The 57,671-nt window shown below is 39.7% G+C and carries 66 protein-coding genes and 1 riboswitch (1 of these 67 only partly in view); of the genes, 45 read left to right on the top strand and 21 right to left on the bottom strand.

Annotated elements, in window-relative coordinates; genetic code table 11:
• Positions 1–17 precede the first annotated feature (17 nt).
• On the top strand, positions 18–1,037 hold the full coding sequence (locus GY23_RS16470; RefSeq protein ID WP_075620280.1) for an STAS domain-containing protein: 1,020 nt from the start codon (positions 18–20) through the stop codon (positions 1,035–1,037).
• Positions 1,038–1,275: 238 nt separating this feature from the next.
• On the top strand, positions 1,276–2,055 hold the full coding sequence (fabI, locus tag GY23_RS16465; protein WP_075620279.1) for an enoyl-ACP reductase FabI: 780 nt from the start codon (positions 1,276–1,278) through the stop codon (positions 2,053–2,055).
• Positions 2,056–2,181: 126 nt separating this feature from the next.
• Here the strand turns inward: fabI and GY23_RS16460 are convergent, their stop codons facing one another.
• The 3 genes from GY23_RS16460 to GY23_RS16450 form a co-directional block, all read right to left on the bottom strand.
• Positions 2,182–3,237 carry a hemolysin family protein gene (locus GY23_RS16460; protein ID WP_075620278.1) on the bottom strand — a complete coding sequence of 352 codons (1,056 nt, stop codon included), beginning with the start codon at positions 3,235–3,237 and terminating at the stop codon, positions 2,182–2,184.
• Positions 3,238–3,311: 74 nt separating this feature from the next.
• On the bottom strand, positions 3,312–4,613 hold the full coding sequence (locus GY23_RS16455; protein WP_075620277.1) for a hemolysin family protein: 1,302 nt from the start codon (positions 4,611–4,613) through the stop codon (positions 3,312–3,314).
• A 36-nt stretch (positions 4,614–4,649) separates the two neighbouring features.
• Complete coding sequence (locus GY23_RS16450; RefSeq protein ID WP_075620276.1) at positions 4,650–5,036, bottom strand: MerR family transcriptional regulator; 387 nt, start codon at positions 5,034–5,036, stop codon at positions 4,650–4,652.
• A gap of 374 nt (positions 5,037–5,410) precedes the next feature.
• On the opposite strand from GY23_RS16450, the gene GY23_RS16445 reads away from it, so the two are divergent.
• The gene (locus tag GY23_RS16445) at positions 5,411–6,169 is read left to right on the top strand and encodes a TerC family protein (protein ID WP_075620275.1); all 759 of its coding nucleotides are present in this window, start codon (positions 5,411–5,413) and stop codon (positions 6,167–6,169) included.
• 189 nt (positions 6,170–6,358) lie between these two features.
• Here GY23_RS16445 and GY23_RS16440 read toward each other — a convergent pair whose 3' ends face one another.
• A complete protein-coding gene (locus tag GY23_RS16440) occupies positions 6,359–7,063 on the bottom strand; it encodes a DUF421 domain-containing protein (protein ID WP_075620274.1) in 705 nt (234 codons plus the stop codon).
• Positions 7,064–7,156: 93 nt separating this feature from the next.
• On the opposite strand from GY23_RS16440, the gene GY23_RS16435 reads away from it, so the two are divergent.
• On the top strand, positions 7,157–7,696 hold the full coding sequence (locus GY23_RS16435) for a DUF1697 domain-containing protein (protein ID WP_075620273.1): 540 nt from the start codon (positions 7,157–7,159) through the stop codon (positions 7,694–7,696).
• Between the two features lie 217 nt (positions 7,697–7,913).
• Here the strand turns inward: GY23_RS16435 and corA are convergent, their stop codons facing one another.
• Positions 7,914–8,876 carry a magnesium/cobalt transporter CorA gene (gene corA, locus GY23_RS16430; RefSeq protein ID WP_075620272.1) on the bottom strand — a complete coding sequence of 321 codons (963 nt, stop codon included), beginning with the start codon at positions 8,874–8,876 and terminating at the stop codon, positions 7,914–7,916.
• Between the two features lie 53 nt (positions 8,877–8,929).
• On the opposite strand from corA, the gene GY23_RS18370 reads away from it, so the two are divergent.
• From GY23_RS18370 to GY23_RS16420, 3 genes are all read left to right on the top strand, one after another.
• Positions 8,930–9,079, top strand: coding sequence for a hypothetical protein (locus tag GY23_RS18370; protein ID WP_161487621.1), 150 nt, complete (start codon positions 8,930–8,932; stop codon positions 9,077–9,079).
• 127 nt (positions 9,080–9,206) lie between these two features.
• Positions 9,207–9,309, top strand: a riboswitch (guanidine-I (ykkC/yxkD leader).
• Between the two features lie 52 nt (positions 9,310–9,361).
• Complete coding sequence (locus GY23_RS16425; protein ID WP_075620271.1) at positions 9,362–9,697, top strand: DMT family transporter; 336 nt, start codon at positions 9,362–9,364, stop codon at positions 9,695–9,697.
• Positions 9,697–10,011: a DMT family transporter gene (locus tag GY23_RS16420; protein ID WP_075620270.1), complete on the top strand. Its 315-nt coding sequence runs from the start codon at positions 9,697–9,699 to the stop codon at positions 10,009–10,011. Before GY23_RS16425 ends, GY23_RS16420 begins: the two co-directional genes overlap by 1 nt.
• Positions 10,012–10,137: 126 nt before the next feature.
• On the opposite strand, the gene GY23_RS16415 is transcribed toward GY23_RS16420, so the two are convergent.
• Both GY23_RS16415 and GY23_RS16410 read right to left on the bottom strand, forming a co-directional pair.
• The gene (locus GY23_RS16415) at positions 10,138–10,239 is read right to left on the bottom strand and encodes a YjcZ family sporulation protein (RefSeq protein WP_075620269.1); all 102 of its coding nucleotides are present in this window, start codon (positions 10,237–10,239) and stop codon (positions 10,138–10,140) included.
• A gap of 137 nt (positions 10,240–10,376) precedes the next feature.
• Positions 10,377–11,018, bottom strand: coding sequence for a plasmid pRiA4b ORF-3 family protein (locus tag GY23_RS16410; RefSeq protein WP_075620268.1), 642 nt, complete (start codon positions 11,016–11,018; stop codon positions 10,377–10,379).
• 223 nt (positions 11,019–11,241) lie between these two features.
• On the opposite strand from GY23_RS16410, the gene GY23_RS16405 reads away from it, so the two are divergent.
• Complete coding sequence (locus GY23_RS16405) at positions 11,242–11,811, top strand: NUDIX domain-containing protein (protein WP_084544163.1); 570 nt, start codon at positions 11,242–11,244, stop codon at positions 11,809–11,811.
• A gap of 1 nt (position 11,812) precedes the next feature.
• On the top strand, positions 11,813–12,700 hold the full coding sequence (locus tag GY23_RS16400; RefSeq protein ID WP_075620266.1) for a hypothetical protein: 888 nt from the start codon (positions 11,813–11,815) through the stop codon (positions 12,698–12,700).
• 174 nt (positions 12,701–12,874) lie between these two features.
• Here GY23_RS16400 and GY23_RS16395 read toward each other — a convergent pair whose 3' ends face one another.
• Together GY23_RS16395 and GY23_RS16390 are read right to left on the bottom strand one after the other, a co-directional pair.
• Positions 12,875–13,717 (bottom strand): aldo/keto reductase, encoded by an 843-nt coding sequence (locus tag GY23_RS16395; RefSeq protein ID WP_075620265.1) that lies wholly within the window; start codon positions 13,715–13,717, stop codon positions 12,875–12,877.
• Between the two features lie 57 nt (positions 13,718–13,774).
• Positions 13,775–14,974: an MFS transporter gene (locus tag GY23_RS16390; RefSeq protein WP_075620264.1), complete on the bottom strand. Its 1,200-nt coding sequence runs from the start codon at positions 14,972–14,974 to the stop codon at positions 13,775–13,777.
• 305 nt (positions 14,975–15,279) lie between these two features.
• Here GY23_RS16390 and GY23_RS16385 point away from each other — a divergent pair, with 305 nt between their 5' ends.
• Both GY23_RS16385 and GY23_RS16380 read left to right on the top strand, forming a co-directional pair.
• Complete coding sequence (locus GY23_RS16385; RefSeq protein ID WP_075620263.1) at positions 15,280–15,606, top strand: winged helix-turn-helix transcriptional regulator; 327 nt, start codon at positions 15,280–15,282, stop codon at positions 15,604–15,606.
• A 461-nt stretch (positions 15,607–16,067) separates the two neighbouring features.
• On the top strand, positions 16,068–16,733 hold the full coding sequence (locus GY23_RS16380; RefSeq protein WP_075620262.1) for a TVP38/TMEM64 family protein: 666 nt from the start codon (positions 16,068–16,070) through the stop codon (positions 16,731–16,733).
• A 49-nt stretch (positions 16,734–16,782) separates the two neighbouring features.
• Here the strand turns inward: GY23_RS16380 and GY23_RS16375 are convergent, their stop codons facing one another.
• The 3 genes from GY23_RS16375 to GY23_RS16365 form a co-directional block, all read right to left on the bottom strand.
• Positions 16,783–17,562, bottom strand: coding sequence for an alpha/beta fold hydrolase (locus GY23_RS16375; protein WP_075620261.1), 780 nt, complete (start codon positions 17,560–17,562; stop codon positions 16,783–16,785).
• A 184-nt stretch (positions 17,563–17,746) separates the two neighbouring features.
• Positions 17,747–17,848, bottom strand: coding sequence for a YjcZ family sporulation protein (locus GY23_RS16370; protein WP_075620260.1), 102 nt, complete (start codon positions 17,846–17,848; stop codon positions 17,747–17,749).
• Positions 17,849–17,945: 97 nt separating this feature from the next.
• Positions 17,946–18,398, bottom strand: a complete 453-nt coding sequence (locus GY23_RS16365) for a GNAT family N-acetyltransferase (RefSeq protein WP_075620259.1) — start codon at positions 18,396–18,398, stop codon at positions 17,946–17,948.
• A 410-nt stretch (positions 18,399–18,808) separates the two neighbouring features.
• Between GY23_RS16365 and GY23_RS18365 the strand changes: the two genes are divergently transcribed.
• Positions 18,809–18,973, top strand: coding sequence for a hypothetical protein (locus GY23_RS18365; RefSeq protein ID WP_161487620.1), 165 nt, complete (start codon positions 18,809–18,811; stop codon positions 18,971–18,973).
• Between the two features lie 234 nt (positions 18,974–19,207).
• On the opposite strand, the gene GY23_RS16360 is transcribed toward GY23_RS18365, so the two are convergent.
• Both GY23_RS16360 and GY23_RS16355 read right to left on the bottom strand, forming a co-directional pair.
• Positions 19,208–19,918, bottom strand: coding sequence for a collagen-like domain-containing protein (locus tag GY23_RS16360; RefSeq protein ID WP_075620258.1), 711 nt, complete (start codon positions 19,916–19,918; stop codon positions 19,208–19,210).
• A gap of 174 nt (positions 19,919–20,092) precedes the next feature.
• Positions 20,093–22,138 (bottom strand): PKD domain-containing protein, encoded by a 2,046-nt coding sequence (locus GY23_RS16355; protein WP_075620257.1) that lies wholly within the window; start codon positions 22,136–22,138, stop codon positions 20,093–20,095.
• 184 nt (positions 22,139–22,322) lie between these two features.
• Between GY23_RS16355 and GY23_RS16350 the strand changes: the two genes are divergently transcribed.
• From GY23_RS16350 to GY23_RS16315, 8 genes are all read left to right on the top strand, one after another.
• Positions 22,323–22,742, top strand: coding sequence for a hypothetical protein (locus GY23_RS16350; protein ID WP_075620256.1), 420 nt, complete (start codon positions 22,323–22,325; stop codon positions 22,740–22,742).
• Between the two features lie 122 nt (positions 22,743–22,864).
• Complete coding sequence (locus GY23_RS16345; RefSeq protein ID WP_245827686.1) at positions 22,865–23,212, top strand: hypothetical protein; 348 nt, start codon at positions 22,865–22,867, stop codon at positions 23,210–23,212.
• A gap of 41 nt (positions 23,213–23,253) precedes the next feature.
• On the top strand, positions 23,254–23,841 hold the full coding sequence (locus GY23_RS16340; protein ID WP_075620254.1) for an SCO family protein: 588 nt from the start codon (positions 23,254–23,256) through the stop codon (positions 23,839–23,841).
• A gap of 92 nt (positions 23,842–23,933) precedes the next feature.
• Positions 23,934–24,437: a hypothetical protein gene (locus GY23_RS16335; RefSeq protein ID WP_245827685.1), complete on the top strand. Its 504-nt coding sequence runs from the start codon at positions 23,934–23,936 to the stop codon at positions 24,435–24,437.
• A gap of 272 nt (positions 24,438–24,709) precedes the next feature.
• Positions 24,710–25,000, top strand: coding sequence for a hypothetical protein (locus GY23_RS16330; protein WP_075620253.1), 291 nt, complete (start codon positions 24,710–24,712; stop codon positions 24,998–25,000).
• Between the two features lie 18 nt (positions 25,001–25,018).
• On the top strand, positions 25,019–25,324 hold the full coding sequence (locus tag GY23_RS16325; protein ID WP_075620252.1) for a hypothetical protein: 306 nt from the start codon (positions 25,019–25,021) through the stop codon (positions 25,322–25,324).
• Positions 25,321–28,965, top strand: coding sequence for a multicopper oxidase domain-containing protein (locus GY23_RS16320; RefSeq protein WP_075620251.1), 3,645 nt, complete (start codon positions 25,321–25,323; stop codon positions 28,963–28,965). Before GY23_RS16325 ends, GY23_RS16320 begins: the two co-directional genes overlap by 4 nt.
• A gap of 71 nt (positions 28,966–29,036) precedes the next feature.
• Positions 29,037–29,759 (top strand): hypothetical protein, encoded by a 723-nt coding sequence (locus GY23_RS16315; protein WP_075620250.1) that lies wholly within the window; start codon positions 29,037–29,039, stop codon positions 29,757–29,759.
• A gap of 62 nt (positions 29,760–29,821) precedes the next feature.
• On the opposite strand, the gene GY23_RS16310 is transcribed toward GY23_RS16315, so the two are convergent.
• Positions 29,822–30,145 carry a hypothetical protein gene (locus GY23_RS16310; protein WP_075620249.1) on the bottom strand — a complete coding sequence of 108 codons (324 nt, stop codon included), beginning with the start codon at positions 30,143–30,145 and terminating at the stop codon, positions 29,822–29,824.
• Positions 30,146–30,150: 5 nt separating this feature from the next.
• Positions 30,151–30,318, bottom strand: a complete 168-nt coding sequence (locus GY23_RS16305; RefSeq protein WP_211270696.1) for a hypothetical protein — start codon at positions 30,316–30,318, stop codon at positions 30,151–30,153.
• 782 nt (positions 30,319–31,100) lie between these two features.
• On the opposite strand from GY23_RS16305, the gene GY23_RS16300 reads away from it, so the two are divergent.
• On the top strand, positions 31,101–31,649 hold the full coding sequence (locus GY23_RS16300; RefSeq protein WP_075620247.1) for a GNAT family N-acetyltransferase: 549 nt from the start codon (positions 31,101–31,103) through the stop codon (positions 31,647–31,649).
• A 177-nt stretch (positions 31,650–31,826) separates the two neighbouring features.
• Here GY23_RS16300 and GY23_RS16295 read toward each other — a convergent pair whose 3' ends face one another.
• On the bottom strand, positions 31,827–32,501 hold the full coding sequence (locus GY23_RS16295; RefSeq protein ID WP_075620246.1) for a M50 family metallopeptidase: 675 nt from the start codon (positions 32,499–32,501) through the stop codon (positions 31,827–31,829).
• A 291-nt stretch (positions 32,502–32,792) separates the two neighbouring features.
• Here GY23_RS16295 and GY23_RS16290 point away from each other — a divergent pair, with 291 nt between their 5' ends.
• From GY23_RS16290 to GY23_RS16270, 5 genes are all read left to right on the top strand, one after another.
• Positions 32,793–33,215, top strand: a complete 423-nt coding sequence (locus GY23_RS16290; RefSeq protein ID WP_075620245.1) for an NUDIX hydrolase — start codon at positions 32,793–32,795, stop codon at positions 33,213–33,215.
• Positions 33,216–33,253: 38 nt separating this feature from the next.
• Entirely contained in the window at positions 33,254–33,961 is a 708-nt protein-coding gene (locus GY23_RS16285) for a YwaF family protein (RefSeq protein ID WP_075620244.1), read from the top strand.
• 166 nt (positions 33,962–34,127) lie between these two features.
• On the top strand, positions 34,128–35,363 hold the full coding sequence (locus tag GY23_RS16280; protein WP_075620243.1) for a GGDEF domain-containing protein: 1,236 nt from the start codon (positions 34,128–34,130) through the stop codon (positions 35,361–35,363).
• Positions 35,364–35,540: 177 nt separating this feature from the next.
• Complete coding sequence (locus GY23_RS16275; protein ID WP_075620242.1) at positions 35,541–35,984, top strand: MarR family transcriptional regulator; 444 nt, start codon at positions 35,541–35,543, stop codon at positions 35,982–35,984.
• Between the two features lie 3 nt (positions 35,985–35,987).
• Positions 35,988–38,588 carry an MMPL family transporter gene (locus tag GY23_RS16270; protein WP_075620241.1) on the top strand — a complete coding sequence of 867 codons (2,601 nt, stop codon included), beginning with the start codon at positions 35,988–35,990 and terminating at the stop codon, positions 38,586–38,588.
• 125 nt (positions 38,589–38,713) lie between these two features.
• Here the strand turns inward: GY23_RS16270 and GY23_RS16265 are convergent, their stop codons facing one another.
• Entirely contained in the window at positions 38,714–39,085 is a 372-nt protein-coding gene (locus tag GY23_RS16265) for a hypothetical protein (protein ID WP_075620240.1), read from the bottom strand.
• Positions 39,086–39,372: 287 nt separating this feature from the next.
• Between GY23_RS16265 and GY23_RS16260 the strand changes: the two genes are divergently transcribed.
• The 10 genes from GY23_RS16260 to GY23_RS16215 all read left to right on the top strand — a co-directional run bounded on the left by GY23_RS16260 (position 39,373) and on the right by GY23_RS16215 (position 45,483).
• Positions 39,373–39,870 (top strand): DinB family protein, encoded by a 498-nt coding sequence (locus GY23_RS16260; protein WP_075620239.1) that lies wholly within the window; start codon positions 39,373–39,375, stop codon positions 39,868–39,870.
• 233 nt (positions 39,871–40,103) lie between these two features.
• Positions 40,104–40,493, top strand: a complete 390-nt coding sequence (locus tag GY23_RS16255; protein WP_211270695.1) for a GntR family transcriptional regulator — start codon at positions 40,104–40,106, stop codon at positions 40,491–40,493.
• Positions 40,490–41,386 (top strand): ATP-binding cassette domain-containing protein, encoded by an 897-nt coding sequence (locus GY23_RS16250; protein ID WP_075620237.1) that lies wholly within the window; start codon positions 40,490–40,492, stop codon positions 41,384–41,386. The genes GY23_RS16255 and GY23_RS16250 overlap by 4 nt, the downstream gene beginning before the upstream one ends.
• A complete protein-coding gene (locus tag GY23_RS16245) occupies positions 41,358–42,095 on the top strand; it encodes a hypothetical protein (protein WP_075620236.1) in 738 nt (245 codons plus the stop codon). The genes GY23_RS16250 and GY23_RS16245 overlap by 29 nt, the downstream gene beginning before the upstream one ends.
• Positions 42,092–42,799, top strand: a complete 708-nt coding sequence (locus GY23_RS16240; RefSeq protein WP_075620235.1) for a hypothetical protein — start codon at positions 42,092–42,094, stop codon at positions 42,797–42,799. The genes GY23_RS16245 and GY23_RS16240 overlap by 4 nt, the downstream gene beginning before the upstream one ends.
• A gap of 23 nt (positions 42,800–42,822) precedes the next feature.
• On the top strand, positions 42,823–43,593 hold the full coding sequence (locus tag GY23_RS16235; RefSeq protein WP_075620234.1) for a hypothetical protein: 771 nt from the start codon (positions 42,823–42,825) through the stop codon (positions 43,591–43,593).
• A complete protein-coding gene (locus GY23_RS16230; protein WP_075620233.1) occupies positions 43,590–44,300 on the top strand; it encodes a hypothetical protein in 711 nt (236 codons plus the stop codon). The genes GY23_RS16235 and GY23_RS16230 overlap by 4 nt, the downstream gene beginning before the upstream one ends.
• A gap of 166 nt (positions 44,301–44,466) precedes the next feature.
• Complete coding sequence (locus GY23_RS16225) at positions 44,467–44,676, top strand: helix-turn-helix transcriptional regulator (RefSeq protein WP_075620232.1); 210 nt, start codon at positions 44,467–44,469, stop codon at positions 44,674–44,676.
• The gene (locus GY23_RS16220; RefSeq protein WP_075620231.1) at positions 44,673–45,053 is read left to right on the top strand and encodes a hypothetical protein; all 381 of its coding nucleotides are present in this window, start codon (positions 44,673–44,675) and stop codon (positions 45,051–45,053) included. Before GY23_RS16225 ends, GY23_RS16220 begins: the two co-directional genes overlap by 4 nt.
• A 94-nt stretch (positions 45,054–45,147) precedes the next feature.
• Positions 45,148–45,483 (top strand): L,D-transpeptidase, encoded by a 336-nt coding sequence (locus tag GY23_RS16215; RefSeq protein WP_075620230.1) that lies wholly within the window; start codon positions 45,148–45,150, stop codon positions 45,481–45,483.
• A 3-nt stretch (positions 45,484–45,486) separates the two neighbouring features.
• Here GY23_RS16215 and GY23_RS16210 read toward each other — a convergent pair whose 3' ends face one another.
• The 3 genes from GY23_RS16210 to GY23_RS16200 all read right to left on the bottom strand — a co-directional run bounded on the left by GY23_RS16210 (position 45,487) and on the right by GY23_RS16200 (position 47,374).
• The gene (locus GY23_RS16210) at positions 45,487–45,792 is read right to left on the bottom strand and encodes a hypothetical protein (RefSeq protein WP_075620229.1); all 306 of its coding nucleotides are present in this window, start codon (positions 45,790–45,792) and stop codon (positions 45,487–45,489) included.
• Positions 45,793–46,005: 213 nt separating this feature from the next.
• The gene (locus GY23_RS16205) at positions 46,006–47,058 is read right to left on the bottom strand and encodes a DUF4097 family beta strand repeat-containing protein (protein WP_075620228.1); all 1,053 of its coding nucleotides are present in this window, start codon (positions 47,056–47,058) and stop codon (positions 46,006–46,008) included.
• A complete protein-coding gene (locus GY23_RS16200; RefSeq protein WP_075620227.1) occupies positions 47,051–47,374 on the bottom strand; it encodes a PadR family transcriptional regulator in 324 nt (107 codons plus the stop codon). Before GY23_RS16200 ends, GY23_RS16205 begins: the two co-directional genes overlap by 8 nt.
• 175 nt (positions 47,375–47,549) lie before the next feature.
• On the opposite strand from GY23_RS16200, the gene GY23_RS16195 reads away from it, so the two are divergent.
• The 9 genes from GY23_RS16195 to clpC form a co-directional block, all read left to right on the top strand.
• Positions 47,550–48,158 (top strand): protein kinase family protein, encoded by a 609-nt coding sequence (locus GY23_RS16195; RefSeq protein ID WP_075620226.1) that lies wholly within the window; start codon positions 47,550–47,552, stop codon positions 48,156–48,158.
• Positions 48,159–48,266: 108 nt separating this feature from the next.
• Positions 48,267–48,797 carry a GNAT family N-acetyltransferase gene (locus GY23_RS16190; RefSeq protein WP_075620225.1) on the top strand — a complete coding sequence of 177 codons (531 nt, stop codon included), beginning with the start codon at positions 48,267–48,269 and terminating at the stop codon, positions 48,795–48,797.
• A gap of 290 nt (positions 48,798–49,087) precedes the next feature.
• The gene (hutU, locus tag GY23_RS16185; protein WP_075620224.1) at positions 49,088–50,761 is read left to right on the top strand and encodes a urocanate hydratase; all 1,674 of its coding nucleotides are present in this window, start codon (positions 49,088–49,090) and stop codon (positions 50,759–50,761) included.
• Positions 50,758–52,011 (top strand): imidazolonepropionase, encoded by a 1,254-nt coding sequence (hutI, locus tag GY23_RS16180; RefSeq protein WP_075620223.1) that lies wholly within the window; start codon positions 50,758–50,760, stop codon positions 52,009–52,011. The genes hutU and hutI overlap by 4 nt, the downstream gene beginning before the upstream one ends.
• Positions 52,012–52,974 carry an agmatinase family protein gene (locus tag GY23_RS16175; protein ID WP_075620222.1) on the top strand — a complete coding sequence of 321 codons (963 nt, stop codon included), beginning with the start codon at positions 52,012–52,014 and terminating at the stop codon, positions 52,972–52,974.
• A gap of 461 nt (positions 52,975–53,435) precedes the next feature.
• The gene (locus GY23_RS16170) at positions 53,436–53,906 is read left to right on the top strand and encodes a CtsR family transcriptional regulator (RefSeq protein WP_075620221.1); all 471 of its coding nucleotides are present in this window, start codon (positions 53,436–53,438) and stop codon (positions 53,904–53,906) included.
• Positions 53,907–53,918: 12 nt separating this feature from the next.
• Positions 53,919–54,470 (top strand): UvrB/UvrC motif-containing protein, encoded by a 552-nt coding sequence (locus tag GY23_RS16165; RefSeq protein WP_075620220.1) that lies wholly within the window; start codon positions 53,919–53,921, stop codon positions 54,468–54,470.
• Entirely contained in the window at positions 54,460–55,560 is a 1,101-nt protein-coding gene (gene mcsB, locus GY23_RS16160) for a protein-arginine kinase McsB (protein WP_075620219.1), read from the top strand. Before GY23_RS16165 ends, mcsB begins: the two co-directional genes overlap by 11 nt.
• On the top strand, positions 55,550–57,671 hold the 5' portion of the coding sequence (gene clpC, locus GY23_RS16155) for an ATP-dependent protease ATP-binding subunit ClpC (protein WP_075620218.1). The gene runs 335 nt beyond the window's last position; only the first 2,122 of its 2,457 coding nucleotides appear in the window; it begins with the start codon at positions 55,550–55,552; the stop codon falls past the right edge of the window. Before mcsB ends, clpC begins: the two co-directional genes overlap by 11 nt.

The raw sequence follows: 57,671 nt of genomic DNA, 5'->3' as shown, positions 1-57,671 counted from the left end.
AGAAGGGAACTTCATAGATGAATAAAAGAGCAAACATGAATATAGCAGGCCTAGAATTTAGTTGGGACCTAGAAAAAGGACAATTTATATTTGAAAAACAGGATTCCGTCTTGTTTTGGATAGACAGTGCAATGAAATCTTTTTTTGACACAATCGAAGAAGTATCAGGAGAAGAATCCTCCAACTTGGTTTTCGAGACTACGGGCTTTCGGCAAGGGTTAGTGGTAGGGGAATACTTTGAGAAAATGAAGAATGTAACTGTTGTTGAAGCAGCAGAGTTAATTACCAATACATACGCTTCTGCAGGGTGGGGACGAACCTACATACAGAACTTGAATGATGAAGCTAAAACATTGACAGTGTACCTAACGGATAGTTGGGAACATAAAATTAATGTAAGCCAAGGTAAGAAAAAGGGCAGTAATTTTCTTCCTGCACACTATGCTGGAATCTTCACGGGATTATTTGGAACAAACATATGGTACAAAGTGATCCAATATCAATTGGAAGGGCACGAATGCAGTATTGTGGAATACTTTCCATCGAATATTACGGTTTCAAACAATATTCATGAATTGGCTAGAAAAAAGGAAACGGAAAAGATTCTACATTTGGAAGCTCTGGTTGAGGATAAAACGAGAGAATTAACGGATCTTGTCAAAGAATTATCTTCACCCATCATTCCAGTACATGACGGGATTGTTGTCGTCCCGTTACTTGGGAAATATGATGAAGACCGAGTGGAAGAATTGGTTGTCAAAACTTTAGGCAAATTACCATCATATCAGGCAAAATATCTGATTCTAGACTTGACGGGCCTTGACAAAGACATTAGTCAGTATACGGCAAGCCTAATAGGAAAAATTGGTTCCGTCGCATCTCTTATCGGAACTGAAACCATTCTGGTGGGAATTTCTCCTCAATTAAGTATTGTCATATCTCAATCGGAAATGAACTTGGCTAAATTTGATTGTTTTCAAACCCTGCAACACGGAATTCATTTTGCTTTAGGGCAGCTAGGACGTAAGATTATATAATGAACTAATTTATGCGCCACTTCATTTAAGAGGTGTCGCATTTTTTGCTGATTTGCTGTACTTTTATATTAAATGATTCTCTAGAACATCTTATAGAATATTAAATGATGATAGACCTGGCTATTGCAACGGAGGAATACGAAGCTGGTCATTACAATAAGGAAGAGTTATGATATAATTTTATTAGTAGTAGGTACTATAATAAGGTATAGAAATAACTTTATCTGAGGAGGAAATCATGGAAGATTTACTAAAATTGAAAGACAAGAATATTGTCATCATGGGTGTTGCGAATGAAAGAAGCCTTGCTTGGGGTGTAGCAAAATCTCTTTATAAAGCAGGAGCGAACTTAATTTTTACGTATCGCAAAGAACGTTCATTGCTTAAAATCAACAAGCTATTAGCGGATAACAATTTCGAAGCAAAATTAGTCGTAGAATGCGATGTTAATAGTGATGAAAGCATACATGATGCATTTACAAAAATCGGAACAGCCGTGGACAATATACACGGAGTCGTTCATTCAGTGGCCTTCGCGCATGCAGATGATCTGAAAGGGGATTTCATCGATACTTCAAGAAGTGGATATGCTTTTGCTCAAGACTCAAGTGCATATTCTTTAATTGCAGTAGCAAAAGCAAGTAAACCATTTATGAATGAGGGCGGCTCTATCATTTCTATGACCTACTTAGGTGCAGAGCGAGTAGTAGAAGGATATAATGTGATGGGGATTGCAAAAGCTTCCCTTGAAATGTCCGTGAAGTATCTGGCTCTAGATCTAGGAAAAAACAATATTCGAGTAAATGCAATTTCTGCAGGGGCGATTCGTACGCTTGCAGCTAAAGGCATTCCATCATTCAATAAAATTCTGCATCAAATAGAAGAAACTGCACCACTTAAACGCAATGTAACCCAAGAAGAAGTTGGCGATATGACGCTGGCATTGCTAAGCAACCTTTCTCGAGGCGTAACAGGAGAAATTGTTTATGTAGATTCCGGTTACAACATTATGGGATAAGTAGTTGTCTGATGGCAGCATTACTTTAGAAAAAATATGCCAGGCGAAGAAGTACAAAGAAAAGACTGCCAGTTGGCAGTCTTTTCTCGTTTCGTCTTTAGATGACAGCATAATATGGCTTTTAACTTATAGGGTTTTAATATCCATATATTCATCACTGATTTCACCGACAATTTCTTCCAAAATATCTTCCATCGTTACCAGACCTGCAGTACCACCATATTCATCTGTGACAATTGCCATGTGGACCCGACTTTGCTGCATTTTAGACAATACTTTTTGAATGGGTGTCGTTTCAGGAAAACGCGACATTTCATGAATAAACGACTCCGGGCTCTGTGTTCTTCCCGCTGCCATACTGGTCAACATCTCTTTCGTATTAATAAAACCGATGAGCTTGTCTTTGTCACCATCTTCTGTCACAGGAAAACGTGTGTACTCGTGTTCATCCAGCACCTCAAATAGCTCTGAACGTGACAGGTCTTTATCTACCGTAACCATTGCTGTTCGCGATATCATGATGTTTCTCACAATGCGATCATCAAAAGCAAAAATATTTTTGAGGTAAGTTAATTCGGTTTGATTGATTTCACCGCTTTGGTAACTTTCCGCCATGATCAATTTCAATTCTTCTTCCGAATGGACCTCTTCATGTCCAGCAGGCTCCACCCCGAAAATCCTTAACAATACACGTGCGGATCCGTTTAGTAACCAGATGAACGGTGCCATTACTTTCCCGAACCAATATAGTGCGGGAGCGAGAAGCAAGGTCATTTTTTCAGCGTATTGAATAGCCAGTGTCTTTGGTGCCAATTCTCCAATCACCACATGCAGGAAAGTGACGATGCTTAATGCGATTGCATAGGAAAGTACCGTCGCTAATGCCTCTGGAACAGCGAAATACTCAAATAGCGGATGTAACATTCGTTCGACAGTCGGTTCACCTAACGCACCAAGGGCTAAAGCTGTTATAGTAATCCCCAGTTGGCAGGCAGAAAGGTAATAATCCAGTTTGTTCGCCACTTTCTGCGCGAGTGCGGCCTTCTTATTTCCTTCCGAAATCAATTGGTCGATTCTGGACATGCGCACCTTCAAGATGGCAAATTCAGCCCCGACGAAGAAAGCGGTCAAGATAATGAGCAATGCTATTAAAAACAAGCTTATAATGGTTTGTCCATCCAATTCGGCTCCCTCAAGAGAGGGATTCACCTCCAGTAAATATTTAACTCAGTCTTCTAGAACTACTTCTTCCGCGTTTAGGTCGCTTGTTGAAACAGGACCTGCTTAATTTGTTGATGATCCATTTCGGTGACCGTCCATACATACTTATCTTGGGTGATTATATCCCCCGTCTTGACATCTCCCGGGTTGTGAAAATAAATCCAGCCCCCAATAGTATCGATTTCTTCGCTCTCATCAAAAGCTAACCCGAACTGACCTTGGAGATCTTTTAAGAGGACACGTCCATTGATGAGGTATTTCTTGTCCCCAATTTTGCTGATATCCGGCATTTCATCAGCATCGAATTCATCACGGATTTCACCGACAATTTCTTCTAAAATGTCTTCCATGGTGATTATGCCGGCAGTTCCGCCGTATTCATCAGCGACTAAAGCGATATGCACATGGGCATTTTGCATTTTAAGTAAGCAATCTTGGAGGGCGGTCATTTCAAAAACAGTAGGCAGTTCCCGAATGAACTCCTCGAGTTCTCGCTTCCTCCCTGCAACAATATGGGGAAGCATCTTTTTGGCACTGACAAAACCAAGAATCCTGTCTTTGTCTCCGTCTTCTGAAACAGGATAACGAGTATAATTGTTTTCATCGAGAATTTCAATGATTTCATCCAATGGCATGTCTTTATCCAGGGTTACCAGTTCTGTCCGTGGAACCATGATGTCCTTGGCGACCCGTTCATCAAACGTGAATACATTCTCCATATAAGAAAGTTCAGTTTTGTTGAGAGCACCACCCTCGAAACTTTGAGCCATGATGATTTTTAGTTCTTCTTCTGAATAAGACTGTTCATGTCCAGCAGGTTTGACGCCAAATATTCTCAACAGGACGCCTGCAGACCCATTCAATGCCCAAATAAATGGCTTCATAATTTTCCCGAACCAATAAAGTGAAGGTGCCAGAAGCAAGGACATTCTTTCTGCATATTGAATCGCCAGTGTTTTTGGGGCCATTTCGCCAATAACGACATGGAGGAACGTTATAAGTATAAAGGCGATGGCATAGGAAGCCGCGGAAGCCAATGCATCTGAGACGCCAAAGAAATCAAATATGGGGTACATCAGACGTTCAACTGTCGGTTTACCTAATGTCCCAAGCCCTAGAGCTGTAACAGTGATGCCCAGTTGGCAAGCTGATAAGTAGTAATCTAAGTCGCTGGCCACTTTTTTTGCCAGTACCGCCTTTTTGTTTCCTTCTGCGATCAATTGATCAAGCCGAGACATCCGAATCTTGACGACGGCAAATTCAGATCCGACGAAAAACGCAGTTAAACCGAGTAAAACCACCAATAAAACCAAATTTAACACGGTAATTATATCCACTTAATTTCCCTTTAAAAGGGTTCACCTCCAAAATGATTACATCAAAGCCAATAACGAAGCGATCGTCATTAACCTTGTTTCAAGCTTTTTACTGATTTGCATTTTCACATGAGTTGGAGCATCTTTTAGCTGTTCCTCCAACCGCGTTAACTTTCCTTGTAAGCTATCAAATTCCTCGAATACGTCCCCAATCAGGATTTCTGTTTCTTGAATTTCACCTGCATCGAGAATCTGTTTGATTTCCGCAATGGACATGCGCTGTTTTTTTAATAGTTGTATTCGTTCGATCGTCTGGAGGACAGTCTTAGGATAGAGTCGATAATTGGCACTGGAGCGCTCTACATGCAATAACTCACAATTTGTGTAGTAATCGATGGTTCTAAGTGACAGGCAGCTTAACTTTGCTACCTCACCAATATGCATTAATTCCTTCCCAACACAAACGCCTCCTTTATTGTTGTGTAAATAATATCACATTCAACCAAAAAGCATACAGTGATGCGTGATGCTTGGAGAAGGTATTCACCTATTATCTGAAAACTTGTTCTTATTTTGGACATAAAGAGAAAGACTTCTGACTACCATGAAAAAAGCTGAGATGTTATACTTAAGTCACAACTCAATACACTTTGACATTCAGTCAAGGGGGAGTAGCTGTAGGGAAACCTATTTCACAGTCGTCAATACATGGTTCGTAGCCATCGGTTGTGATAGCAATCAAATTTGCTTAGCGAGACCTTTGCCTTTTATTAGGCAGAGGTCTTTTTTGTTGGCAAAAATTAGGAGGAGGAAGAAAAGTGGAAGCAATTTTATTGGAGTATGCCTGGGTATTACTGGTTCTAATCGGATTAGAGGGGTTACTTGCTGCGGATAATGCAGTGGTAATGGCTGTAATGGTAAAGCATTTACCAAAAGAACAACAGAAAAAAGCGTTATTTTATGGTCTAGCAGGAGCATTCGTATTTAGGTTTGCGGCTTTGTTCATGATTACGTTATTGGTGAATATTTGGCAAATACAAGCATTGGGTGCTGCTTACTTATTGTTCATTTCATTTAAGCATATTTACGATCAACGAAAAGGACAGGAGCATTCGATCGAACCGGAAGCTACAAAAGGTTCTGGTTTCTGGATGACCGTTTTAAAAATCGAACTGGCAGATATCGCATTTGCGATTGATTCCATGTTGGCTGCGGTTGCACTTGCAGTAACATTACCGCATTTGGGCGGTTATGATATTGGTGGCATCAATGGAGGACAATTCTTTGTTATGTTGGCCGGGGGATTGATCGGGGTTATAATTATGCGTTTTGCGGCCCATAAATTTGTTAAGCTTTTGGAAACATATCCACAACTTGAAACAGCGGCTTTTGTTATCGTCGGCTGGGTAGGGGTTAAACTACTTGTCATGACTTTATCACACGAAAAACTTGGCGTCTTGCCGCATGATTTCCCACATTCAACACCATGGACAATCGTTTTCTGGACTGTCTTGGTTGGAATTGTTGTTGTAGGAGCATTGCTTGGTGTGAAAAAGAAAAAAGAAAACGAAGCATAAGTATAAAAATTTCAAACGGAAGACTGACTCGGGTGATGCGAGAAGGTCTTCCGTTTTTTTGCAAAATATAAGAGACCACTTTGCTGAAGTCAGCAGTGGTCTCTTTTCATTTCCCATTCCTTCATTTGTAGTTCAACGATAGTATTTGTTAAGTATCGTCAGCTATACTGAGTAATAATGGAGTTAGAATTATTTATAAAAAATCACGTTAATTTTCTCTTGTTTATCGATAGTAGCCAATAAGATTTGTTTTACATCCAAATTGTAAGTGGAATGAATTTGACCTTTTACCCATTCTTCATCTTTTCCGGAACCACTTAATTCTTCAAAATCAAACTTTCCTTCTTTAATGATGGTTTTTGGTAAATCAAAGGGTTTTATCGTCAATTTCATATCTTCTGGAGTAAGTGATTGATATAGTGTGTCTTTAAAAAAAGAAATCGTTCCGTCTGGTTCCCATAATGCCAGGGCTACCTTTTGAACGTCCTCAATCTGACCTTTTCTCATCTCAGACATAAGGATGTCTATCGTAAGTCTTGCTTTAGCTAAGTTTTTAAAAAGAATTTGCCCATCTTTTATAAGAGGCGTCGGCTTTGGATCAAGAAAATTTCTAAGCGTGACCGATTTCAATGATATAAATAGACCGATTAAATATAGAATGACCAAAGAAGACATGGATATCAAAGAACCCTTCAAACCTAGACCTTCGTCGGATAAAGGATGGGCAATAATATTACCAATGGAAATGGCCATAATGAAATCAAGCAATCTCAATTGGGAAAACGATCGATGACCCATAACTTTACTAACAAGAATCAGAAATAAAAATCCAGTGATTGCCCTTAATATCCATTGAATGGCTGTAAGTGATTCCTGACTATGAAAAAATTCCATTCAAAATCACATCCTAACCCTTAATTGAGAACCAAATTAGTTTAACCAGGACTTACTGAAATATTTGTGCGAGAAGAAATGATGAGGTGAAAAATGACCATATATATTGCTTTTTTAAGAGGAATAAACGTAGGCGGACACAACAAGATAAAAATGGCGGACTTGAGATTGCTATTGGAAACGATGGGATTGGGGAAAGTTCAAACGTATATTCAAAGTGGGAATGTCTTATTTGAATCATCAAGGGATTCGGAAGAGTTGCGTCAACAACTTGAGAAACAAATCAAAAATGAGTTCGGTTTTTCTGTGCCTGTTATCTTGAGAACTTCTGCTGAATTGGAATACATCATTGAGAATAACCCTTTTTCATTCGACCACTTAATTGAAGGCGAGAGCATTCATTTGTCGTTACTTTCTGAATATCCTCCGCAAAAAGGAGTTAACCATCTACTAGAACTTCACGGTAATGTGGATGAATGTGAAGTCAAGGATAAGGAAATTTACGTTTATTTGCGTCAAAGCATACGTATCTCTAAATTGGCAGCACGTATACAAAAGATAGGTGTCCCATCAACATCTCGTAACTGGAAAACAGTTAAAAAGCTAGAAATCATGGCAAAGGAGATGGAATAAAACCTACATGAAATAACAAAAAGATCACTTCTGTTTATGCAGATGGTGATCTTTTTTTATGGACTGTTATATTATTTACCTTAATAAAAACTAGAGAGTACATGTGCGCCTCACAAGCCGTAAGAACATGAAGGGTGAGATCAATAAGTATGTAATCTTCATACTTGTCGGCTCATGCGGAACATACGGCAAGCGCAAATGTAAGATATAAAACAGCTTATTGTTTAAATAGATTTAGCCAGCCTTTGTATTTGAACCAAGCAAACATGGACACCCCAATTATCGCCATCGCACCCAGGACAAAAAAGTATCCATACTTCATCGAGAGTTCGGGCATATACTCGAAATTCATCCCGTATAAACCAACAATAAATGTTAAAGGTATGAAAATGGAAGAGACAATTGTCAAAATCATCATGATACGGTTCATGCGATTTGAGTTCATGGCCGTGTAACTATCACGAATATCCGCCGTAAGCTCACGATTGGACTCCACAATCTCAGTTAACTTTACAAGATGATCTGAAATATCCGCATAATAAGCCCGCTCCTGAAGTTGTAAATCAAACTTCTCCGAATTCAGCACTCGATAAATCAAATCTCGCATCGGAAGGATGGTTCGACGTAACCACAGCAAATCACTGCGCAAATCAAACACGATATCCATCGAAAAATGCTTCATATCAAAAGTCAGTTGATCTTCAATTGCATTTAAATGGTCCTCAATTTTATAGACAATTGGAAAATACGCATCCACGACTTTATCGAGAATTTTGTACATCGCGTAAATCGTGCCACGCTCCCAAAAAGAAGCATCGCGTTTCAATTTTTCGCGAACCAAATCCAATTCCTGTACATGGTTATGATGGAAAGTAACGATGAAGTTCTTACCGATAAATATATTTAATTCTTCAGCCTCCAGGGACTTTTCATTCAACGTATGAACGACGAAAAAATGGTAATCAGCATAATAATCGACTTTCGGACGCTGCAAACGATGCAAACAATCCTCAATCGCAAGAGGATGGAAGTGGAAGAATGAATCGAGCAATACAAATTCGCTCTCCGTAGGCTCATCAAAATCAACCCAATACCAATCTAACTCATTTTTATGTAAATCTTCTAAAGGAAAGTCCTCTATCAGTTGACTATCAGTGGTCACACCAAATGTTCGTATCATATAAAAACCTCACTTCAATGACAAAATTCTAGTAGTAGTGTACCACTAAATGGTTGAGCAACTATCTTTTCATCACACATTTTATTCATCGTGTATCAACTAACAATAAAAACCAAAGAGACCGTGAAGAATTTGGTGACGGTTTAAACAATCAAGACTTAAATGAGCTTGACCGTAACGAACTGAACCGAAAAAAACAATAATAGACGACCGTAACATACTGGGATTAACCATATACTAACGGTGGGGGCAATTCCTTGACACCCCCGAAATACTGTATTATTCTTGCTAGGAAATCTTAAAACTGAATATAGTGCTACGAATAGTAGCGACTAAGTTTTCTAGGGTTCCGCAAACATTTGTTTTGGCTGGTCCGAGAGAAAACACTTTGCAAGTTTGCGAAGATACACGGAAGGATAAAAGCCTGGGAGAGGACGTATTAACGTTGATCTTCTAGGCTTATTTTATTTTGGGAGGTGCCAATCTTGAATAAAGAATGGTTGAAAGTAATAATTGCTGCATTTTTCGAAGTGTTTTGGGTAATCGGTTTAAAACACGCGGATGATATTTGGTCGTGGGTAGGTACGGTTATTGCGATAGCGATAAGTTTTTATATAATGATTATGGCTGGGAAAACTCTACCAGTAGGCACTGTATATGCTGTGTTTGTTGGACTTGGGACAGCAGGAACCGTGATTGCGGATATTATGTTTTTCGGTGATGCATTCAGCGCAGCGAAAATTGGATTAATTATTTTGTTACTTGCTGGAGTGGTGGGGCTTAAGCTGGTGACGAAAGATGAAAAAGAGGTGACATCATAATGGATTGGATTTTCTTAATCATTGCTGGATTGTTTGAAATGACGGGTGTTGTGATGATCAACCAGGTGCACAAAAATCGGAACTGGAAATCAATCACTGGCTTGTTTGTTAGTTTTGGTGCAAGTTTCATATTTCTAGCGCTTGCAATGGAAACACTTCCGATGGGGACGGCATATGCAGTGTGGACAGGCATAGGAGCCTCTGGTGGGGCCATTTTAGGAATGATTCTTTACGGTGAACCGAAGACTGCCCTTCGTATTTTGTTTATCGCGATGGTCCTTGGAGCGGCTATTGGATTGAAGCTTGTATCATAACAAAGTAGAACAACAAGAAAAACCTGACTCCGAATAGAAGTCAGGTTTTCGTTGTTAGGTGACGCTCGATACGGGGAGAAAGGACTCGAACGCCACTTTAAAAATGGAGGATTTAGTAGGGTTTGATTAGTATAGAAAACAAGCTCCTACAATAATCAATAGAATGAAAAGAACCACAAGTAATGTAAATGATGAACCGCCGTTATTATTGCATTGTTCGTATCCCATGCTGTAACACCACCTTTTTGGAAAGGATAATGTTAGCATATGTGATATTTCTGAGTTGACCTGGGATAAAAGTATAACCTGCTTAAAAGGAATGAAATTATTTTAAACAAAGTTTACCTTATACGATTCATTTCTTCCTAACACCATTCTTCCTGCAAATCCGCGTTCACATTGACCAAGTTGAATTTCCTGTAGCCTTGGCTTTCTGCCCAAGCCTTCATCTCAGCATGGTCGGGGTCTTCCTTATCTTTCATGACAAGTTTGAAGTGCTCGTATCCTGGTGGTCCACCCACATCTTCAGGTGGACAGGTACCTTTGCCTTCAAGAACCTTTGGATAATCATATTCATAATTCTCTATTACTTTTTCCATCACAACGTCATGCTCCCAGCCATCGCCAAAGTCATAGTTATAACGGAACTCATGGATGTCGTTTACATATTCGTCCAGATGTATATCTCTCGCCAGCAGGAGTTGTTTACGTATGAATCGTTGATACATCCTATCATCAAATGTATCTTTCTCCGGAGGATTCTTCATATAATATTGTGCCATTCCAAAGTTTTCTTGAACCGACTCTTCATCCCCAACCATTTCAATCGTTTTAGTGTTGACCGTTTCCTCAAGTGAAAAATTAAACAGATGACTATCTGTCCACCCTACAGAGGTCTGAATGATGGAATGCAAATCATAAAAATCGAGTGTAGACGGTACAACCAAACGACGCCATACTTTGGGTTTTACATGATTTAGCGTGACCAAAAATTGATAGGCTCTCATAAATACACCTCATAGAAAGAGTTTTTTCCATCATAACATATACCCTATTAATCATTAATTAATTAAGTAAGTACCATAAACTTTAAGTATTGAAATGAATGGTTACCTTAAACATGAATAGCTTCCATTCTATTATTGAACTAAATTTGTAGCCTAGTAAAAGAAGGATTATCCATCATTTGAATAGAATAAGAGTGTGTGAATTATCCAAAGGGAGAGTTGAATTCTGAAACTTAAACAAATAGCAGTAGCATTCTTATTTAATGATAACCAGAAAGTTTTATTTCTTCACAAAAAATCAACCAGCACCTTTCTTCCTGGGCTTTTGGTTCCTATAGGTGGACATATTGAAGGCGAAGAGATAGAAGACCCTAATAAAGCCTGTTTAAGAGAAATTGAGGAAGAAACAGGTTTATTGGTTAATCATATTGACAGCCTAACACTCAGATACGTAGTACTTAGGATGAAAGATAAAAATGAAATACGTATACAATACGTCTATTTTGGAAATGTGATGTCAGAATCCGAACTAATCGAAAGTGATGAAGGTCAGTTATCGTGGATTGAGAGTAAAGACATTTCTCAACAAAATGTTACGGCAACTACAAGAGAAATAATTAAACATTATTTTGTAGAAGGTATAGGAACTGATCAAGTATACGTAGGTTCAATGAAGTCTTTCAAAGGAGAACCTCTAATTACTTGGGCGGTTCTAGAAGACTGGGAATTTCCTGTTATTACTTGCTCTAGAGAAAAGAATGCCTTGCTTAAAGCAAGTAACAAGGAGAGCTAGAATGTACTATACTTACGATTATTATTTTTGGGTAGAGGAAACTAAATATCAAGGAATGGTAAATGATTGTTTGTTGAAATATTCCATTTCAACCGAACCCACAACGTATCCCTTATTTGATACATTGAAATATGAATTTTCAATACCGGAACATGAATATAATATTCCAGCCATAAATCATGACTTAATGGCACTATATCAACGTGGAGTTTTAACGACGTATGGAGAACCTCATCGACATTTGCTATTCGAAAAGGACGATTATGAGAAGTCACCCTTTTTCTTTGTGCATTCGACAGGGAATTCTTCGAAGGCATTTATCGAGAGTAAACATAAGCGGGGCAAAAAGAAAATTATTTGTGAAACGTGCGGAGCTTTTACATTTGATCAAACGGCACCACTGACAGTACATTCAAAGAAAATGGGCAAACGCTTAATGGTCAATGCTGATACGAGCTACTGGATAATCACAAACTCTTTTGCAGAAATGCTAAAAGATTGGGGAATGAAAGGCTATCAATTGAAGGAAGTAATAACTGGAAGTGACGAAATCCTTTATCAGTTGGAACCCACTGCCACTTTGCCACTTCGTCATCTCTCCACACCACTCTTTAGAAGAGAAGATGCTGAGCGGTGTACAAATTGTACAGTTATGTCTCATGTGCCTTATGTGAATTACTATGATCAATCAATTTGCGAACTTGATACAGACTTCGTGACGACCTACGAATGGACAACAGATGGAAAAAAGTTATACAAATCACTGTTAATTAGCAAAAAATTACGCCGGCATCTACTTGCAAATCGTATTACGCGAGAAGTAACCAATGATCGTGACAAAGTATATGGTCACTCAGATTGGTGGTTAATACCTATTTTCTTAATATAAGTAAAGTCAACCTGAATTATATTCAATTAACTGGCACTTAAGTTAAAAATAAAGTATGAAAAACAACCAATTACAACACAAAATACGGTGCAATTGGTTGTTTGCTTTTATTGAATTTTTATTGTGAATATTTAAGTTTTACGATTGTTAGTTGTTTCTTTTGATGTCATTCAATTAAAAATCAAAGTTATCCGGATCTGGTCCTACACGATGATTTTCATTCATTTCTTCAATTTTTTTCATATCTTCATCTGATAATACGAAATCAAAGACGGATGAATTTTCGACAATGCGGTGCTCTTTTGTGGATTTTGGAATGGTGACAACTCCATTCTGTAAGTCCCATCGCAAAATGACTTGAGCAATGGACTTACCGTATTTGTTGCCGATCTCTCTTAGAGTTTCGTCTTCTAATAATTGACCAGCCATTAATGGAGACCAAGCTTCCAATCGAATTCCTTGTTCCTGACAAAACGCTCGAAGTTCTTTCTGTGTTAAACGTGGGTGGAATTCCACTTGATCTACCATCGGCTTGATTTTAGCTTCTTTCAATAAGTCTTGAAGATGATGGATATGGAAATTGCTTACGCCTATTGCTTTGACTTTTCCTTCATTATAAATAGTTTCCAATGCTCTCCACGCATCATTATATTTACCTTCGACTGGCCAGTGAATTAGATAGAGATCTAAGTAATCTAAGTTCAATTTTTTCAAACTTGTCTGATACGCTTCGATTGTAGACTCGTACCCTAAGTCAGCATTCCACACTTTCGATGTTACAAAAAGTTCTTCACGAGTAATGCCAGTTTCTTTTATTCCTTCACGTATACCTTGTCCCACGCCTTCTTCATTTCCGTAAATCGCCGCTGTATCAATACTGCGATAGCCTTTGATAATAGCCGTCTTTACTGCATTTACTAACTCTGGTCCTTCTTCTACTTTAAATACTCCGAGTCCAAACCAAGGCATTTTCACGCCGTTATGCAATGTTGTTGTATCTTGTAAATTTCTAGTCATTATTATTTTCCTCCTAGATAGTCATTAATGAAATTGATTTTGTCACAGTCTCTCCAATTAACTTGGTTTTTGTTCCAATTTAGAGCTCCAATATGTCAGTACAGCCGCTCCAAGTACCATGATTCCTCCGATCCAAGGGGTATGAATTAAACCGATTGAATCGACGATCAGACCTCCAACAAATGCTCCGATGGCTATCCCTACATTAAAAGCAGCGATATTCAAGGCTGATGCGACATCAACTGAAGAAGGTACGTGTTTTTCGGCTAGCTGTACGACATAGATTTGTAAGGCTGGAACGTTCATGAATGCAAATATCCCTAAGAAAAAGATGGAGATGATTCCCACAACTTTAAATGGAACTGTGAACGATAGAATGACAAGTATAGCCGCTTGGATTAGGAACATCCAAAATAAAGCTTTTAACGGATTTTTATTGGCCATTTTCCCGCCGACGGTATTTCCGATAGCAACTGCAATCCCATACACAAGCAAGATAATCCCGACTGCACTTGGTGCGAATCCGGTGACATCTTCCAAAATCGGAGCAAGGTATGTAAATGAGACAAATGTTCCGCCGTAACCTAACGCGGTGATAGCAAATGCTAGAAGCAAAGGACCATTAGTCAAGATTTTAAAGTTATCTGAAATCTTTGCGGGTGGTGCTTGTTTAAGATCTTTAGGAACCAATATTGCGCTGGCGATAATAGCAACGACGCCAAGAATTGCTACAACCCCAAACGTCGATCTCCATCCAAACGCTTGTCCAATGAATGTACCAAGTGGCACACCTGTTACGGTAGCTACCGTTAAACCTGTGAACATAAATGCGATGGCACTGGCTCGTTTATGATTGGGAACTAAATCGGCTGCTATTGTTGATCCGATGGAGAAGAATACCCCGTGAGAAAATGCAGTAATGAACCGTGCTACCAACAATAAACTAAAACTGGTGGATAAAGCAGCAACTGAATTACCTAAAATGAAGACAATCATCAAGAGCATCAATAACGTTTTTCGATTAATTTTGTTGGTTAAGGCGGTAAGAATCGGTGCTCCTACTGCAACGCCCATTGCGTAACCGGATATTAATAAACCAGCTAAAGGAATCGATATACCTAAATCATCACCTATGGTAGACAATAATCCTACAGGCACAAATTCGGTCGTGCCAATTGCAAAGGCACCGACGGCCAATGCCATTAACGCAGGAGTACCGGCTTTTTTTTCAGCCTTATTTATAGTTATGGAAGTCATTTAAGATTCCTCCTAGTTTTCTATTTGTCGTTCAAGCAGAGATAACGTGATGTGGCGCCTTTCAATTTTCATCACGCCGACCTATGAACATTATTATTAAATAATAAAAACAAAAAGGATAGTACGCACTTGAAAGTGCTGTAGGAACTTTAAAGTACCTATTGGTTATTTTTGCCCCTTTGTTTTCTGCTCATGTATGCTAGTATGTATGTAACGCTACAAATTGAAAAGTACATAAGAAAAGTACATACTTATAATTAATGTAGGTACTAAAAAGTGCCTATAGGAAATGAGGAGAAATTGAAATGGCTTATAACATTCCCGTGGAAGCCACACTTGATGTGATTGGTGGTAAGTGGAAAGTTGTGATTATGTGTCACTTGATGAAGGGGGAAAAACGAACGAGCGAATTGAAAAAGCTCATGCCTGGTATCACACAAAAGATGCTGACCCAGCAGATTCGTGAACTAGAAGCGGATGGTGTGGTAAATCGTAAAGTGTTTGATCAGGTTCCACCGAAGGTGATTTACTCTTTAACGGAGTATGGCTGTTCACTTAATCCCATTTTGGATGCCATGTGCAGTTGGGGGGAGTGTCATATTGAATTGAATGGTGAGGAAATTGCAAATTAAAAACATATATGAATAAAAGGATTCGTATGCTATGTAAGCTACGAAACCTTTTTTATTTGTCTAATGATATTAACACATGTCTGTTGAATAGATTTTCAGTTTAGTTGTTTATTATTAATCGAACGAATAATATATTTGTCTATTGTTTTTGGTGGACAGGAATTAATATGTTTGTTATTTGGAGTTATGATTTCGAGTATTTTGTTCATTCAAGTTCCGGTTACGTATACGTTATCCCATTTTACGACGCTTGGAATTAAAGGGATGTGGGTAGCGTATCTCACGTACTTTCATTATTGATGAAAAAAAGTCATTGAAAGTACTTTTGAATTAAAAATCACTTGAAATCGGAAGCCAGAAATGAAAGATTATGGTGGACGTGGTATAGTGATTTTCCAGTCTTGAAAAATCACTTTAATTTCGAGGTTAGGAGTCAAGTCAAAGGGATAAGCGGGTGGCGAATGAAGAAAAAGTCCAGAGTCACACATAAAAAATGGTTGGTTTGGAGTGGCTTATTTTTGCTGCTTATATTTTTAGTTTTAAATCGTCAAATTATCCTTCTTTTAGTGAACCAAGACGTCGTAGCGATCCGAGACTTTTTAGATAATAACTTAATCTACGCTTATCTGTTTTTGCTTATCATCATGACCATTCAAAATTCATTTACGGTATTTCCATTATTATTGGTCATCAGCATCAATATTAGCTTGTTTGGCTTTGTAAGTGGTTTTTTGTGGAGCTGGATTTCAAGTGTAATCGCTGCAGCCATTGTTTTTTATGGAGTTCGATATTTATTTCAAGAGATGTTAATAGAAAAATTCAGACCAGAATTACTTGAAAAGATAGATGCGAATGGTTTTGCTTATGTTTTTCAAGGAAGAATCTTCCCTTTAGTGCCAACAAGTATGGTCAATATACTTGCAGGGCTTAGTACGGTCCGATTTTGGCCGTTTTTTCTCGGCACAACATTCGGGAATTTCATCTACTTTTTCTTTCTTTCCCTTATTCCGGCAGGGCTATTATCCGATCAACTAAATGAAACCGTCATTTGGATAATATTAATTAGTGGGATCTTAATATATTACTTGATTAAACTCGTTCGAAAAAAACGAAAACCCTCTAACTGAGCAAAAACCCCAAATTTGAACTGGGATTTTTGCTTAAATTGATCACGTTTCATTTTTGGTCCAGAAATTCTAAGATGAAATCCAAAAACAGCAGTGGTTGTTCAACATTGGGGGCGTGTCCTGATTGATTGAACTCAACGAATGTGGCATGGGGAATAAGTCGAGCTGTTTCTCTGCCAACTTCAGGTGGATTTAACCCATCATGATCCCCGCTAATGACAAGTGTTTCCGCAGTCACACGATATAAGTCTTCCCGAAAATCAAATCCTTCCAATGCTTGGTTTGCCGCAGTGATTTCTTTTGATGTCAAAGCAGGACTCTTTTCTGCAGCGTCTTGACTCCACTTGCCAACTGCCGCTAAATCATGAAACATATACCGAGAAGCTTTTAATACTTTTTCCGAAAATTTCAGTCCCTTTAGTTCATCTGCATGTTTCTCAAACAACGCTTCCATCGAAGAGGTTTTGCCTTCAGACTTTGTTGCAACTAAAATCAATTTGTTTATACGTTCAGGAGAAGCAATTGCTACTCCTTGTGCTATGTAACTTCCCATTGACATGCCTAGCAAATGAGCTTGTTCTATATTTAAATGTTCAAGCAATGACAACACATCTCCCACGTGATCTTTCAATGAATAGGTTGGTGGCTTTGAAGACTCCCCGTGCCCACGAGCATCCAATAAAATGACCCGAAAATATTTTTTCAAGATGGTCACTTCTTGGTCAAACATATGTCGATTTCCTGTTAATCCATGTAACAAGATGATGGGTACCCCTTTGCCGTGCTCTTCATAAACCAGGGTTATAGGTCCATTCTGAAACGTTTTCATAAGTACACCTCTTCATAAGACTTTTTTTCCTGCATCATATTTACCCTACTTCATGAAAAACAACCAATTGAAAACTTGTCCAATCTAACCATATTTAGGATAACTCGGAGAATTGAATAGAGGATAAGAGCGCCTATTCAGCGCTCTTTAGGGGGGAAGGTAAGTGGTCCTTATGAGATTTAGTTTAGTACAAGAATGCTGCTCCAACAATAATTAATAGAATAAAGAGAACCACCAATAAAGCAAAAGAAGATCCTCCGTGTCCGCCTCCGTTTTGATATCCCATAGATAACACCTCCTGTATCATTATGTTGTAGTGTATGCAGGAGGAAATGTTAGATATGGGATTTAGCACAGGAAAGTAAAACCACTCATAATTTCTCTTAGGTAGAATACCGGAGGTTTATTAAACGCACACCATCTGCAACTTCAAACGTTTCTTCTTCTACAAATCCTAGTCTCTTATACAGTGTCACGGCTGGTGTATTCTTCTGCCCGGTAGAGACAACCACATCGCGAGATTGTCTAACTTCATTTGTCACATATTCAACCAACTGACGACCAACCCCTTTTCGGAATGAATCAGGTGAAACCACTAAACGGCAAATATCTATGATTTCCTCCGTTTCTTCATAAGACAAAACACCAAAGAGCTGAGAATCTTCGTAAAAGCCGATAAATATTTCTTTACTGTTCATGAGGTCTTCCTCTGTGTCGGAAAGGGCAGGAATCCATTGAAAACCGATTAGGTTGGCTTCGACTTGATAGGCAGGGAATTGAATGGAAAGGACAGATTGAGCAAGCTGTTGGTTTGTTAAGTCTAATTGTTTAATCATAGGTTTCTCGCTTTCTTATATATATTAGTTGTCGATTAACGTTGTTCTATTTATATAAGGTTGTCTTCCGATTTGAAATGTTCTAGCCTTATGGACTCCAAAAAAAAGCGTGAGTTTTCATTGTTACAGAGTAAAATGGGTTCTTTTGATAAAGTCACACTATCTAGTGCAAAGAGAATAAAATGATTTAATCGTAGGCGGATAAAGCTCCACATATCGGTAATTCTACTGCGTTTTTATAACAGCATGAACGTATGAAAGAGTTATTATTACCACAAGAAATATTTGATCATTTATAAAGCTCGTCCTTTTTCGGTGATTACACCATTGAGGCTGCAGGAGCAGTATGTAGTAGATTTGTAGAAGGAGAATTTGTAATGGCAAAAAAGTAAAAAAAGAATACAAATATAGTGGATGAATACGAAGTGTTTGATGAATTTGCCTTTATTGCTTGCTATACCGAGGGTGGAGTTCCGTATGGGATTACACATGATGAGATGGAAGAAGTGTTACCAAACGAAGAGGTGCATAGAAACGAACCTTGGGTGGATGTTGATGATGAAGATCTGCAATAGTGAACTGGATTTATTTTGTAGAGATTGAAAACAATGCAGCATAGCAAAAATTAAAGGAAACAGTATGTATGGAACTAGCCATTATTACAGACATTCACGGAAACGAACTCACCTTAAAGGCTGTTCTCCAAGGAGTAGATGGTTAGGAATGTAACTAGTCTAATCTTAAAATGAAAGCAATGAATATAGAATGAAACCAAGCAACCCTTCGGAAATCACCGAAGGGTTGTATTGTCACCCTACCTGAATTATTTGCAGGGTCGCAAGCTTATAACTAAAATGTTGCTCTAAGTTGGTAACGAGCTTTACGATATCTCCTTCTTGTAACGAAAACAAGTCAGTAGAAGTTAAAGTAGCAGCTGTGGTAGATTCGCTCAAGGATGATTCTACTGTTATAGCTTCGTTGATCTTTATTTGAAACCTTGAAGGAGTACACGTTATTGTATTTGAGACCAATATGACTTTATAGCTTATTTGATAAATACCTGCTTTTAACACCTGCAAGCCTTGACTAGGCAGTAAATCAACATCTTGCAATGGCCCAGGCATGTTATATTTTACAACCCCGGATGCATTACTCACGGAATTACAAATGGCAAAACCATGAGCAGAGTTTACAGTTCCAGGAGTTCCTTGTGGACCTTGTATTCCTTGCAGCCCTTGTTCACCTTTGGGTCCTGGAATTCCAGCTTTTCCTGGTGGTCCTGGAATTCCTTGCTCACCTTGAGGTCCTTGTAAACCATTTAGACCGGGTGGACCTTGCTCACCTCTTAATCCTGGGAACCCTTGGATACCCCTGGGACCTTGACTCCCTTTGCTGCCTTGTGGTCCTTTAGATCCATGGTCCCCTTGAGGTCCTTGTGGGCCTTCGTAACCCCTAGGACCTCTTGGACCACGCTCACATTTACAACTATTGTATCCATTACATTTTGGACAGCGATCCATTCTTTTTCTCCTTTCTTTTATTATACTGTCGGGCTCCAAGCCAGGCTGGCATCTTCGCTGAAAACACCTTCTTGGATTTTTCAATTCGTTGATTCCATGAGCCCAAGCCTAGGCCGTGGGTCTGAGGACATCATGATCCACGGCATCACGTCCATGACTTTTCAGCTTTTCTTTTTAGTTTCGAACATTAAGAGGAATATTGTTGAGTATTCCACCAACGCTGGATTGAATTGAAATTGATCTAGTTACGCCAGGTAGCTGGCTAGAACCTTCAACTCGATACTTCCATTCTCCAAGATCATCAACTGGCACTTGCGATAGGAGAGGGCCATTGATTGTACTTCCAATATAGATGGAAATGAGGACTCCAGCTCCAAGTACATCGGACGTTCCACTGATTCGCCACTCCGCATCGCGAGTTCGATATTCTGCGCGTGTGACCGTTAAGGTTTCTGATACCGGCCCTGATGTAATCTGGACGGTGTCAGAAGAAGTGCCTCCAGGACCCACAACCGTTAATTGAAAAGTGAGTGTCTCTTGTTGTATAGGGAAGGTAAATGTAGCTGTGGATGTATTTGCATTGGTTAATTGAACAGGAAATCCTGAGGTCTGTTCCCATTGATAGGTGGTTACAACGCCCGTTGAGCTACCTGCCAATATTACTGAGGCCCCCTGCTGTACAACTTGATCTGGACCTGCATTTGCAATTGGTGCAGGTGCGAATTCAATTACGGTTACGCTTACGGTAGCAGAAGAAGGTCCTCCTTCACCGTCAACCGTCAATTGAAATACAAGAGTGGAAGAAGAATTCGGTGCTAAGAAGGAAGGTGTAGCGGTATTGGCTTCAAGCAAAGAAACCGGCGTTCCGGCGAGCTGGGTCCAACTGAAAGATGTGATGGGACCAGTTGAACTTGTTCCATTCAGTATCACCGTAGAACCGAAAACAACTGTTTCATCTTCACCTGCATTGGCTGATACAGGAATCGGGCCATCTGATGCTCCTGTCACTGATACAGGAATAGATCTTTTTCCGCCTGCAGTTGAATTTATGGTCACTCCGGCGGGTGCAAAAATTATATTCGTTGTGCTCACTCCGTTAGCAGGAATGGTGAATTCACCAACTCCAAAGTCTTCTACAGTTAATAGGGGTGACCCAATTGAATCACTAGACGTTGCCACGATTGTGAGGGCTTGAGAGTCCGTGTCATAGTTTGCTGTCGCTTTAATAAAATCGACTGGTATGACTTCCTTTGTACTGTTCGGAATGTCGCTCAGGTTTGTCACTGTAATTGAACTAGGAGGGTTTTCACCAATAAAACGAACACGGGCAAAGTACCGCCCATTCATACCTTGTAGTAAAGTAGTGTCGAACCCGCTGCCAGACACACTGATATTTTGAGCGGTATCATCTGACGTAGCAAATACATCCACAAATCCACCCGATATCTCGTTTTGTGTGTAAGTAGCTCTTGGTACGTCAACTCCTGAAATCGTTGAGATTTTGCCTAATACCGTAAAAAGTCTAGTTTCAATACAGTTATCTGGATTCAATCCTGGAGTAGTTGAACGATCAGGTGAACCGATTCCAATACCGGGACCTTCAATCCGGAAAATGTTTTGAGGTTGCCCGAATGGATCAGTAAACAAGCTGCCTACAATTGGATGCAGCACATTTGGGTCACCGATATACCCTTGTGGCGCGAGGGGTGCCACGGATGGATCCCATCGCACGAATGGGAACACACGACTGTTCAGGGCAAGTTGAAACTCCCCGCCGTTCAATCCGCCAATGTCTTCTGTAAAATTAATTTCTCCAGTACCATCTCCATCCGGTTCGGCAATGAATGTGTCCACTCCATATGGGTGTGTAACCGTATACTCCACATTTGGCTGTAATCCAAAGACGCGAATGCGCACTCTACCAAACACAATTTGATCACCGGCCCTAGGTACCTCATTTACAAATGCAGCTTCCAATGCCAATACGAGCCTAGCTCTTTCACCCGAACCGGTAGTCATTTCGGCTTCAGTCAGAAAATAAAAAGCCTCCGATGGGTAATTATCCGGAAAAGAGACGGGTTGAGTTGGATTAGGTAAATCTGCGGGAGTGATGCCTGAGAAAGGATCTGCAGGGTCGACGTTCAGTTGAAGACGTAACCCATTTTCATCTTTATACCAAACGGGAAATCCATCAAACGCATTAATTGGTCCGACTGTCATGAAAAGCCTCCTTATTGATGTGCAGAAAAGCAATTTCGACTTAAATTACAGGTCGACCATTTCTTTTCCATTTTTTCAAATCGCTAGTAGTATATGTTTCTTGAAATCAAAAAGAATAGGCGTGAATAAAGTGGACAAAGTTCTTTTGAGGCACTTTTCACATACTGTATGTAGAGGTGGGGCTATGGCTAAAATCACAATTTTACTGATCCTGTATGTGGATGTATGTATAGCTCTTGGTTTTTATAGTTATTTACGTAGAGTCAAAAAGATTATCGGTTTTCAATTAGGGATGAATATCAGCATTGTAATGGGCGGGATGACTGCTTTGTTATCCGGAATTTTGCTCATACAAAACTATCCCTTTCATTTCACTTTGATCACGGTGATAACCACTTTGCTTGGATTGACGACTGGGGCATTATTTGGACTGTTATTTGATTATCAAACATTTGTGTCTGGTTTAACGAATGGAGTAATTGTTGGCTTGATGTCCCCGATGATTGGAACCGTTATAGAAATGCCGTCTTTGTTCATCTGGTTCGTGCATGCCTTTTTTGTTTTATGTTTAATCACTATTTTTGTTTCAATAAAAAGGTCGTGATGTAAACTTTGCTACTGATCAGTGTACTGTTTATGTGGAATGTGACTGAATTAAGTTCTGTTTTCAGGATGTTCAAGAAGAAACACACTCTTTTTGATGATCGATTCACGAAGACAATGTGTATGGCCATTACCATGATATCTTCATTTGTCTTGGCACTTTACATTCAACTATTGCTACCTGCGAATCAAACTGGTCTTTATCTTCTTCCTATTGTAGTGGGACTATTTATCGGCTGGAAATTCGGGACCATTATAAAAGCCCCAGCAATACTAAACGGAATTTATAATGGCACGATGGGTGGCATTATGGGAATGATGCTCGGTGCGGTTTTGCAAAATCCGGCTCTGTGCAATATTCCCATTGAGTCTGAAGCCATGATTGTATCCAACATGTATAGCCTTGCTATTTTTGCGGCTTGTCTTCATGCACTCATCAGTCAGTTCATTCGCTATTCGTTTAGGGTCTGAAAATGCTCTCTTTTTGTGAAGAGATGGCAGGGAGGATTTAAATGAGGGGTTTTGTCAGTCTATTTTTATTGCTCAGTGGGTTAGTGGTTATTTATTTCTTATGGCCGGAAACCCCCAGCTTGCCAAAAATCGGTACTGTTAATGAGTGGACACTAACAGAGGTAAGTGGTGAAGATGTGTCCGTGCATAATAAACCAAAGCTAATTACTTTCTTCTATACAAATTGTCCAGACATTTGTCCAACCACAATGATTGATTTAATGGGTTTGCAACAATACATGCAAGAAAAAGGAATATCCAATGATGAGTATCTGATTGTATCCGTGACTTTGGATCCAGTCTTCGATACGAAAGAAAGAATTCTCAAGTATAAAGATGTCTTCGGGATTTCCAGTCCGAATTGGCTGTTTTTAAGAGGTACAGAGGAGGAAACTAAGCAATTCACTCAATACTTCAATTTCATTTATAAAAAAAATCAAGATGGATTTCTTTCCCACTCAATATCGATGTACGCGGTCGATTCAAATAATCAAATAAGATCACATCACGATATGGCGGTAGGTAACAAAAAAGTGAATATCGAAGAAATTGCTGAGAACTTGATCCAGCTGATAGAAGAAGCGGGATAATCTCTAATTTAAATAAAAAACAATTTCTTTGTTAATACATCTTTCATTTCTTCATAAATTGTGGGAGAGAACTCACTTGAAGGAGCCCAATTATGCAGGAAGAGTTTGAGAATATAGCGTCAATTGAAGAGACATCGGAGAAACGAGTGAAGAGCTTTTCATCGTTTTCTTCACCGACAAGTGCAGTTTCTGCAGAAGAAACACGACTCCTTACAGAATATATTGGTCAGAAAAATTTGTTCAAGGTGACGAGTCAAGATGAAACTCGCAAAAAACCCCTTGTATTAAAACAGTTTTTTAAAACGAAACGAAATCAACAGGTAGTCGTTTCTTCCTTGGTAGAAAATGATATCGCAGTGACAACGGAAGGAAAAGTAGCGACAATTGGAAGAGATTTTGTCATGTTAACAGACTTACAAAGAAGAACTTGGATTCCCTATACAGCAATTGACTCTGCAACAATCCCTTTTGGTTATCCCACATATTCCAACACCCATCAACACTTTATTTATGACAATCAATTACAGCAAAAGCTTGTGCTTCAATTTGGTGAAACAGTAGCCAAAAAGGAAGTGCTGGTCCGTCAGTTTTTTTGAAGAAACGCTCAAAACCAATCTTCGTTCTTGGAAAGGAATGTGGGTGGAAGTAAAAACAGCTGACAAAATATTTTTTGGGAAGATAAAAGAAACGACAAAAAAAGAGCTATTTCTGCAGTTGATGAAGACAGAAAGTATGATTCAACTAAATGAAATTCGATATGTGTCCACAATCGGGCTGTTTCCTTTGTGGAAAATTTTGTTGAAGAACTTATTTAGTAAACCTACAACAAACAAAATGGCTTGAAATTTTATAATAGGAGGCTTTTTAAGTGGAGCAAACAAAAGACAATTTATATGAAGAACTAAGAAAGCAGTTAGGTGAAGAAATACTTGTTATTACCCGGGCAGTCCAACTGAACTTACTTGGTCAAGTATTTCGACCGATTTTTGCTGGAACGATTGCCGACGTACAGCAAGGGCATCTGACGTTGTCACCCGTCATTATTAAAATGGTAAATGCTCCATTTTATAATTTCCCCTTCCCGCTTAGTATTCCATTTGAGCAAATTGTATCTTACTCAATGGAAGTACCTAGTGATGAGGTCTTCCCATTATCATAATTAAGGAGGAATGTGTAAATGACCAATAAGGTTAACAAAACGGTTAATGATATAAAAGAAGAAGCTCTAGTTTTGTATTTCAGCAAAAACATTGGGCGACGGGTCTTTATACTGACAGAGGCTTTTCCATTTATGTTTATTGGGAAAATTAAAGGTTTATTAGGAGATATCCTTATATTGGATGTGCAAACGACATCGGTACCAGCCCTGGAGGGGAAAGTATGGAATGTGCATATTGATTCAATTGATGTGTTCTATATCGAAACGGGGATTGGGGCAAAAATCCCTCATTTAAAAGATAATGCAGAAGAGGATGTTACATGATAAGAAAGTACCATGTAGTAGCTATTCCAATTCGATTGGTTCTAAACTCATTTGGTGATCACAACCCAAATGGAATGATGTATGTGTTGAAAGAAAATGAACAGAAAGTTAGAGACTTGGTCAAAAAGAATCCATTCTCTCCTGTAGATCTAGTTCGGCCACTCGTGATCCGTGCTAACGAAGGAGAGATAGTGGAAATATTGTTTGAAAATAAACTGGACTTCAACACGGGTATGCATTTTCAACAAGCTGAATATGATGTATGCCGATCTGACGGTGCGAACGTTGGACTCAATAAAGACAGCACGGTTGCTCCATTTGATTCTATTTTGTATCGGCTACATGTCGTCAAAGAAGGAACCTATTTCTTTTCTGATTTAGGCAATCCAGCAAGTGGGGAGAAGGGTTCCAATTCCAATGGTTTGATCGGTGCTTTATTGGTAGAGACCCGATTTTCCTGGTGGACGGATCCCGAGACAGGCAAGACAATCAATAGCGGGGTGTATGCTGATGTGCATCATCCATTGTTACCTTCATTTCGAGAATATGCTTGGATTTTCCATGATGAAATGGAAGTGGATGATTTGACTGGAAACCGTCCGATTAATCATCTAACCAATCAAGAAGAGGCATCATTTCATGGGGCCAATTACCGCTTTGAACCAATCAACAGAAGGCAACAACTCATTGCGGAAGGGGTTGTCGGACCGAATACTGAGGGAGAGGAAGTCCATCATGATTCATGGGTTTTCGGAGATCCATCTACACCAATCTTGAGAGGATATGTGGGAGATCCTGCGAAAATCCGTGTTATACACGGTGGGGTAAAAGAAACACATGTTTTTCATTATCATGTGCATCAATGGTTTAGCGATCCTCAAGATCTCAATTCCGAAATATTGGATGCACAGGCAATCAGTCCTCAATCTCACTACACCGTTGAACCTCTATACGGGTTGGGAAGTTTGCAGGGCTCTATTGGGGACGCGATTATCCACTGCCATCTGTATCCGCATTTTGCTGCTGGAATGTGGGGGTTGAACCGCGTTTTCAACACGCTTCAAGATGGAAGCCAGTGCTATCCTAATGGCGTTCCAATTAAATCGTTGCAACCATTGCCTGATCGTAAAGCACCTCCAAAGCCAACAAAAGAAAAACCAGGGTATCCGAATTTCATTCCTGGCAAGGTTGGATACAAAGCACCTCGTCCACCGCTTGGTATAAAAGGTGGTCGGGGATTGACAGAACTGGAGCGTAACGCAGCAGTTGTGAATCCGAGACCGGGAGCTGTATTTGCTGACCCTACGCCTAAAGGTGCACCAGTTCGGGAGTTTAACATCTCATTAATCGAACTGCCCGTTACCTATAATAAGCAAGGGTGGCATGATCCAAAAGCTCGAATATTTGTCCTTGATGAAGAGCTGGATGATGTTTGTTCGGGCAAGAAAGAACCGGAACCCCTTGTTATCCATACTACGGCACATACTGCAATTCGTATAAATTTCACAAACAAATTGCCGCATATTCTCGATGGTGATGCTTTCCAGTTGGTCACAAGAACGTACGAAACAGGCTTTCATATCCACTTTGTTAAGTTTGATGTTCTTGTGAATGACGGGGCGAATGTCGGCTGGAATTACGATTCCTCCGTATTACCAGGAGAAACGATTCAGTATGAATATTATGCAGATGTCGAATTGAAAGCCTGGTTCTTCCATGACCACTTATTTCCAAATGCCCACCAACAACATGGAGTATTTGGATCGGGCGTAGTTCACCCTCGGTTCACAGAATTTCTGGATTCAGCAAGTGGAGAGAAAGTCACTCGTGGAACACAAATCACTGCTCGAAATCCGATCATCCCTGATTACCGGGATTATGTCCTTTTTGCACAGGACTTTGCTTTGCTGTTTGATAAAGATGGAAAACCTCTACAACCCCCGAATTTTCCAGGATCAGATGATGACCCAGGTTTATTCGGAGTTAATTATAAAAATGAACCACTTCAATTCCGATTAGGTCCGGATTGTGACCCTGCTTATACCTTTAGTTCCTATGTAAATGGCGATCCAATTACTCCAATATTCAGGGCATACGAAGGAGATTCCATCCGTATTCGCTTACTTCAAGGAGCTCAAGAAGAATCTCACAGTCTTAATGTTCATGGGTTAAGGTGGCAAAGGCAGCGTAGCAATCTGAATACTAAGCTGGAAGAGCAGCAACATATTGGAATATCCGAATCATTTACGATGGAAACCTATATCCCACGATCGGGAGATTATTTATGGGCATTTGAAACAGAGGAAGATCTTTGGAATGGGCTTTGGGGATTGATTCGGGCCTATGATGAATTGGTTCCGGATTTAATTCCATTATCAGACCGTCCGATCCCATTAAAGCGCTCAAGACCGCTACCTGAATGTAAAGGAAACAAACCACCACAAGCAGGAAATCCTGATAAAGTCTTAATCGAAAAAGGGCCGGTGCGCTATTTTGATATCGTCGCTTTTCAGGTACCGATTGTCTATAACGACTTTGGTGATCATGATCCCCATGGAATCATATTTGCACTTCGGAAAGATATGGATGCCATTTTAGAAGGAAAGAAAAAACCGGAACCGTTAATCATTCGGGGAAATGTTGGAGATACGGTAGAAGTTACTTTAACAAGCTTATTGAAAAAAGAATTGTTTCCATTTAAAGACGGGATTTACCCCTATCCAGAAGTAAAAGAACAGGCTTTTTACCCACCATCACTTAGGATTTCATTGCACCCTCAATTGATTCAGTATGATGTGAAAACATCATCAGGAGAAACAGTTGGTTTTAATGGAGACCAGACGGTAGGACCTGGAGAAAGCAGGACATATCGATGGTGGATAGATTCTCAAGTGGGAGCTTGTGGCATGTGGGATATGGCTGATATCCGAAACCACAAATCTCAGGGAGCATTCGGAGCTTTTATCGCGGAACCAAGAGGAACGGAATATGTGGATCCCTATACGCTGAAACCTGTAAAAACTGGAGCGAATGTGGTGCTACGCAACCCATTCTTACCAGATGTACGAGAATTTGTGATGATATTGCATGACGGAGTAAGATTGCTCGATAAAGGTGGAAAAGTCATTATCGATCCACTGGCGGGAGTGCTATTTCCTCCTCCAGAGGATGAAGTGGAAGAAGTCGATACGTATGATCAAGGTTCACGTGGATTCAATTATCGAAGTGAACGATTATTGAACCGTTATCGGAAACACCCTGTGTTGCATGACTTATTCAGTTCAGACGTTTTTGGAGATCCAGCAACGCCTCTGTTTGAAAGCTATTTGTCTGACCCGGTAACGATTCGTTTGGTTACGCCTGCAGAAAGACGTAGGTCGCATACTTTCCATCTCCATGGTCATCGTTGGCGATTTGAATTGAAAAACTTAAATTCACGAACGGAATCATTCGCTGGTCTTAACGTAGCTGGGACTACACGAAACTTGGAACTTCTCGGCGGGGCTGGAGCTTACGGGCGATTCCCGGGAGATTATCTGTATCGTTCTGGAAATATTAATTGGGACATCGAGCAAGGCATGTGGGGAATTATAAGAATCCACAGTGAGGTTCAAGAACACTTACCTCCACTAGATCAATAGAGAAAAAAGAGAAGAGTATTTTCTTCTCTTTTTTCTACATAAAAATACCATTTGAGAAAGGAGGTGAGAAAATGAAAAAAGAAAATATGATTGAACGTGTTTCGCTAAAGAGGATAGAAAAAGATTATGACAAAGAGAACGACTTTTATATCCACGACCACTGTTGTCCAGAGCGACTTCCATCCCCAAAACTCCCTTCCCCAACGGACTGTCTACCTCCAGGTGTTTTAGAAATAGTCCTCGAAAAGATAACATCGGCAAATGAACTGCTTCTTGATTTGGCATTAGGCGATGATCGACCACCCGATGAAACTTATCAAAAAGTGTTTGACGGATTAGCCGGACTACGAGTTGAAATCACAAATCTAGCAGGAGAAAAATTAGAAGGAAAAGTAACTCTATCTGGCTTTAATTTTGTCGTTCTTCGGGAAGAAGAAAGGGTTATCATTTATCCCTATAGTCAAATTGAAACGATTAAACCGTATGGGCGATTTGCAGAACCATATCATGATCCTGAACTAAGGAAGATAAGTCCATGCTTTCGCAGAAATTTAACGTTTCATTTTGGCGAAGTCGTTTCTTCATCACCCGAGTTAATCCATTTGTTTTTCAGAATTCGACTGGACATCTATTTACTATTATTTGAAGATCAACACATTCAAGTAACACAGGACGATACAACAATTGAAGGATTGTTGACAGATGTGCATAAAGACACAATCGTTCTAGATGTGGATGGATCACTAAAACACATTTTGATAGAGAGCATTTCACTCATTACAAGTAACGCATAAATCAAAAAAGTCAGCTCGCTGAAGTTCTCCTTCAGTTGCTGACTTGTTTTTATTTATCTGGTTTATTCTTGAGGGCAAGGGCAATCCGATTCAACGGTAACGATTTTAGAGATGGAGAAAATAAGTGTTCTGCCTTTTGTACGTTCACTATCTTTAAACTCATCAGGTGTCACATTCTCTTCTTTTTGATCTTCCTCAAAGTCTTCCTGGAAATCCTCTTTCATTTCAACCTCAACTGATTCTCCATTTTCTGACGGTAGCAGTATTTCAACAAAATTGGATCCGACAAAAATAATCTTCCCTATTAAATATTCACCATTCTCCAACGTAATTGCCGCGTCACACCATAGAAGCTGATGCAGACGGTAGTTAAGCCCATCAGTCAAACCGGCTAATCGAATCCTAAAGTCGTCATCGCACAAATCTCTTCGGCAACGATTGCGACAACGGTTCCAGTTATGGTTGCAACTGCAGCTACAATTCCAGCTATGGTTACACACGCAGTCACATCGACGTTGACAACATGAAGAGTGTGAACGATTTCGATATTCAAGATCATAATCGTGGTCTTTTTTTGATTCCCGGCAATTACAGTCCGGGGTATCATGTTTTTCCATTTACACATCCTCCTTTCATTTTATGTTTAATATATGAAGTTTTTTACAACTGCAATGGTTAGGAACCTAGGATGATAGAGGTTTATTAATAATGAGTACTTTCTGTAATAGGCATGAACAGAAACAGAGTTTAGGAGTTAGTAGAATTCATGAGCATTTATCCATCAAAGCCGTCGCACACCATAGTTCATTTAATGAGACAAACCATTGAAAGAAATCCACCACAGTAAAGTGAAAAGGGTATTCAAAGAAAAGTTACTTTTGAAACAGACCGCAATATAAATATACAGCTATGCCAAGTTTTTTGGATTACTTAGGACATCAAATAGAAACTACCTTGTATTGGCTTACTGAATGACATAGGAGCTCAATCTTTTGTCCATTCTTAACTAATCAACTTGAAAGTAGCAATCACTTATTAATTCAAGTTCGAATGCGTCGCTATTATGTTGTATCATTTTCTATACGGCGGTGTATGTAGCAATGTTCTTATTATGTGTATTTCAATAGATGGGGCCAATAGTGGAAGTTTGCATTATGCTGATTGCGTCTTAAGGGCTTTGGCAATTCTTATTTAAAGAAATTGCACAGTTTCGTCGGCTATGTGCAGCATGTTAAACAATAGTATAGTTAAGTATAACTTTGTTTTTTAAGGTTCTTTAGAGAAAGAGTCCAAAAAAAATTATTAATCAGTTCTATTCACACTTAAGAGGAGTGAAATTCAATGAATAAGGTATTTCCAATTATTGAAACCAGCAGATTAACCTTAAGAGAAGTAACAATCGTTGATGCGAATGATATGTTGAAATATTTATCTGAACAGGATGTTGTGAAACCTATGGGATTAGAACCTTTTCAAACAGTTGAGGACGCATTGGGTGAAATTAGTTGGTACAAATCGATTGCCGAAGATGGAACAGGAATTAGATGGGGAATTACACTAAAAGATTCAGGGGAAATGATTGGAAGTTGTGGTTTTCTCAATATGAATCCCAAACATCATCGAGCTGAAATTGGCTATGAACTGAGCAAAGATTACTGGGGAAAAGGGATTGCTAGTGAAGCTTTGGAAGCCGTTGTTAAGTATGGTTTCCATCACTTTCAACTAGAGAGAATTGAGGCACTAATTGAACCCGCTAATGTCCCATCACATAAACTCGTTGAAAAACAAGGTTTTACAAGAGAAGGTTTGCTTCGACATTATGAATATACTTGTGGGAAATTCGATGACTTATATATGTACTCAGTCTTAAAAGAAGATCTAAATCTATAGTTTGGAGACCCTTAACATAATACATAAATTTGAATCAGGAGTCTTGAAAAGGACGTCGGATCTATCCCACTCAGGATTACCTGAAAGTCAGGAGGAAATTGAAGTGAATTTGCTACTTCAATCTTCTCCTTCTTTGTTTCGTACAGCGGATAGAGCTTTCCAGAGCGGACTCTGACCCTATTGGTTTTTTGAGAATGGTAAGAAATTTTTCATGGCAAACCACCCGAAAAAGAGAGATTGAGTGAAAAACAGAATACCCCAAACCTGTGAAGGGATCAAATAAGTAAGTCGAGAAAGGCTCGAAGCATCACCCGCATCAGATGGGGATGTGAAACTCAAATACATAATCTCAAATGCGGATGTTATCGATTCAATAAAGATAATGGAAACCAATAATAAAACGACATTTTCGATTATAGGACCCTTGGTTTTCCAAAGCATCCACACAAACCCTGTACTAAAAGTAATGATCCAGAAAAGTCCGTACCAATTTCTAACCCAAAATAATAGGCTGATTCCTAAAATGGATAACAATATATAAATGATTATGTTGTAACGTTCCTTATAAATAAGGAAAAAGAACGTAGATGCCATAAGAGAAGCAAATACATAGCCAGCTAAAGCGGTTATAAATCTACCTAACCAAAACCGGTGACTGGATAAGGCAAGCCCCTCGGTATTAGAAAACAATTGAATATGATGTGCTTTGCCGAAAGTACCTAAACTGGCTAATTGGTGACCTACTTCATGTATGAGCGTATTAGCAACCGCAAAGTATTTACCCGCGAATGGTAACTTGGTTAAGACGAAAGCTAAGACTAAGAATAATAGTATTTTTGAAGCTTGTTTCACATGTCACTCTCCTTTTTATTTTAGCGTTCACCTTATACTATCCTCGCTAAAACAGCTGTAATCCCTTCAGCTGCATACGGGGAAGTACATCCTTTATACACTTTTGTTTTGACTAAGTTAAGTATAACTAATCCGTCGAACCTAGATGTCTTATTCTTGTATTCGCTGTGCAACGAAATGACTCCTTTTTCTATTGTGTTTCAAAAGAGATTCAGCAGGATTTTGTACGTAGAACACGAATACTATAAAAGAGTTTCATGTAGATTTATTTTGATAGGTAAGGTGTCATATATGGTTAATACGAATAAAATAGTGGTTGCAGTGAAAGGCGTTATTGTACATGAGGGAAAAGTATTAATTATTCAACGTTCACATGATGATGAAATTGGCAGTGGTACTTGGGAATGTGTAGGAGGAAAAATAGATTTTGGTGAAGATTTAGAAACTGCACTTGTACGGGAAATTCATGAGGAAGTTGGGTTGGATGTAGCAGTTGATAAAATTTTATATGCCGCTACTTTTAAAACAGACGCAACTAGACAAGTTGTGATTCTTTCATACTTGTGTCGTAGTCAAAATCAAGATGTTGTTCTTTCAAAGGAACACAGCGATTACTTATGGTCGACAAAAGACCAATTAAGAAACCGATTATCTCCAGAGATAATAAGTGACTTTGAAAAACATCATGTGTTCTTAATAGAAGAATTACTATAAACGTCGATTTAACTTGAAAGAAGAAATGAGGGAAAGGGATGACAGGAAAAGTTGAGCCCTTATTTATGTTGTTTTCATGGGCACATATGGGTGCCATAATGGGACTGTTTTTAGGAATCATCCTGCTATTTCTATCAAAAAAGAAATGGTCGAATCACCCTAAACACATTAGATTAATTGAACGATTTTTTGCTATGACTTTACTAGTCATGGAAGTCCTTTATCATGTTTGGCTCGTTCAAACTGATCGATGGAATTGGAGTAGTTCTTTGCCGCTTGAATTATGCAGCATCAGTTTAGTCATGACGATCATCCTTCTATGGACAGGAAATAAACATGTCTTTGATGTAGTCTTTTATACAGGAATTGGTGGTGCCCTGCAAGCAATCGCAACACCTGTTTTAGATCTCAGTTTTCCTCATTTTAGGTATTTCCACTTTTTTTACACACATTCCGGGATTATTGTCACAGCTCTATACTTTACGTGGGTAAAAGGGTATCGTCCTACTTTTAAAGGGGTACTCAAAACGATGGTTGTTCTAAACGTATTGCTACCGATCGTATTTACTGTAAATGTCCTTGTTAAAGGGAATTACATGTTTTTACGGTCGAAGCCCCAAAACGGAAGCCTGCTTGATTTTCTTGGACCCTATCCGTGGTACATCATATCTCTAGAAATCGTTGCATTTCTTATTTTTGTATGTTTGTGGTTTGCTTTCAGAAAGAAGGAAGAGCCGATAACATAATTAGGTAAAGGGAGGTGTAAAACTTTGAGGGACAGATGACTCTCTTTATCCTATAGTATAAAAAAGAGGCACTGCAAATTATTAAGAAATAAACTGAACCATTCTACAAGTCCCCACTCATCTATGTGATATAATCTGGATAGTTATGATGAAGTAGGTGCTTTTTGTGTGGAAGTCTAAGTTATTTGACATTGTACTAATCGTGATAAGTGTTTTCTGGAGCTTGTCATTTGCACCGCTTCATGTAGACCTTTACAAGTATATTATAGCGTTCATCATCTACCTGCTTTTCTCGGCTTTCTATGCTCACCTGAGAATAATTCAGCGTAAAGGTACTACCAATATAGATTATGGAATTACTTACAGCCAATCGTTTGCTGCATTCGCAGGACCATTTGGGTTGTTAATCTATGAAATCGTGCACAGATTCACCATTTATTTTCAACGGAAATATGCCAATACTGCTGATCCTAATGAATTAGCAGATACTTTATACAATATCAGTTCTTTCGTTTTGTATAATACCGTGGCATTTATATTTTTTTACTCCTTGTACCCCTTTGCAGAAAGTATCCCATTTGGTTATTTCATTCTTTTCTTTGTGACAACTATAATCATTAACTTCCAATCAGATATACTTCTTACATCCTATTTATATTTGAGTAACAATTTACACACTTGGACTGAAGTGTTAGCGCACTTTAAGAATAGAACCTTGCTCGATGTAGGAAAAGTTGCATTGACCAATAGTCTTCTATACTATTTCCTCATGGAAAGTCAGTGGGAAATGCTGATTATCGTATTTGCATTAAACTATGTAGTCAGCAGGTCATACGTTTCCAAGCAAGAAAGTATTCAAAATGAATTGGAACGTGACCGTTTTCGGAAAATGGCTTACACCGATTTCATGACGGGTTTATCTAACCGGGCGTGGATGGATAAGCAAATGGCTGAAATTAATGGTACAGGTGAAAAAGTTGGAATCGTAGTCGCTGATATCGATAAATTTAAGCGTATAAATGATTCGTATAACCATGCAGTTGGGGACAAAGTAATTCAGCACTTTGCTGAGATATTAAAAGCACATGTAAATGTAGACGATGGGCTTTTTCGTACTGGTGGGGAAGAATTTACGTTGTTTTTAAGAGGGCGTAGCTTTGAAGAATGTGGTGAACTACTCGAAAAATTGCGTATGCATGTAAGTGTGCACCCTGTTAGTGTAGATTTCAATGGGACCAAGAGGACAATCTCTTACACAGTTTCATTTGGTTTATATTTCGATGAAATGACAGATAAACTACCCATGGAACGAGCATATGTGGTTGCGGATCAATTGTTACTAGGCGCGAAAGACAAAGGGCGTAACCGCATTAACACGAAGAATGGGTTAAAATTACTATAGAAAATCTCTTCATTAATTTGAGGGGATTTTTTTGTTTTGACATGAATGCACATCAGAAATGATTTATAATCCAAGGACAAAAGCCACTCTCCTATCACCAATTTGTAAAAATTCATTTATTGACTATATATAGTTTATCCTCTAAACTAAATGTATTGGTTTAGGGGGTAAACTATTTTGGATAAAAGAATACAAGAAGCCGTAGAATTGTTTCAGCAAGTTCTGATTTATGGGACTGAACGCGTATTACGTAGCGTGGAAGACCCGCTTTGGAAAGAGTACTCACCCGAACAAATGCAAGTGCTAAACATCATCGCCAAAGAAGGTGCAATGACAGCAGGACGAATAGCGATGCTCCAGGGTGTGCATAAAAGTGCCGTATCCAACCGATTAAAAAAGTTGAAGGATAAAGAGTTATTACATGTACTGCAATCAGATGATAAGCGAGAAAAATTACTGGATTTAACCGAAAAAGGCAGAGTAGCAGCGAAGCACTCGAATGAAGTGCTACATGGCTATATTGAAAAACTCCTTATTAATCAAGTTGACGATCAAGAAATTGAGCAATTCCTAATGACGTTCCGCAAGTTAAAAGAAATTCTGAAAACGAATGGAGAGTAACAGATGAAAACGATATTGACATTAAAATGGCCTATTACAATTGGTTTACTCGTGATTACCATTGTCTTGTTTCTGATTGCTCCGAACTTAACAAAGCAAGCCGAGGAAGCGGGTTCATTCCAACTATCCGAAGATGCTTCATCACAAATTGCTGCTCAAATGCTCCGAGATGCTGATGAGAGTGATCAAACCATATCCGTTGTCATAGAACTGAATGAAGCATTGACAGATAATGTGCGTGACCAATTAAGTATGATGGCGAAGGATATCGAATCACTAGGAGATCATGTAACTAGCGTATTAAACCCAGTGGGAAATGAAGAACTGGAAAAACAGCTGATCTCTGAAAATAAAAAAACAGTGCTCATTCCCATTACAGTGGATGGGACTGATGAAGAAGTTAATGAAGTAGCAAATGAAGTTCGCGTAAGTATCATTCCATCTGACATGACGGCTTATGTTACAGGTGAAGCCATCATTAATAATGATGTAAACAAAAGCGCACAAGAAGGTTTGAAGCGTACCGAAATTATTACGGTAGTATTGATTTTTGGATTATTGCTTATCGTATTCCGTTCGATTGTCACACCTTTCATTCCATTGGTGGCAGTAGGGATTTCTTATTTGTTGAGCCAATCACTAGTGGCGTTCTTCATTGAATGGTTTGGCTTTCCGGTTTCGAACTACACACAAATATTCCTGGTAGCTATTCTTTTCGGGATTGGGACTGACTATTGTATTTTATTATTAAGTCGATACAAAGAAGAATTATCGGCTGGCCATGCGGTAGAAGAAGCAATTATTAATACTTATAAAACAGCTGGTCGCACCTTGTTGATTAGCGGCCTTGCCGTATTTATTGGATTCTTCGCCATTGGTTTTGCTGATTTTCCGATATTTAAATCAGCCGTAGCAGTAGCGGTCGGGATTTTTGTTTTATTGATTGTGTTGTTTACCATAGTGCCAGTGTTTATGTTGATTTTAAAAGAAAAATTATTCTGGCCTTCAAAAAAATCGGCTGCTCATCACGATAGTAAAATATGGAGCACAATGAGCAAGCTTTCCGTTAATCGTCCAGTCATCTCTATGTTGGTTGTAGCGATATTGACCGTTCCTCTATTGCTGACATACGACAATTCATTGTCGTTCAACACAGTGGATGAAATCGGTGATGACTATGAATCGGTTCAGGGCTTGCATGCGATTGAAAAAGGCTTTGGTAGTGGCGATTCATTACCGGTTCAGGTAATTATCGAATCTGACGAGAAGTTAGCTACCGAGGAAATGATTCCGTATGTAGAACGTTTGAGTCAACGATTTGAACAAATTGAAGGCGTGGATAGAATTCGTACGGTTACGCGTCCTACTGGAGATGTCATTGAAGATTTATATGTCGATCAACAAATTGGCTTAATAGCAGATGGATTGGCAGAGGTTAGTGATGGGTTAACAGAAATCGGAGCGGGACTCGAGCAAATGCAGACTGGTTTAGCAGGTGCGGGTAGTGGTAGTGGTTTAACTGAAGTAGCGGTAGGACTTGGTCAATTAAATGAACAACTGACGTTAACCTCAAAAGGCTTGCAAAAGACAGGAAACATTCAGCAAACAGTCGGGACATTAACTGCGATAAGTAGTCATCTTGGACAAATTCAACAAAGGTTGGCTAGTGCAGGAAGCGAGACTGAAGGACTATCTCAGCTAGTTGAGGGGCTTGGTGCAAGCAACGAGGGACTTGTGCAAATTGCTGAAGAATTAACAGAAGTCGGGGACATGATGACTGCCATGAGTGAAAGTGTCAGTGTGCGAGACACAGGTCTTTTCATTCCTGCAGGGACACTTGAAAGTGAAGACTTTGCTCAAGTGTTAGAACGGTACACCTTCGCTGACGGCAATGGATTGAAGATGGAAGTTATTCTATCTGATGATCCGTATTCACCAGAAGCCATTGACACCGTGCATCGATTAAAAGAAGCAGTTGCTTCAGAGCTGAAAGGGACACCGCTTGAAGATGCAGACATCGCTTTCGCTGGGATTTCGAGTGTAAACAGTGACTTAGCAGATATTTCTTCAAGTGATTTCTCCAGCACCGTGGTGATTATGCTAGTGAGTTTGTTCGTGGTATTGGCTATATTGTTCCGTTCTTTGATCATGCCGTTGTTTATGATTGGTTCGTTGTTATTGACGTACTTCACGTCAATCTCAATCGCTGAGTTGATTTTTGAGAACATACTTGGCTTTGATGGTATTAGTTGGGCTGTACCATTCTTCGGATTCGTCATGCTAGTCGCACTTGGTGTCGACTATTCGATTTTCTTACTCGATCGATTCCGCGAAGAAGCAGAAAGTGGAATAACCGTCCGTGAAGCCATGCGTCTATCGATGGCGAAAATGGGTACTGTTATTATTACGGCCGCGATTATATTGGCGGGTACTTTTGGGGCAATGATGCCTTCGGGCGTACTAAGCTTAATGCAAATTGCTTCCATCGTCGTCATTGGATTGCTGCTTTATGGCTTAATCGTCTTGCCGTTGCTGATTCCAGCGATTACAGTGTCGTTTGATCGCGGTGTATGGTGGCCGTTTGGAATGAAAAAGAAAAAATAACAATAGAAGTTAGAAAAGAGGATACTCCAGATTACTGGGTAGCCTCTTTTTGTAATGGTTTCAATAAATGGTATTAGATTATGGGGTGGATTTGAGCGATAATTATCATTAAACCCTTGGACTTCTTATAACCCAATAGGCAATTGAAATAGAAGGTAGTTGCTTGTCCATTTTTGGCATTCAATCTCAACCTTTTCTGAACCTTTTTCAAATAAGTAACCAGATCCGCTCTGTGAAACATATTCCCAGCCGTTTTGTGTCATTCGTTGCTTTAGGGAATGGAGGGCCACATCTTCGGGATCATCCGTAATAAACCATACGGATCCATTTTGTTGCGTTATTTTTGAAAGGGGTAAAGTCGATGTGGCCGCAAGATTCGCCACTTCCAGCTTGGTTTTATTAGTAAATGGGAGTTCCGGGTAATGAACTTTTGTTGAAAGTACGACGTTTGCACAGAGAATTAACAATATAACAATCGGTAATATCCACTTTTTCATATATCAACCCATCCCATTCCCATCCGAATTATTCATTAATCATTAGACTCTTACAGTCACTGAAAAGTTTCAATATTCCAATGAATTCCCAAAAAAAAGATTTATGAAACCCTTTGATGCTCTTTTGAATATTCCCCGTCCTCAAAAGGGAGACTGAAAAGTGGTTGTAAGAAGAGAGGATAGAATGGAGTTAAACGAAATTGGAGACAATTGAACGAGAATAAGAGGGTATTTGCCGTGTTATCACGAAAATACACAAAGAGATTAAACTTTTTAGGAGGAAGTATATGTATCACACAATTGAAGAATTTGTTGCAGATTGGACGTATGAAAGTGAATCCACGCAAAAGTTATTGGACTTATTGTCGGATGATTCGTTAGGGACACAAGTTAAAGAAGGGGAACGCTCATTAGGTTTCTTAGCTTGGCATATTGTCATTTCACTGCACGAAATGCTGTCACGTATGGGTCTTGAATTTGAAGCACCTCATCAAGATGCTGCATTACCCGCAACTGCAAAAGAAATTGCGGACGGTTATCGTCAAGCAAATCAAGGTTTCACTGAATCCGTTCGTAAATGGAGCGATGTCAAACTTGCTGATGAGAACGATATGTACGGCGAAATGTGGTCGAATGCACAAACCCTTAATATGGTAGTGAAACACCAAATTCACCATCGCGGGCAACTTACGGTCCTTATGCGTCAAGCAGGTCTACCTCTAGTTGGCATGTATGGTCCGTCACGTGAAGATTGGGCGGCGTATGGCGGAGAAGCTCCGGAATGAATGATAGAAAAGCAACTTCCTCAGTGAAGTTGCTTTTTTTGTGGAGAAAAAGAGCGTGAGTCAGGAGACTTTGGTTAGTGTTAATCCATTCTAGGGGAAAGGTACGCCAATTAAAGTGAAAGTTTCTCCAAAGAAAGAAATTCTTATTTCCAGTTGTAAATATATAGAGGATGTAATATAGTACATTATAACAGTGATGCACCTAGAATATGGTAGTGGAAGGAGGCGCGCTTTTGAAGTTCTACGAAGAATCGGATCTTCCCATTTATATTCAAGTGGCAGAATGGCTTGAAAACGAGATACTGCGGGGACAATTCGGGCCGGATGACAAAATATATTCACAATATCAATTGGCGGATTTATTTACGATTAACCCAGCTACCGCGGGAAAGGGTCTGTCTATTTTATTTGAAAATGACATTTTGTATAAGAAAAGAGGGCTAGGCATGTTCGTGACACCCCATGCTAGAAGCGTTATTTTATCAAAACGAAAAAATGAAAAACTAACACTTCTCGTAAATGGAATTGTGGATGAAGCAGAGCGCCTGGAAGTACCTTTTGATGAACTGATTGACATGTTAAATAGAGCGAAAATGAAAAATATTGGGGAGAGACAAGAATGATTGAATGTAAAAAACTATCAAAAAAATATCGTTCGCATTCAGCGTTATCCAATCTAAACTGCATCATTCGAGAAAACACCATCACAGGGGTCATTGGGCGCAATGGTGCTGGCAAAACAACCTTCATGAAATTAATCGCGGGATATTTGAAGAAAACGAGTGGTGAATTGCGGGTAATGGAAGAAAATCCTTTCACGAGTTTAAAGGTTTCGGCGAATTCCATTTTCATTGATGATCAGATGAGTTTGCCAACGTCGTTGACTTTAAGAGAACTGCTCAATTCGTTTGCACGGTTCTATCCAAATTGGAACGAACCGCTGGCGAAAGAACTAATGACATATTTCCAACTGCCACAAAAGGCGTATGTCCAGAACTTATCAAAAGGCATGCGCAGTACATTTCACGCGATCATCGGATTTGCTGCACGCTGTCCATTGACCATTTATGATGAACCTACCACAGGTATGGATGCAGCAGTACGTAAAGATTTTTACCGCGCTTTATTAAAAGATTACTTAGCATATCCGAGAACGATTTTACTTTCAAGCCATCACTTGGAAGAGATTGAAAACCTACTGGAAGACGTACTCATTATTCATAATCAGAACGCCTTCATGCACCTATCTGTTTCTGAGCTGAAAGAAAGTGTTGTGGCTGTTAAAGGAGACAAAGCGGCAGTGAGTGAATTTACTTCGATGCATAATAAGCTGTCCATTAACGAAGTGGTTCCTGGAATGGCAATGGCTATTGTCCAAGTTAATAACTACATACGTCGTGAAAATTTCCCGAAGCTGACCTTTTCAAACCTTACTGCCAATGAGGCATTCATCTACTTGACCGATAGCCAAGAAGGAGGAATTGACCGTGTCTTTGAACGAAGTGAGCTTGATTGATGTCGTAAAAAAGCAAGTACAGTTCAAAGTGAAATCCTACACGGGAATATTTCATTCATTAATTATCCTGCAATTCCTGGGATTGTTTATTTCAACTTTAGGAGAAGGCTCCATGACTGAGCCTGGATATGGAAGATCCATTTCTGTTAGTTATTTCAGTAGTAGTGTTTTAATGGGAATGACTGCCATGTGGTTGTTTCTTAATACCCTGTTATTGACGACGAGGGCCTACAGGGATGACGACTTCACATTTGTCAGTACGCGATGGAGCAGACTATTGGCTAACTTCATTTTTATGATTTTATTGGCGTTACTTGGAACTGTCACTTCATTTTTGGCATTGAACGTGTTGAAAGTTTACTTGTTTCTAAGAAATGATGACTTGATACTGACAAACAGCCTAACGTTTTCCGAGACTATTTCCAGTACATTGGTGTTACTGAGTTATTTAATACTAATCAGTGCAGCTGCCTATAGCATCGGTTCAATTATTCAACGAAATAAGTGGGTAGGAATTGGAATCAGCCTGTTTTTAATTGTTCTTGGGGCAATCAGCGTTGATTCAGTAGGAACGCCCATTAATTTTCTGATCTATTTCATTATGCATGAAAGCAGTTTGGTTTTACTGCTACTTAAAATAAGCATCACCAGTGGCATCCTATTCTTCATTTCCTGGGTGGTTTCGGATAGTCAGGAGGTGCGACTATGAATACTGTTGTGGTTTTCTCTCTTATTCTTATCGTGACGATGAGTATCGCAATAAAGGTTATGAAAAATGAAAACTCTAAAATTAGAGCAATATTTAAATTGAATTCAACAAGTACAAAATGGCTACTGATTGGATATATCGTTATTTTAGGTGGGTTCACGATTGCAGCAGCATTTATCTCGCCTTCAGAACCGTCGTATGAAAAAGTGGCTGCTGATAAAATAGAGCAATTCAATGATGTATATCTCAATCTTTCTCAAGGGAACGAGGGGGATGTAGCCACCAGTCTTATCGAAGAACAATGGTCGAAAGAATTGGAAAGCAACACATTCAAGATTGTGAACGACAACATCTATTCAATGCCTCTAACCGTGTTCATTGAACGAATTGAAAACACGGATAGAAAAGTCGTAGCTTCATTATACAAAGGGTTGCATGTCATCAATGACTACGAGGTAAGGGATTATATGGATGATATTAAACTTGAATGGACCGCTGAAAAATTAACGATTATGGAAAAGAAAAACTTACCCATCTCCATGTCATTTTTCCAGTATGATTTCCTATTCAAACAGTTAAAGGAGGAAAGGGACAACACTTTCAGTGATATGTCCAACCAAGGTCCAATCCTTTATTTGAAAATACCGGATTCGGTGAATCTTGATGTAGATGAAAATATGGTTCAGATCATTGTTGAATCTTAAAGGTACTGAAAGGGGGATTCACCATGTCTTCAATAGAAGTGAGCTTGTTTGAAATTGTAAAGAAGCAAGTGAAATTCAAATTAACTTCTTATCAGTCTATATGGATCAGTCTGGTATTTACTCAACTTTTTGGAATTCTACTGAGTTCGGTAGTTAGTCAGTCTGGTGACTCATACAGTCAGACTGACATTCCTCCTGGCATACACAGTGAGACTGTCTTCACTACTATAAACACGTTTGATTCTACTTTCTTAATGGTAATGACATATATATGGATTGTCGCTTCGACAATTTTTCTCGGAGTGGCATCAACGAAACGAATTGATTTCGGTTTTATTTCTACGCGTTTAAGTCAATTTCTATCAACTATTTTTACCCTTATTATCCTTACTGCGATAGGTGCCATTACAGTGTATTTGGGGAACTCTCTTATTTCACTCATCTTTGTGATATTCCATGAAGTCATGCCCGTAAGCACACATTTTACATTCCTTGCACATGTAGCAAACGTAACTGGAGTGTTTGGCTATTTGCTGTTGTATGCAGCGGCGTCCTATTTAGCCATCAGCCTGTATCAATTGAATCGAATCGTGTTGCCAGCATTGTTAGTCTTGTATGGCTTAACGATCAATTTATCAGCAACCTACCAATTCAACCATCCAATTGGGCAACTCACAAGGTTCTTTGGTGAAGAAACCTCCATCTTGATATTCGTTTTTAAAGTGGTGATTTTTACGGCAATCCTGTTTGGCAGTACTTGGTTGGTCACGCGAAATCGGGAGGTTGTGTCATGAATATCGGTTCTTTTATACCGCTGATACTGGTTGTTTTGCTAACATACGGATTGGTGCAGATGGCAAAGAGAAACAAAACAAGATCGAAATTACGCATTTCAAGGAAAATGGTTTTTTATATACCCGTGGGATACTTGTTGGTTTTGATTATCTCCACGGCCATCCTTTACTTGGTTCCTGTAAATGAAGATAGTAAACTTCAGACAGTCGAACAAAGTTTTATTGATATGTACAACGACAACTATTTGCTCTTACATGAGGGGAAACTGGATGCGGTTAATCCTGCGTTTATTATTCGGCAATGGCATCAAGGTGTCACTAATCAAAAACTGCTAGTCAAGCCTCGGACACTTGGAAAGATGCCTGTGTTAATCGTCATCGAAAGAATACCTGGGTATTCAGACACAATTGATTCTTTCTTGTTTGAAGGTAAGCTGGTTATGGGTGATTATGAAGTTAAAGGCTACAATGATGATGTTGTCATTAGTCCTAAAGCAAATGAGCTGACCATTTGGAATAAGGGAGACCGTTCGTACAAAATGGCGTATTTTCAATACGATATGATCATGACGCAATTTACTAGCGGCACATCTTACGACAATAGTCACTCTACTGAAGAATGGCTGCCCACTCTTTACTTGAAAATCCCGGAATCGATTGAAGTGACGATTGATGAAGGCATAAAGGAACAAGTGACCGAATTATAAAGGTGTGAAGAATTTTTTGTCCGAGTGGGACTTGCATGTAACGTCAGAATAAATTGATGAATAAGTGAAAAAAATATAACCCGGTCAATGTAAAGGACTCTTTACATTGACCGGGTTTTTTATTATCTTTAATGTAAAGAACTCTTTACATTAAGGAGGACGGTTTGTGCCGGTATTGAATCGTATTAAAGAAATTCGTACATCAAGAGGAATCACCCAAGTGCAGATGGCGATTGATTTGCAAATTACAAGACAAACCATCACCGCAATTGAAAACAATAAATACAATCCGAGTTTGGAATTGGCACTGAAGCTTGTGAAATATTTCAATGTATCAATAGATGAAATTTTTGAATTAAAGGAGGACGAAAAATGACTGTGGGGAAATTGAAAGTATGGCTTTGGTTTGCCATTATGGTGGGGACTGTAATTGGTGCAGGACTTGTGGTAACAAAAGAGGAAATGCCAGTTATGCCGGTAGTTCTTGGTGTGATTGTATATGGTTTTTTGATAGGCATCATCTTTTATTTTTCAGGCAGATCTAAAGTACCTAATTATGATGAACGCAATCAACACATCTTGCGTAAATTCTTTGCGTACACCTCTACAATATTGTTAGTTATTTTAGGACTCATGATTTTAGGACTTTATCTAGCTAGAATTGAGGAAATAGAGGTTGGTCTCCTTGCAGTCTGTTTTAGTATTGTATATATGATTTTAGGAATTGGTTCTTTCATTGCCAGTAAAGCATGATCACTAAAACATGTGCATGGTGAAATTGATTCGTTGTCAAGTTCAAGAATTTTCTCATATACCTATTGTATGACAGTCCTAGGGAGATGGGTAGATGGTAGTGTGGATTGATGTATCGGTAAATAATCGTCAGTTAAAACTATATGATGCAAGTGTATTATTGAAAACGTATCCCATTGCAGTTGGAAAAATACTGACTCCAACGCCAAACGGAAATTACATTATCGTAAACAAAGAGTATAACCCCGGGGGACCATTTGGGGTATTGTGGATGGGGTTATCTAAACCGCATTATGGAATTCATGGCACAAACGATCCCTCATCCATCGGTAAAGAAGTCTCGCATGGATGTATCAGAATGAATAACGATGACGTAACGGAACTTTCATCCATGGTCCCACTTGGCACTAATGTGTATATACACACGTGAAAGTCAGGATTTAAAGAGACTCCACTTATTTTTTGCATATAGCTTACTATTATTAAATGTAGAAGTTAACTTCTGTTTAAGTAATGAATAATTTTCTCGATTGCCAAGTGTGCTCAACACAAAGTTGTAGAGTCGTCGTGCAAGAAGTTTATGATAGAGGATCGCAATCGCAGCCAAGCTGACAACAACTATAACGATGGTCGATAATACATTGAATAACCCATAAATGTGTGAAATGGCAAATATTCCAAGTGCTGAAGAGCCAATAAATGCAAGAATTAGCATAATCAATTCTTCTTTGTATCTCATAATAAAGTGTCTCAAACTCTTCACCGTTCCCTTCTGAAATCTTTCTCATTAGAAGTGTACGCAAAGAGTGTGGGATTTATAAGTGGAATTGGATAATGTTTCCGAGTGATACGCATTACTTAAGCGATAGTTCAAATGAGGAGAAAGAAAAAAGCCCTAAAAAGGCTTTTTGTCTTTCGTTTCAGTTACTCAATGAAATAACTATTTGATTTGTTATTTAGTAAGTACACTTAAGCTTTGTTTTTTGACAGTTATTCTCCCATTGTCAGTAACAAGTTGAATCGTGTTTGAGCCGTTTCCGAATGTAGTACTGGAATTCTTTTCACCAAACACATCAATTCTCCCATGATCCACTTTTGCACGAATCGTCACGTCTGTAGGGTCATTTTCAGACTCAATTAAAATACTCCCGTTATCCGTTTGGAGATTGATCATGCGATCGAGACTTGACGTCAGAAGGATAATTCTGCCGTTGTCTGTTTTCCCTACAATTGTACCGGTTACATACTCCATGACAATTCGACCATTATCAGTTTCAGTACGAATATGATCAGCATCTACATAGCGCATTTCAATTCTGCCGTTATCGGTTTCGGTGGAGAGTTTGTCGACCTGTACTTTATCGATTTCAATACGGCCGTTATCAGTTTCCACATCTAGAGTAGTCGCTGCAATTTCTTTAAGTCCAATGCTACCGTTATCAGACGTTGCTTTCATATTTTTTCCAAGTAGTTTTTCCGCGCGTATGCTGCCATTATCTGTTTTCATTGAAATGGCCGTATATAATTTCTTAGGAAGTGCCACATTTACTTTTACGCCTTTAAAGATGGATAAGAGAGTAAAGAATGTGAATCTTGGTGCTTTTAAATCGATTGCTAAAGTGTCTCCGATGACGTCTGCAGTTAATACTAGTTTTTCCGGAGCATTAAATAGGTCAATCGTTGTGTAATCAGATTCTGAGGGGTAGACCGTAAGCGCGCCAAATTTGATATTCATTGCTACTTTTGTAAAGCTATTGTCCGTTATCGTGATTCTTTTACTATCTGTTGCTACTTTTACTGTCTCTTCAAATTGAGTTGGTGGTAGCAAGTCTTCGGCAATTTCTTGCGGTGAACCAAGAGAGGCGGCAATTTCACTATCCGATTTCCCGTCTTCGCGTGCGCTTGAAAAGTGTTCTTTAATATCTTGAAGAATATCATTTCTTTCGTCAGATGGAAGTCGAGTTAATGTTTGTTCAAGTTCATTTAGGAATTGCTTTTCAGTCATGTTTTACACTCTCCTCAATTAATGTATTTACACCGTTTGTGAAAATTTCCCATTCACTTATTTGTTCTTGTAAATAAGTTCTCCCTAAATCGGTCAGTTTGTAATATTTTCGAGGCGGGCCTTCTGAAGATTCTTGTAAATAAGTCGTAAAGTAACCTTCCTTTGCTAGACGCCTTAATAACGGATAGACAGAGCCCTCAGAAATCGAGATTTGGTCGGATATTTTTTGAACAAGCTCATAGCCATATCGATCTTTTTTATCCAATAATACAAGCACACAGAGGTTAAGCACCCCTTTTTTAAATTGAATGTTCATCTTTCATTCACCCCTTCCGCTATTGTTCATTGTTCAGTACCTTTGATAGCAATATATCATACAGTATTATTCTATGCAAGGTACTGGAAAAATAATCGACATGCAAAAATTGCCAAAACTTAATTTGGTACTAACATTGCGTTATCATGATTATACTAATGAAGGGGGGCTAATCATGGAATCTTATCAAGCACTTGCAAAAACAGTACTTATTTCTGACAAAAACAATCGTTTGATTCATTCTGACGATTCTCTAACACTTGTTGGGACAGGAAGAAGTGCATTTGTATTTAAAATTAAGTCCTCGAATAAAGTAATAAAGATCTTTTTCCCTCGTTTTGCTCATATTGCAAGTGAAGAGGCTGACATTTATAAATTGTTGAAAGACATCTCGTATTTCCCGGTGATTTATGAGTCTGGTCCGAATTATATTGTCATGGAATTTATTGAAGGGCTGACACTTTTTCAGTGTATTACGCAAGGAAAACCCGTAACACCAAATCACATCAACGAAGTAGAAGACGCCCTTTCGCTAGCTTCACAAAAAGGACTGAATCCTTCAGATATTCACTTGAGAAATATTATTATTACTTCTCAAGATGAGATTAAAATAATTGATGTTGCCCGTTTTAAGCAAACGAAAGATTGTACACAATGGGATGACATTAAAAAAGCGTATTATCAGCTTTACCACAAACGATTTTTCCCAAAGAAAATTCCTGCTCCTCTCCTAAATACCGTGGCCTTCCTTTACAAGAAAAAATTAATACCTACCTATGGATAGACCGATAAAAGAGTCGGTCTTTTTCTTTTGTGAATTTGAGGAAATTACAGAGTAGACGGTATATTATTTTCATGAAGAAGAATTTTTTAATAGAAGGGAAGTTTCAGAATGGAGTCTAGTATATTCATCAGAGAATTTAACGTGGCTGATGCCAAAGCACTTTTAGAATTAAATAAATCCAACCGAACTATATTTGAAGGAATTACGCCAACAACAAAAGACGATTCATTTTATACACTGGAAGCACATATCAAAGTTATCGAAGGTTGGAAACAGGCTAGAGATAGAGGAGATCGCTATGAATTTGGTATTTTTGAATTTGAAACCAACGTGCTTATTGGCAACATAGGTCTTTATAAATTCAGTCCATCTGAGAAATGTACACTAGGGTATCAATTGGATCAGGACCATCATGGCAAAGGGTATGCGACCGATGCTGTAAGATTAATTCTTGATTTTGCGTTTAGAGAAAAAGGGTTTCATCGAGTGGAAGCGGGCGTCATGCCAAGGAATATAGGTTCTGCTAGAGTGCTAGAAAAATCGGGGTTTGTTAGAGAAGGTTTGCTACGAGATTATATTAAAATTAAGGGAATATGGGAGGATCATTATATGTTCTCAATCCTTGAGACGGATCTATAAATATTAGTCAAATACATTTTTAACATTAATCTGTGAGATATTTCATTGTTGATTTTTTTACTTATTTATTGATATGAAGCACATCTATTCATGCGACGAGTAAACGCAGGAGCACATCTTTTCATGCGACGAGTAAACGCAGGAGCACAACTGCGGAGACTCCAGCGGAAAGCGGAGCTGTTTTGCGGAATATCAACAATAGAATTTAACATAGCTTAAATTAAAAAACTACCATTAATTATCTGAACTTTCACGGTATAATGAAGATATAGACAAAGGGGGTTAACGAAATGAAAGCGAATACATCGGATAGAGTAGTTCAATATAGCGGCACAAAGTTGAATACAAAAGGGTGGCAGCAAGAAGCGGCACTACGAATGTTAAACAACAATTTGCATCCAGACGTAGCAGAGCATCCAGAGGATTTAGTGGTATACGGAGGCATCGGGAAAGCGGCACGTAACTGGGCAAGTTATGACGCTATTGTGCGTTCATTGAAAGAATTAGAGAATGATGAGACGTTGCTTGTTCAGTCAGGCAAACCGGTCGCGATTTTCAAAACACATTTAGATGCACCGCGGGTATTAATCGCCAATTCAAATATTGTGCCGGCCTATGCAAACTGGGAGACTTTCCACGAGCTCGATAAAAAAGGCTTGATGATGTACGGGCAAATGACAGCGGGTAGCTGGATCTACATAGGATCTCAAGGAATTGTGCAAGGAACATATGAAACATTTGCGGAGCTCGCGAAACAACATTTTGGTGAATCATTAAAAGGTACGATTACCTTAACTGCTGGTCTTGGAGGCATGGGTGGAGCTCAACCACTGGCTGTAACGATGGCTGGGGGCGTGTGTATTGGCATTGAAGTAGACGAGACACGCATTGACCGACGCATTGAAACACGATATACAGACATCAAAACAAATTCGTTGGACGAAGCGATTCGTTTAGCACAAGAAGCAAAAGCTGAAGGTAAAGCACTGTCTATTGGGTTGATTGGAAATGCCTCGGATGTATTGCCTGAAATGATTGCCCGCGGGTTTATCCCCGATGTCTTAACAGATCAAACTTCGGCACATGATCCGTTAAATGGCTATATTCCATCGGGGATGTTATTGGAAGAAGCGGCGAAACTTCGTAAAGAAGATCCAATTGAGTACGTGAAGTTATCAAAAGCATCGATGGCGAAACATGTGAAAGCGATGGTTGAGATGATGGATAAAGGTGCAATCACGTTCGATTACGGCAATAACATTCGGCAAGTTGCGAAAGATGAGGGATTTGAGCGTGCGTTCGATTTCCCTGGATTTGTGCCAGCATACATCCGTCCACAATTCTGTGAAGGGAAAGGACCGTTCCGTTGGGTTGCACTTTCAGGTGACCCTGAAGATATTCGGAAAACAGATGAAGTAATCTTACGGGAGTTCAGCTACAACACACATTTATGTAACTGGATTAAGATGGCACAAGAAAAAATTCAATTTCAAGGACTGCCTGCACGTATTTGTTGGTTAGGATACGGTGAACGTGCAAGATTTGGAAAAATCATCAACGATATGGTTGCGAGTGGTGAGTTAAGTGCACCGATTGTAATTGGGCGTGATCACTTGGACTCGGGATCAGTCGCATCACCTAACCGTGAAACAGAAGCGATGAAGGATGGATCGGACGCAGTCGCAGATTGGCCGATACTAAATGCAATGGTAAACGCAGTTGGCGGTGCAACGTGGGTTTCTGTTCATCACGGTGGTGGTGTAGGGATGGGCTACTCTATCCACGCAGGAATGGTTATTTTAGCGGATGGCACGAAAGAAGCTGAAGCGCGTTTAGAGCGTGTCTTAACTACAGATCCAGGGATGGGTATCGTACGTCACGTTGATGCTGGGTATGACTTGGCAATTGAAACGGCTCGCGAAAAAGGGGTTAATATTCCGATGTTAAAGGGGTCAGAAGCATGAGACCTCTTTGGATCAAACATGCAGTACAGTTAGTAACTGTTGCTGGTGATAATAGCCCGCGAATTCGAGAGGGAATGTCTGATCTTGGGTTGATTGAAGATGGAAGTGTATGGATTGAACATGGAAAGATTGTTGCGGTGGGTACAACGTCAGAGCTTGAAGCATTGTTTGCTGAACGTTCAGATGAAGCAGACGTTATAGATGCCACGGGTCGATTGGTGACGCCTGGTCTTGTGGATCCTCACACGCATGTTGCTTACGGCGGGAGCCGTGAACGTGAATTCGAAATGCGTTTAGAAGGTGCTACCTACATGGAGATCATGAACACAGGTGGTGGCATTCATGCGACAACACGAATGACACGAGAAGCAACGGAAGACGAATTGGTGGAGCAAACAACGCGACGCCTTGATTCGTTTCTTGCTCATGGTGTGACTACTGTTGAAGGCAAGAGTGGCTATGGACTGGATTTAGAAACTGAATTAAAACAACTGCGTGTGATGAAGCGATTAAATGAAACACACCCAATTGATTTAGTTGCCACTTTTATGGGCGGACATGCAGTACCGCAAACCTATAAAGGTCGGGAAGAAGAATATATTGATGTCATAGTGAACGATATGTTGACACGTGTATCAGCGGAGAAGTTGGCTGTATTTAACGATGTGTTCTGTGAAGTAGGGGTTTTCACGCCAGAACAATCTGAACGCATTTTAGAAGCAGGCAAGAAATATGGGCTAATACCAAAAATTCATGCGGATGAAATTGAATCCTATGGTGGTGCAGAACTTGCAGCTAAAGTTGGTGCTATTTCAGCGGAGCATTTATTAAAAGCATCAGATGAAGGCATTCGATTAATGGCGGAAGCGGGAGTCATCGCGTGTTTACTTCCGGCAACGGCATTGTTTTTACGTGAAGAGGCTGCGAGAGGTCGTGCGATGATTGATGCTGGTGTTGCAGTGGCAATTTCTACTGACTGCAACCCAGGATCTTCACCGACAACGTCCATGTCCCTGGTCATGAATCTGGCATGCATTTCCATGCGATTAACCCCTGCGGAAACATTAGTGGCAGCGACGTTGAATGCCGCATGTGCTATAGGCATGCAAGAGCGTGTAGGTTCATTGGAAGTAGGGAAACAAGGTGACATCGTCATGTGGAATGTATCAAGTTATCAAGAACTGCAATATTTATTTGGCGTTAATCACGTGGGGTCGGTTTGGAAAAAAGGCGTGAAGGTGGTGGGGTAATTGAAATACTTGCAACCACCAGAGTGGGCATGGCGTGAGGCTTCAGGAGATTTTGTGCATCAATGGGTTAAACCGTTAGTTGATGGTGATCAACCACATATGGTGTTGTATGGTGCGCCCATCTCACGTTCATCCATAAGCGTATCAGGGGCTTCACTCTATCCAATGGAGTTCCGCAAAATGTGGAAAGGTTTCTCGACTTATAACTTGGATGCCGATCTAGATTTGTCCGGATATTCTGTTCGCGATGCCGGAGATGTCGTTATGCACACCACGAATATTGTGTTGTCTCATGAACGCATAGAAGAAACCACTCTTGATTTAGTCCATACGTTTGAAGATGCGACAACGTGTTTAATAGGTGGAGATCATTCTGTAACCGCATGTGCCATTCGTGGAGTAAAGCGAGCGTTTCCAAAAGAGCGAATCGGTATACTGCAATTAGATACACATTTAGACGTGCGGGATCCAGCAGAATTAGGTCCTGCTAACGGCACACCAATTCGCCAGTTAATCGATGGCGAAATTGTTTGCGGGGAAGATGTCGTGAATATTGGGTTACACGGATACTTTAATGCAGCACCATTGGTAGCTTATGCAAAAGAACACGGTATCCGGATGGTAACACTGCGAAAAGCACGTGAACTCGGAGTGGCAAAGTGCGTCTCGGAAGAATTGTCGAAGTTAGCCGATCGTGTAGACCGGATCTATGTGACAATTGACATGGATGTATTAGATATTGCAGTAGCACCAGGAGTTCCAGCATCAACCCCTGGTGGCATGAGTGCTGAAGAATTGTTTAGTAGTTTAATCGAGGTTGGTCAGCATAAAGCTGTCCGCCATTTAGATTACGTTTGTCTAGACCCAACACGAGACACACTAACAAATGCCACAGTCAAAACCGGAGTATATGCATGGCTAGAGTTTGTGACTGGGAGAGTTTTATTACAAAGTGGGGAATAACACCCCTATGAGCAGTCGCCCTTTTCTTAAAGGGTGGCTTTTTGTGTTTATTCCAATTTAATTTGTTTTGAGCCATCCTGCTTTCAACAGGAGCGTAGCGAAAACAAAACCATTCATTTACGCATCGAATCAAGTATTCAAAATCATGAATGAGAGCCATTTCGCTGATCGCTACATAGCTCTTTTCTGTGGGTTGAGGGTTTGTTTCAATAAAGTAAACTGGGGTGTGAGACGGTTTTGAGCGATAATATGTTGATTCTGAGCGATAAAGCCTCATTCTGAGTGATAAACACCCTAAACTTAGCGTTCATGAATCCTTTTTAAATTTATTCCAAATCATATAATTTGCACCCAGCCCCTATCCCTTTATATAATAAAGTCAAAGATAGTCAAAGTCAGGCTATGCACAAAGTACCCCAACTTGACTACCATGCAGACCTAATCGACCAGGAGGTGATGGAATGCGGAATATATCAGATATTATTGAAGGTTATTTAAAGAAAGTTATCGAATTAGATGATAAAGGGCATGTTGAAATTAAGCGGAGTGAAATTGCAGAACAATTTCAATGCGTGCCTTCTCAGATTAATTATGTGATTAATACGCGTTTTACGGCAGACCGTGGTTATCTCGTGGAAAGTAAGCGGGGTGGCGGAGGTTATATTCGTATAGTTCGCGTACGCGCTCACACGAAGGTAGAGTTAATCGAAACCATTTTAGTTAGTTTAGAGCATGGAGCTTCGCAAACAATGATGGAAGATATTGTTTTTCGTTTGATTGATGAAGAGGTTGTATCGAAACGTGAAGCGAAGATGATGCTCGCTGCACTCGATCGCACAACGCTTAATCTTCCATTGCCGCATCGCGATGAGTTGCGATCACGCATACTAATGGCGATGCTCGTAACACTGAAGTATGAACAGTTAAAGTGAGGTGAGTGCGAGATGATTTGTGAGAATTGTAAGCAGCGACCGGCAAAAGTGACCGTGACGCAAATACAGGATGGGACTCATGTACAGCGTCATTATTGTGAAAAGTGTGCTCAAAATTTCCATCCTTTTCATCTGGATTTTCAACAGGATCCGCTTTCACTCCACCAATTATTATCTAATTGGTTTGGGGCTCCCGAAAGTGCCCAAGTACAACAGAAACAACAACTACAACCCAAAATTCCGCCTTGTAGTTCATGCGGCTGGACATTCCGCCAATTTTTAAATGAAGGTAAATTTGGATGTGCACACTGTTACGAAAGTTTCCGTGAACAGTTGCCAAGTGTCTTTAAAAAATTGCACAACGGGAATGTAAAGCATGTCGGAAAAGCACCAGGCAAATTTGGACACAAATTACAGTTAAAAAAACAAATAGAGGCGATTCGTACATCCATGCAAGCTGCAATAGGTATTGAAAACTTTGAAGAAGCGGCAAAACTTCGTGACGAAGCCCGTGAATTAGAGAAACAACTGCAGAGTGGAGGTGAACCCCCTGATGTCAATTGAGCGTTTTTTAAATAACTCCGTGACGAGTTGGATGGCTGACGAAGGGGAGCATGCCGATATCGTTATGAGTACGCGAATACGCCTTGCTCGAAATTTAACGGGGTATCGTTTTCCACTTTCTTTTTCGGAAAATGAAGCGTTACAAGTAGATCAAGCAGTTTCTGCGGTTTTACTTGATGCAGAATCGGAACTTGAGTCGACCTTTTCGTATATAGATATAAAAGGACTTTCTACGCTAAACCGCCAAGTATTAGTGGAAAAGCATTTAATTAGTCCGAAACTAGCTCATTCGGAAGTAACGGGTTCAGTTTTATTGTCTGATGATGAGGCAATTAGCGTAATGGTCAATGAAGAAGATCATATTCGCATACAATGTATTTTCCCTGGATTACAATTACTTGAAGCATGGCATCAAGCGAACAACATTGATGACATGTTGGAAAAAGAGTTGCCATACGCATTTGATGAACAGTTCGGTTATTTAACGAGCTGCCCAACGAATTCAGGCACGGGCCTTCGGGCATCCGTCATGATGCACTTGCCGGCACTCACGATGACCAATCAAATGAATCGCCTCGTCACCACGATTACCCGACTCGGAATGGTTGTTCGTGGGATTTATGGAGAAGGTAGCGAGGCACTTGGCAATGTATATCAAATATCGAACCAAACGACACTCGGAAAGTCAGAAGAAGATATTTTGACGGACTTGCAAAGTATTACGGAACAAATTATCCAAAAAGAACGTGAAGCAAGAAATGCACTTTTGAATACAAGACCAAATGTGTTAGAAGATCGTTTGTATCGTTCGTTAGGTGTATTAACATACGCGCGAATTTTAACAACAGAGGAAGCGGGACGCTGTTTATCGGATGTCCGTCTTGGCATTGACCTTGGGTTGATAAAAGGAGTCGACGTATCCATTTTGAATGAATGCATGATTTTCATGCAACCAGGCTTTTTACAAAAATATGCAGGGATGTCTCTACAATCGGAAGAACGAGATGTGTTTCGTGCAAAACTGTTTAGGGAACGTTTGCAAGTAGACAATAATTTGAATAATGAAGGAGAGGAACCTCATGATGTTTAATCGATTTACACAACGTGCACAAAAAGTACTCCAACTAGCTCAAGAAGAAGCCATTCGTATGAAACATGAGTCGATTGGAACAGAACATATATTATTGGGATTAATTCGCGAAGGTGGAGGCATTGCGGCGAAAGCAATGGAAGCCATCGAAGTGAGCCCACAAGTAATTGAAGAAGGTATTGAAGAACTTGTAGGCATGGGGACTGGCGATGTAGGTCCAATCGTTCATTACACACCACGTGCTAAAAAAGTTATCGAATTATCGGTTGATGAATCACGTAAACTTGGACACTCATATATCGGAACAGAGCATTTATTACTGGCATTAATTCGCGAAGGCGAAGGTGTAGCGGCCCGTGTACTTAATAATGCAGGCGTTAGCTTAAATAAAGCACGTCAACAAGTATTGCAATTACTTGGAAGTAACGATCACGTTCAAGCGAACGGAGGAGCTAATGCTACGGCAAACACCCCAACACTTGACAGCTTGGCACGCGATTTAACACAAATCGCACGTGATGGCAGCTTGGATCCAGTGATTGGTCGAAGCAAAGAAATCACGCGTGTGATTGAAGTGCTATCGCGTCGTACGAAGAATAATCCAGTTCTAATCGGGGAGCCAGGTGTTGGTAAAACAGCGATTGCTGAAGGTTTAGCCCAACAAATTGTACAAAATGAAGTACCGGAAATTTTACGCGACAAACGCGTTATGACCTTGGATATGGGAACTGTTGTAGCAGGAACGAAATACCGTGGTGAGTTTGAAGATCGCTTAAAGAAAGTGATGGACGAAATTCGTCAAGCAGGGAACGTCATTCTATTTATCGATGAACTTCATACGTTAATTGGTGCAGGTGGAGCGGAAGGTGCAATCGATGCATCGAATATCTTAAAACCATCACTTGCTCGTGGTGAACTTCAATGTATTGGTGCAACCACACTCGATGAGTATCGAAAATACATTGAAAAAGATGCTGCTTTAGAGCGTCGATTCCAACCGATTCAAGTAAATGAACCATCTGTTGATGAATCAATTCAAATAATTTATGGTTTACGTGACCGTTATGAAGCACATCACCGTGTGAAAATCACAGATGAAGCTGTCGTAGCAGCAGCAAAAATGTCTGACCGATACATTTCTGACCGTTTTCTACCGGATAAAGCAATTGACTTAATTGATGAAGCAGGTTCGAAAGTTCGATTGCGTTCATATACAACACCACCGAATTTAAAAGAATTAGAAGCTCGTTTAGAAGCGATTCGTTCCGAGAAAAATGCGGCTGTTCAAAGCCAGGAATTTGAAAAAGCGGCATCCTTCCGTGATAAAGAACAGAAACTAAAAGAAGAACTTGAAAAAACGAAAAAGGCATGGAAAGAAGAGCAAGGAAAAGCGGAATCTGAAGTAACAGTCGAAGATATCGCAGCGGTTGTATCCATGTGGACGGGAATTCCGGTATCCAAACTTGCGCAAACCGAATCTGACAAATTGTTGAAGTTAGAAGATACGTTGCACAAACGTGTAATCGGTCAAGCGGAAGCCGTGACAGCTATTTCTCGTGCTGTACGTCGAGCTCGAGCTGGACTAAAAGATCCGAAACGCCCAATTGGTTCATTTATTTTCTTGGGTCCTACAGGTGTCGGTAAAACTGAACTTGCACGTGCTCTTGCAGAAAGTATGTTTGGTGACGAAGATGCGATGATTCGAGTTGATATGTCGGAGTACATGGAAAAACACTCAACATCACGTCTAGTAGGTTCTCCTCCTGGATATGTAGGACATGAAGAAGGCGGTCAATTAACGGAAAAAGTACGTCGTAAACCATACTCTGTCATTCTGTTGGATGAAATTGAAAAAGCACATCCTGATGTGTTCAATATTTTGTTGCAAGTGTTAGAAGATGGTCGCTTAACGGATTCTAAAGGTCGAACTGTCGATTTCCGTAATACTGTTGTGATCATGACTTCAAACGTGGGCGCTGAAGCGTTGAAGAAAAACAAGTATGTTGGATTTAACTTACAAGATGGCGAACAAAAATATAAAGATATGAAAGGTAGAATGCTGGAAGAGCTTAAAAAAGCATTCCGTCCGGAGTTCTTGAACCGTGTCGATG

Origin of the sequence: Paenisporosarcina indica (genome assembly GCF_001939075.1) — a bacterium.
GTDB lineage: Bacteria > Bacillota > Bacilli > Bacillales_A > Planococcaceae > Paenisporosarcina > Paenisporosarcina indica.
Note: the sequence above shows the minus strand (reverse complement) of the source record. Positions and strands in the feature narration are given on the sequence as shown.

Bases quoted from the DNA above. Each gene is read 5' to 3' on its own strand.
- GY23_RS16470 (WP_075620280.1), top strand. From the start codon at position 18: ATGAATAAAAGAGCAAACATGAATATAGCAGGCCTAGAATTTAGTTGG.
- fabI (WP_075620279.1), top strand. From the start codon at position 1,276: ATGGAAGATTTACTAAAATTGAAAGACAAGAATATTGTCATCATGGGT.
- GY23_RS16450 (WP_075620276.1), bottom strand. From the start codon at position 5,036: ATGCATATTGGTGAGGTAGCAAAGTTAAGCTGCCTGTCACTTAGAACC.
- GY23_RS16440 (WP_075620274.1), bottom strand. From the start codon at position 7,063: ATGGAATTTTTTCATAGTCAGGAATCACTTACAGCCATTCAATGGATA.
- GY23_RS16435 (WP_075620273.1), top strand. From the start codon at position 7,157: ATGACCATATATATTGCTTTTTTAAGAGGAATAAACGTAGGCGGACAC.
- corA (WP_075620272.1), bottom strand. From the start codon at position 8,876: ATGATACGAACATTTGGTGTGACCACTGATAGTCAACTGATAGAGGAC.
- GY23_RS16420 (WP_075620270.1), top strand. From the start codon at position 9,697: ATGGATTGGATTTTCTTAATCATTGCTGGATTGTTTGAAATGACGGGT.
- GY23_RS16415 (WP_075620269.1), bottom strand. From the start codon at position 10,239: ATGGGATACGAACAATGCAATAATAACGGCGGTTCATCATTTACATTA.
- GY23_RS16410 (WP_075620268.1), bottom strand. From the start codon at position 11,018: ATGAGAGCCTATCAATTTTTGGTCACGCTAAATCATGTAAAACCCAAA.
- GY23_RS16400 (WP_075620266.1), top strand. From the start codon at position 11,813: ATGTACTATACTTACGATTATTATTTTTGGGTAGAGGAAACTAAATAT.
- GY23_RS16395 (WP_075620265.1), bottom strand. From the start codon at position 13,717: ATGACTAGAAATTTACAAGATACAACAACATTGCATAACGGCGTGAAA.
- GY23_RS16390 (WP_075620264.1), bottom strand. From the start codon at position 14,974: ATGACTTCCATAACTATAAATAAGGCTGAAAAAAAAGCCGGTACTCCT.
- GY23_RS16385 (WP_075620263.1), top strand. From the start codon at position 15,280: ATGGCTTATAACATTCCCGTGGAAGCCACACTTGATGTGATTGGTGGT.
- GY23_RS16380 (WP_075620262.1), top strand. From the start codon at position 16,068: ATGAAGAAAAAGTCCAGAGTCACACATAAAAAATGGTTGGTTTGGAGT.
- GY23_RS16375 (WP_075620261.1), bottom strand. From the start codon at position 17,562: ATGAAAACGTTTCAGAATGGACCTATAACCCTGGTTTATGAAGAGCAC.
- GY23_RS16370 (WP_075620260.1), bottom strand. From the start codon at position 17,848: ATGGGATATCAAAACGGAGGCGGACACGGAGGATCTTCTTTTGCTTTA.
- GY23_RS16365 (WP_075620259.1), bottom strand. From the start codon at position 18,398: ATGATTAAACAATTAGACTTAACAAACCAACAGCTTGCTCAATCTGTC.
- GY23_RS16360 (WP_075620258.1), bottom strand. From the start codon at position 19,918: ATGGATCGCTGTCCAAAATGTAATGGATACAATAGTTGTAAATGTGAG.
- GY23_RS16355 (WP_075620257.1), bottom strand. From the start codon at position 22,138: ATGACAGTCGGACCAATTAATGCGTTTGATGGATTTCCCGTTTGGTAT.
- GY23_RS16350 (WP_075620256.1), top strand. From the start codon at position 22,323: ATGGCTAAAATCACAATTTTACTGATCCTGTATGTGGATGTATGTATA.
- GY23_RS16345 (WP_245827686.1), top strand. From the start codon at position 22,865: ATGGCCATTACCATGATATCTTCATTTGTCTTGGCACTTTACATTCAA.
- GY23_RS16340 (WP_075620254.1), top strand. From the start codon at position 23,254: ATGAGGGGTTTTGTCAGTCTATTTTTATTGCTCAGTGGGTTAGTGGTT.
- GY23_RS16335 (WP_245827685.1), top strand. From the start codon at position 23,934: ATGCAGGAAGAGTTTGAGAATATAGCGTCAATTGAAGAGACATCGGAG.
- GY23_RS16325 (WP_075620252.1), top strand. From the start codon at position 25,019: ATGACCAATAAGGTTAACAAAACGGTTAATGATATAAAAGAAGAAGCT.
- GY23_RS16320 (WP_075620251.1), top strand. From the start codon at position 25,321: ATGATAAGAAAGTACCATGTAGTAGCTATTCCAATTCGATTGGTTCTA.
- GY23_RS16315 (WP_075620250.1), top strand. From the start codon at position 29,037: ATGAAAAAAGAAAATATGATTGAACGTGTTTCGCTAAAGAGGATAGAA.
- GY23_RS16305 (WP_211270696.1), bottom strand. From the start codon at position 30,318: ATGATCTTGAATATCGAAATCGTTCACACTCTTCATGTTGTCAACGTC.
- GY23_RS16300 (WP_075620247.1), top strand. From the start codon at position 31,101: ATGAATAAGGTATTTCCAATTATTGAAACCAGCAGATTAACCTTAAGA.
- GY23_RS16290 (WP_075620245.1), top strand. From the start codon at position 32,793: ATGGTTAATACGAATAAAATAGTGGTTGCAGTGAAAGGCGTTATTGTA.
- GY23_RS16285 (WP_075620244.1), top strand. From the start codon at position 33,254: ATGACAGGAAAAGTTGAGCCCTTATTTATGTTGTTTTCATGGGCACAT.
- GY23_RS16270 (WP_075620241.1), top strand. From the start codon at position 35,988: ATGAAAACGATATTGACATTAAAATGGCCTATTACAATTGGTTTACTC.
- GY23_RS16265 (WP_075620240.1), bottom strand. From the start codon at position 39,085: ATGAAAAAGTGGATATTACCGATTGTTATATTGTTAATTCTCTGTGCA.
- GY23_RS16260 (WP_075620239.1), top strand. From the start codon at position 39,373: ATGTATCACACAATTGAAGAATTTGTTGCAGATTGGACGTATGAAAGT.
- GY23_RS16250 (WP_075620237.1), top strand. From the start codon at position 40,490: ATGATTGAATGTAAAAAACTATCAAAAAAATATCGTTCGCATTCAGCG.
- GY23_RS16240 (WP_075620235.1), top strand. From the start codon at position 42,092: ATGAATACTGTTGTGGTTTTCTCTCTTATTCTTATCGTGACGATGAGT.
- GY23_RS16235 (WP_075620234.1), top strand. From the start codon at position 42,823: ATGTCTTCAATAGAAGTGAGCTTGTTTGAAATTGTAAAGAAGCAAGTG.
- GY23_RS16230 (WP_075620233.1), top strand. From the start codon at position 43,590: ATGAATATCGGTTCTTTTATACCGCTGATACTGGTTGTTTTGCTAACA.
- GY23_RS16220 (WP_075620231.1), top strand. From the start codon at position 44,673: ATGACTGTGGGGAAATTGAAAGTATGGCTTTGGTTTGCCATTATGGTG.
- GY23_RS16215 (WP_075620230.1), top strand. From the start codon at position 45,148: ATGGTAGTGTGGATTGATGTATCGGTAAATAATCGTCAGTTAAAACTA.
- GY23_RS16210 (WP_075620229.1), bottom strand. From the start codon at position 45,792: ATGAGATACAAAGAAGAATTGATTATGCTAATTCTTGCATTTATTGGC.
- GY23_RS16205 (WP_075620228.1), bottom strand. From the start codon at position 47,058: ATGACTGAAAAGCAATTCCTAAATGAACTTGAACAAACATTAACTCGA.
- GY23_RS16200 (WP_075620227.1), bottom strand. From the start codon at position 47,374: ATGAACATTCAATTTAAAAAAGGGGTGCTTAACCTCTGTGTGCTTGTA.
- GY23_RS16195 (WP_075620226.1), top strand. From the start codon at position 47,550: ATGGAATCTTATCAAGCACTTGCAAAAACAGTACTTATTTCTGACAAA.
- GY23_RS16190 (WP_075620225.1), top strand. From the start codon at position 48,267: ATGGAGTCTAGTATATTCATCAGAGAATTTAACGTGGCTGATGCCAAA.
- hutU (WP_075620224.1), top strand. From the start codon at position 49,088: ATGAAAGCGAATACATCGGATAGAGTAGTTCAATATAGCGGCACAAAG.
- hutI (WP_075620223.1), top strand. From the start codon at position 50,758: ATGAGACCTCTTTGGATCAAACATGCAGTACAGTTAGTAACTGTTGCT.
- GY23_RS16170 (WP_075620221.1), top strand. From the start codon at position 53,436: ATGCGGAATATATCAGATATTATTGAAGGTTATTTAAAGAAAGTTATC.
- GY23_RS16165 (WP_075620220.1), top strand. From the start codon at position 53,919: ATGATTTGTGAGAATTGTAAGCAGCGACCGGCAAAAGTGACCGTGACG.
- mcsB (WP_075620219.1), top strand. From the start codon at position 54,460: ATGTCAATTGAGCGTTTTTTAAATAACTCCGTGACGAGTTGGATGGCT.